Origin of the sequence: Vibrio harveyi NBRC 15634 = ATCC 14126 = KCTC 12724 (assembly GCF_001591145.1) — a bacterium.
GTDB classification, from domain to species: Bacteria; Pseudomonadota; Gammaproteobacteria; order Enterobacterales; family Vibrionaceae; genus Vibrio; species Vibrio harveyi.
On record NZ_BCUF01000035.1, the window covers coordinates 1 to 57,671 of the forward strand.

Below are 57,671 nucleotides of genomic sequence, written 5' to 3' on the forward strand. Positions count from 1 at the left end.
GGTTACTTGGGTATATTTCACAGTCAATGAAAGAGAAGATTACGCGGAGTTTCTTGATAGTGACCCACAAGGTTATGAAGTGTGCTTTCTAAATGGTGAACTCGTTGGTGCTTATGGTTTGAGTGGCAAAACACAGGCATTTCATAGCTTGAACTGGATTTTAATCTCACCAAAAGCGCAAGGCATGAAGGTTGGTCATGAGTTTATGAGCCGAGCGATTCACCGAGCTGAGCAGTTGAACATCCCCCAAATCAAAATCGCCGCAAGTCATTTATCTGCGCCGTTTTTTGCCAAATATGGTGCCGTAGAGCTGAACTACATCCCTGATGGTTGGGGTGTCGATATGCACCGTATCGATATGGAATTGAATCTCCAGTCGTAAGCAAATTCGAGCTATGAAAGCGTAGCGTGAGTATTTGGTTAAAACACCTTGCACCATATGGTGCTTTTATTGGTTTTTGTTAGGTTATTGGACTTGGTTATCGAAAGCGTTTTTTGCCTTTCGTCAAACAGATAAGGACAGACAATGCCAACAAAGATCTTAGTGCCTACTTTGGCGCTACTTCTCAGTGCATGCGGTGGCGATGGAGATTCGTCATCACCTGCAGACAGCGGCTCACAATCCCCTGATACACCACCTACAGCCACCACTTTTGCCGAGCAAATGCTTGCCGCAGTTAACGATGCTCGATCTAAAACTCAGCAATGTGGCTCAAGAACTATGCCTCCCGTTGGAGCGCTTACTTGGAGTTACGATTTAGAAAGCGCAGCTTATGGACACTCTAGCGATATGGCAAACAGTGATTTTATGAGCCATACCGGATCAAATGGCAGCACGCTTTCCAGTCGCGTCAATGCCACAGGTTATGCTTGGAGCAGGTTAGGAGAGAATGTCGCGAGAGGGCAACGTTCAATCGATGCGGTAATGAACTCTTGGCTATCGAGTGAAGGGCACTGCCTTAATATCATGAACGCCGACTTCGACCAGATGGGCTCATCCATGGTGGAGAACCAATCGACGAATTATCGCTATTACTGGACCCAAGTCTTCGCCAAGCAGCGTTGATGACGACAAATAGATCAGTCTGGACAACAAACAGATAAAGCCAGTAGAGGAGACTCAACTGGCTTTATTATTATTGGTTTAGTGATTAATCCAATGCTCACATGCCAGCTCTGCAACCATCATTTCGATATCAAATGGCACCGGTTGCGGTATTGGCTTCAGGGACTGCGCGTTTAAGGCGATGCGTTCTAAGCTCAATGTTTGCAACGCGAGACCAAGGTCCATGATCTCAATAGGATTGCCGTCACCAGCTGATAAGTTGACGAGGTTCGCGTCTGATAAGACGAACAGTTGTTTGTTGTTATCCTTGAGCTGATACGCAGTGACATGAGGGCGAATTTTGTTTTGGCTTGTGCTCAACTCCTCAAGTTGTGATAGGTTGATTTCACGTTGGAAATGCCCTGCGTTGGCAATGATGGTTTTGTCGCGCATCAATTCAAAGTGCTCTTTACGTAGTGTGTTATCGCGACCAGTAATCGTAATCACCATATCTGCGTCTGGTAGCGCTTCTTCTATGGTAGAGGTGTAAAAGCCCTCCATGTGAGCTTCCAACTTGGTTAGAGAATTGCTCTCTACGACCGTTACGTGAGCCCCCATACCACGCAAGCGCTGTGCTGTACCGGACCCGCAGTAACCATAACCGATGACCACCACTTTCTTACCATGCAGCATTACATTGGTTGCGCGCATAATGCCGTCGACAACCGATGAGCCTACACCGAAGCGGTTTTCAATGATGCGTTTGGACATAGTGTCATTGATGATCAACGTGCTCCATTGATCAGATTTAAAATCCTCTCTTAATCGGTTTGCGCCTGTGGTTGTTTCTTCAGTTGCGCCTAATAAAGTACTTTGCAGATGAGTGAATTCTGGATGAGTAAAAATAAGCTCATGCAAGTCCGCACCATTGTCAGCAATGATATCTGGATTAAAGCTCAACACATTTTGGCAATAACGTATGTGGTCTTCAAAGCTCTCATCGCGTCGTGAAAAGACATGAACGCCACAATCACGAACCAGCGCTGCAGCTGTTTCATCTTGTGTTGAACCCGGCGAGCCAGTCAGTACTACCTTTGCACCACCTTTAGTCAAGGCTTCCATCCAAACCCCGGTTTTGGCTTCAACATGCAAACAAATGCCAATGGTCAGCCCAGAGAATGGCTTTTCTCGATCTAGTCGCTCGATCAAACTGCGCATAATTGGCATGTGTGCTCTTGCCCAATCGATTCTTTTTTTGCCTTCTGGTGCAAGCTCTAGGTTGGCGATGTCATGAGTCATGCAATTATTGTGTGTCATCTGGTTTTCCTCTGTGCTCTCGTTCGTGTACTCAGAATGAAATAGGCTCAGAAGAAGAAAAATAAACTTAATCGCAAAGAGTGTTTCCCCACAGAAACGATAACGTGACGCCCTTAAAACGTGTGCTCCTATCTGATTGATTTTATTGATCTCAAAGAGTTCACCATCATCGAGTTTTATTATGCATCTTAGGAAACAGTAGGTTTCTACTACGGAACAATCATGCTTGTCGCTTCGCATACAATAAGTGGGGGCTTGATATAATTAAGGTAAGCAACTGAGACTAAGACAATGAAAAACCTGAATCTAAACCTATTGATGACGTTTTACACCGTGGTGAAACACAACTCCTTTTCAATGGCGGCAGATGAGCTGGTATTGTCTAAATCAGTGGTGAGCAAGCAGATCAAGCAATTGGAAAATGAGCTGCAATGCACATTGATTCACCGTACTACCCGCACCTTATCGCTGACAGAGCAGGGCAAGTTCCTCTATGAAAGCTACGTAAAAATCATTGATGACATCAAGCAATGCCACGATGCGTTGGACCAACAAAATGAGACGCTGAGCGGCACACTTAAAGTGCGTTTACCCATCGTGTTAGAGCATGACCATGCCTTGATGACGAAGATCTCCGAGTTCATGAAGCTGCACCCTCATTTAGAGTTAGATCTTACTTATGGCTATACGTTAGGCGGCTTACTGAGTGAAGGCATTGATCTTGCGTTTCATATTGGAACTGTGCCCGATAGTTCTTACAAGTGCAGAAAGATCAAAGACATCGGAACAAAAGTTGTCGCGTCTCCCCAATATGTCGAAACGTTTGGAGAACCATTTTTTCCATCTGATTTGAAGCAACACAGATGCATGAACTATCGCAGTTGCTTAACCAAAGATAAGTGGCGCTTCACTTTCTCGGACAATTCACACGAGTTCGTAGAACTTAAGTCACCTATTCGTTCAGATTCTGAAGCAATGCTGGTTCAAATGGCGAAAAACAGCGTCGGGATCGCGTGTGCGCTCGACTTTCTTGCCGATGGCTATCTTGCCAAAGGGGAGTTGGTGAGCTTGCTTCAAGAATATACGTGGTCAACGGAGCTTTATATCGTCTACCCAAGTACTGTTGCGCCGCCATACAAAGTAAGAACCTTTATCGATTATCTGCTGCTTGGTTAGTCTATTACCTTAGGCTTTGCCATTTTCCCCCTCTGTCGCTGTTATGAACAACCTAAGCTTTCACAGTATCCACTCGTGAGATTTTCTATTTTAGAACATGTGGTCTAAAAAGTTTGACAGGATAAGTTTTGATTGATTATTCTTTTTATAGACCAGATGGTCTTAAAAGATTTGAAATGAATAAGCCGTTTAAATGAAGGGGATCGAATGATGTCTACGAGTAAAACTACGATAAAGAATGCGCATATCAATTGGGATTGTGAGGGTAAGTTCAACTTCACGACTGGGTTTGGTGCAACCAAAGCGGAATCCATGATCGCCAATTACGCAGCGTTTATTGCTCCAGTGATCTTCTACTTTTTTGCATGGCAAACCTTGGAGTGGAGTTGGCTTCAAATTATTGTCGCGTCATTGCTCACGTTAGATATGATTGGAGGTGTTCTGACAAACTCTTTAGGCTCGATGAAGCGATTTCTACATACCGACCAAAAACTTGAGCTGACTTGGATGGGCAAATTGGTAGGCAGCAAATTCTTGTTCCCTGCTATTCACTTTCAATTGTTTGCTGTGCCGTTATGTTTTGATGTCGCTTGGTCTTACGCGTTTTTCTGGTATGCCGTGATGATGGTATCGGTTGTGTTTTTGCACTTCCTGCCGCTTTATTTACAACGTCCGGTTGCGCTACTTGCAGTCATGTTATCCATCATTCTTTCGACATTAGTCCCGGCTCCGACTGGTTTAGAATGGTTAGCACCAATCTTCATTATTAAGTTAGTGCTCTCACACGGTGTTCGAGAAGAGCCTTACCGCCCGTCTCTTTCTCAATAGATACGTGCATCGTCAATTACGCCCCCTTGATAAACGAAACGCCAGCAAGGAATTCCTGCTGGCGTTTTTTATACTTGGTATTAACTCGTTAAGTTACGTAGTTTTGGATCATCGGTAAGGTATTCTACAAATTCGATTTCAAAGCCAGCTGGGTCAACAAAGTAAATGTTCTTACGGTATGGCTCTTTTGCGCCGGGTTGGGCAATTGGATAACCAGCTTCAATCAATCGTTTTGTCACACCGTCGATGTCATTAGTCACGTAGGCGAAGTGTGCGAGACCAACTTGGTGACCACTTAATTCTCGGTTGTTGCCTTCGCCGTGGTCGCTCATTGCAATGTATTGGTATTCATCGCCAAAGTGCAGCCAGTTTCTCGGCTTTCCACTCCATTCGCCAGTACCTTCATCACGTACATACCAATGCGGAAATGCCGCTTGATAAAACTTCAGCATTTCTGGGATATCCTTTACCACTAAGTTCACATGTTCTAGTTGGATCATTGTGTGCTCCTTTCTTTCATTTCCTAGCCAACGATGAACATGCTAAAACCTCAAGTTAAGTTGAAGTAAAGGGCTTTTTGGAATTTTTTATTGTAAGTGCTTTGGCTAATTATTTGGATCGAGTTTTTGGTGAATAGATTCCCAGTCTCACCTAGGTTCGCGGGAATGACGGAAAGAGAGAGCTAAACGAGCAGCGTCATTCTGAAGGAGCCTAAGCGAGTATTCAGAATCAATTTTCAGCGCGTTGTGATGTTGCATTGTGATTTGAACTTTCCGCGATTGCAGGGCCAATTCCTCCCCTTTGAACTCGTTGCTTTGAGAGCTTCGGAGTTTGATACAAGGGGAGGTTAGGTGGGGTTGGTGGTTTGAGGCTGAATGTTGGGTTAGGTGCTTGCAACCCTCTTTCACCTTTTGTTTGTCTGTGTTCTTGCTAATCATTTTCGATCGAGTTTGTGGTGAGTAGATTCCCAGTCTCACCTAGGTTCGCGGGAATGACGGGGAGAGAGCGTGAAACGAACAGCGTCATTCTGAAGGAGCCTAAGCGAGTATTCAGAATCTATTTTCAGCTCGTTGTTGTGTTGCAATGTGAATTGAATTATCCGCGAATGCAGAACCAATTCCTCCCCTTTGAACTCGTTGTGTTGAGATCTTCGAAGTTTGATACAAGGGGAGGTTAGGTGGGGTTAGTGCTTTGAATCTGAATGTTGGGTTAGGTGCTTGCGACCTTCTTTCACCTTTTGTTTGTTCGTGTTCTTACTAATCAATTTCGATCGAGTTTTTGGTGAGTAGATTCCCAGTCTCACCTAGGTTCGCGGGAATGACGGAAAGAGAGAGCTAAACGAACAGCGTCATTCTGAAGGAGCCTAAGCGAGTATTCAGAATCTATTTTCAGCGCGTTGTGATGTTGCATTGTGAATTGAATTATCCGCGAGTGTAGAACCAGTTCCTCCCCTTTGAGCTCAGAGTATTGAGAGCTTCAGAGTTTGATACAAGGGGAGGTTAGGTGGGGTTAGTGCTTTGAATCTGAATGTTGGGTTATGCGCTTGCAACCCCCTCCAACTCACCCTTTTCTCGACATCGTTTGCCAAGCATTTGAATATGGTTATCAAGGGGGAGGGCTGTTCTTTCTTGTTGTGTGCTCAGTGTTTTCGCCACAAACCAAAAAAAGCCAGCAGTAGTAGCTGCTGGCAAAGTCTTTGGGCTTCTAGGTTTTTGCTTTTATTTCTTGCCACTCCGTTCTACACAGTGCCCCGATTGGCCTTCTGGGGAAGAAAACACAGCACTGTGCGCTTTGTGTCCAAGAAATTTGGAGATTAACCTTGCTTACGGATTAGGTAGTCAAATGCGCCTAAGCTTGCTTTTGCACCTTCACCCATCGCAATGATGATCTGTTTGTAAGGAACGGTTGTTGCGTCACCGGCTGCGAACACACCTTCTAGGCTAGTATCGCCACGGCTACCGACTTCGATTTCGCCGCGATCAGATAGGGCTACTTCTGAATCTTTTAGCCATTCTGTGTTCGGTACTAGACCGATTTGAACAAAGATACCTGACAGTTCAATCTCTTTGATTTCATCTGTGTTGCGGTCTTTGTACTTCAAGCTTGTTACGCGAGTACCGTCGCCCACAACTTCAGTAGTTTGCGCCATCGTGATGATGTCTACGTTTGGTAGTGAGTTCGCTTTGTCGATAAGCACTTGGTCTGCGCGAAGTACGTCTGCGAATTCAAGAACCGTTACGTGTTCGACGATACCAGCAAGGTCGATAGCAGCTTCGATGCCTGAGTTACCACCACCGATAACCGCAGTTTTCTTGCCTTTGAACAGTGGGCCGTCACAGTGTGGGCAGTACGCGACACCTTTGTTGCGGTACTCTTGCTCACCCGGAACGTTCATTTCACGCCAGCGTGCACCAGGGCTTAGGATGACACTCTTACTCTTCAGCGTTGCGCCGCTTTCAAGTTGGATATGAATCAAACCATCTTCTGTGTGTGCTGCGCCCATTAGCTTCTCAGCTTGTTGCTCAGTTACTACGTCTACGTCGTATTCTTTTAGGTGTTCTGCTAGGTCAGTTGCCAGTTTTGGACCTTCAGTACGTTTTACCGAAATGAAGTTCTCAATTGCCATGGTGTCCATAACCTGACCACCAAAGCGCTTAGCAACAATGCCAGTGCGAATACCTTTACGAGCAGCGTATAGAGCAGCTGCGCTACCACCAGGACCACCGCCGACAACAAGTACGTCGTATGGGTCTTTTTCGCTCAGTGCTTTTGCGGCTTTCTCGCTTGCTCCGTCATCCACTTTGTTCAGGATTTCAGTCAGAGACATACGACCTTGACCAAATAGCTCGCCGTTCACGAATACACTTGGTACTGCCATGATGTCGCGTTGTTTCACTTCATCTTGGAACAAACCACCGTCGATCATGGTTGCTTTTACTTTCGGGTTGATCGCCGCCATCATGTTGAACGCTTGAACTACGTCGGGACAGTTTTGGCACGACAGTGAAATGAAGATTTCTACGTCTAGATCTTTGTCTAGTGCTGCGATTTGCTCAATCACTTCCGGTTCTAGTTTGATTGGGTGACCGCCAGAGTGAAGCAGTGCCAATACTAGAGAGGTAAATTCGTGACCCATTGGCAAGCCTGCAAAGCGTAGTGCTGTGCCTTTTGCTGGGTTAGTTACCGCCATCACTGGTTTACGTGCGCTTGCGTTGTCGTCACGTTCAACGGTGATTAGGTCGCTCATCTCTGCGATTTGGTTCGCTAGAGACAAAATGTCATTCGATGCTTTGCTTTCATCTAGACTAACCACTAAACGAACTTCTTCTTTTACATTAGCCAGATATTGTTTGAGTTGTTGTTGGATCGCTTGGTCTAACATAGTTGTTACTACCTTAATTAAAACTAAAAAGTGGTTACTGTAGATAAAACCTGAGGGGGAGAGAGCAAATCAGGCAGAAGGTCGTCAAGGTATCTAACCTGAAGTGCTCTCTAATTCAGTTCTAATCAGAAAAAGGAAATCGGGAACTGATTAGAACTTAAATTTCAGTGGCTTAGATTTTGCCAACTAGGTCTAGTGATGGAGCTAGTGTCTCTTCACCTTCTTTCCATTTAGCTGGGCAAACTTCGCCTGGGTGCGCTGCTACGTATTGAGCTGCTTTCACTTTGCGTAGTAGGTCTTCTGCGTCACGACCGATACCTTCAGCAGTGATTTCCATTGCTTGGATAGTACCTTCTGGGTCGATTAGGAACGTAGCGCGGTCTGCAAGACCTTGACCTTCACGCATCACACCGAAGTTGTTTGTGATGTTGCCTGTTTGGTCGCCAAGCATGTAGTACTGAATCTTACCGATTGTGTCTGAGCTGTCGTGCCATGCTTTGTGAGTGAAGTGTGTGTCAGTTGATACTGAGTAAACTTCTACGCCACGTTTTTGTAGCTCTTCGTAGTGGTCTGCTAGGTCGCCCAGTTCTGTTGGACATACAAACGTAAAGTCTGCTGGGTAGAAGAAGAATACTGCCCATTTACCTAAAACGTCTTGTTCTGTTACTTCAACGAATTCGCCGTTTTTGTACGCTGTAGCTGCAAATGGTTTGATTTGAGTATTAATCATAATTTACTTTCCTTTGAATGTTTTAAGCTGAGCTGTTGTTGCTTTCGGAAAGTATATTCTCATCGGAGTGTGTTTAAGGAAAATCGCTTGTAACTATCCTATTGATAGCCATTTCCTATTTCACTTGATAGGCATATCCGATGTAGGTGAGTTTGCTTTGATAGGTTTTATTGAAGATGAATGCAGAGCGATAATAGATAATGTTGATTGAGAAGGACGATGAGGGAGGATGGAGGTATAACGTGTGATTCCCGCTTAAAAAGGCGCGATAAGCCGCGCCTTCTCATATTATGCAAACGGAATTATTTGCGGTTGTGACAGTGGTACTCACCAGTTTTACTGTTTGTATGACAGCCATTTGCATCGGTGCCTCCAGAATGGGCAAACGCCGCAGAAACCATACCGAAACTAACAAGAAGAACGAATACTGCCTTTTTCATTTAATACTCCGAAATGTATGCCCAAACTTGAGCGCGCGGAGTTTTACATAAGTGCTACTGGTTGAGTATGATTTCAATCAACCTTTAACGTCTCATCGCCCACTTATTTCGTCAGTGGGCAAGATTTCAAAGGATTAGCTCAGATTGTCGAGCACTTTGCCACACAGCTTCTTCAGCATGATCATTTCATCCAGCTCTAATGTGATTTTACACATCATGGCGTTTGGCACTGACTTGGCTTGTTCTCTGAGAGCAAGACCTTGCTCGGTGAGGTTGAGTACGCGGACGCGCTCATCGGTTTCACTGCGACCACGCTCTACATAGCGTTTTGCTTCTAAGCGTTTAAGCAGCGGTGTGAGTGTGCCTGAGTCCAAATGCAGTTGTGATCCCAGTTCTTTCACACTGGCACCGTCTTTCTCCCACAGCACCATCATCACTAAGTACTGCGAATAAGTCAGATCAAGCTCGTCCAGCAGCGGGCGGTAAGCTCGGATCACTGCATTTGCTGCGCTGTAGAGCGGGAAGCAAACTTGGTTTTCGAGTAAGAGTTTATCGTCGTCGGTCATGGTGTTGTCGGTGTAACACTGGCTCATTGGCGTTGCCTACCTGCTCATAGAAAAAGAGAGTTATAAAATAAATTGTGCACAATATAGTTGCAAACGATCTTTACTTCGATCTAAGATTGTGGGCAATTAAATTGTGCGCAACTTAAATTAGGAAGGATACTCGCATGACTACTCTATACAAAACTCAAGCTACCGCTTTGGCTGGTCGTAATGGTCAAGTAAAAACAGATGACGGTCTTCTCGATCTAGAGCTGTCATACCCGAAGGAAATGGGCGGCACAGGCGCAGCAACTAACCCAGAACAGCTGTTCGCAGCAGGCTATTCGGCATGTTTTTCTAACGCGATTCTGCACGTAGCACGTGAAGGTAAAGTAGACCTGAAAAGCGCACCCGTAACAGCGGAAGTAGGTATCGGTCCGAACGACAACGGCGGCTTCGCACTAACAGTGAGCCTAGCGGTAGAGCTAGATATGCCACAAGAACAAGCGCTAGAGCTAACGCGCATTGCGCACCAAGTTTGCCCATACTCAAACGCAGTTCGTGGCAACATTGATGTAGCAGTAACGGTAAACGGCGAAGCGATTTAAGCGGGTCTTACCACGGCACAAAGACAAGAAAGCCTGCAAGTACGCAGGCTTTTTTTGATTGGTATGAAGCGAGAATACTTAACGCGACTCTAGCGGGTAAGATCGGTAGCTCCACATGCCGTAAGTACGCAGTGCATCGCGATAAATACCAAGCAATTCGCTATCGCTGGCTTTGGCTAAGTCTTTAAGCGGTTTGTCTGGGTAACTTACGGTGTCGAAAGAGATGCCTTGTGGACCAGTTTGCCAGCTTGCGATTTCAAATAGCGTTTGACCACGGCGCACGTGGCTCGCTGAGCTGATGATGGTCGCGTGCTTGATGTTATGACGTGCTAATGCGTAGCTGCTGAATAGAGCGTTACCTACCGTGCTGGTGGCATAGTTTTCTTCAATGATGCGATCTTTGCTGATGCCTTTTTCGATCAGCCAGTCTGCCATTAATTTGCCTTCGGTTTTGTGGTTCTTTGGTACGCCGCCCGTCAATACGATCAACGCGTCTGGGTTTGCTTTTGCCATGGCTAGCGTGGTTTCCAAACGCTCAACCAAGATTTGGTGCATTGAACCATCCGGATTCAGTGCGTATCCCAGTGTGACGATCGCCCCCTTGTCATTTAGTTTGCCTTTATCGGCTTTCTCTTTTAGTGGCGTGGCAAGCACGCGGTCTACAGTGTCGAAGATGCGTTGGATGTCTGCCGCTTTACCAGCATTGAGCTTCGTGAGCGTCGCCATGTGTTTCGCTGATTCCGCTTGGTTGCCCTCAAAGCGTTGCCATACCGCTAAGTAAGCGTGCAAGTCCACATCGTCTGGTGCGACCGAAAGGGCTTGTTCGAACAGTTCAATCGCGCGGTCTGCATTCTTGTTGTAGATCTGCGCGTTTGCCGCAGAAATCAGCAGGTCAGTACGGTATGGCTCAAGTTTGTAGGCTTCTAGTAAGCGGTCGGTAACAATCTCCATGTTGCTCGGCATTTTGGCGGTAAAACCAGCGTGCGAGATACGCGCAGGGGATTTGAATGCCTTTACCGCGTCGTTGAGCAGTTGGTCGACAACCTGACGCTTGGTGACGATCTGTGAATAGTCGGCTGAAGATTGGATAGCAGCATCGTTTGCTGCAATGGAGTATGGAGCAGCCGTTAGCGCAATCACGCTACCAAGAGCAATAGCAAGTAAGTTCTTCTTCATGAAATGTCCTAGAGGTGCTGTAGTACCTAGTTTTTATCGTGCCTAACGTTGTTGTAGGTCGAACGAGTTCGATGGATTTTTTCAGTCTAGGTTCGCTTCATGAATAAACTGTGAAATGAATCCCAACTCAGCCGAACGAAGGGATTCATGTGGTTAAAACGCGAAGTAGGATCACGAAAAACGTTGCCCACCGGCTGTTGTGTTAAACGGTTGGATTTAAAGACAATCGCGAGCTGGTTGCTCTCTTCATATGTGAACAGCACTCGACCAGCCATCCATTACGATGTGCGGCGTTGTATGCGCCTCGACAGCAGCGAAGCCAATCTTTCTTGGTCGAGAAGTAAGAGGCGCTGCCCTTACAGATTTTCAGTGTCCATTTGGCGCGAGCAGAGCGCATATGCTGGCAACACTTTTTCATCCATCCATTACGGTGTGCTGCGAAGTAAGCGCCACTGCAGCCTTCTTGCCATGCGGTTCGAGTCTTGAATTCAGAAGCACTTTTGATGCAGGCGTCGAGTGTCCATTTCTTTTGCGTCCTCGGCGCACCCATGTGAGCGCAGCAGTGCTCCAACCAACCTCGGTTTCGTGCCGCTTGATACGCACTTTTGCACGCGCTGATCCACTCGGTCCGGGTCCGAAACGCTCGAGCGCTTTTGAGGCACGCCGCGAAGTCCCATTTCAGTTCGATGGGCTTCATGTGAGTGCAGCATTCGTCTAGCCAACCATTACGATTTGCTGCGTTATAAGCACCGCTGCAACCGCGTTGCCAATCAGAACGGGTATTGTACTTCTTGGCATTTTTCGCGCAGTTTTCAAAGGTCCATTTTTTACCTGTACGAGAGGGAAGCATGTGAGCGCAGCAATCTTCTACCCAGCCATTTTTACGAGCTGCATGGTAGGCGCTTTTGCACGCTTGGTTCCACTCAGAGCGGGTTTTATATCGAGCGGCGCTGCGTACGCATTTTTCGTAGGTCCACTTAACGCCAACGCGTTGCATGTGGGCACAGCATTGGTCTAGCCAACCGTTACGATAAGCAGCACTATAAGCCGCTTTACTCCCTTCGCTCCATGCGGTGCGGGTTTTGTATTGTGCTGCGCTTCGTTTGCACAGTTCGAGATTCCATTTCCCCCGTTTTTTGGGTAGGTCCATAAGATTCATAAGCGCACCTCTTCGAACGTATTCAGAATAAGGTTGAAAAGCCGTTTCCCTAAATGATGTCCTACCACGCTTTCTATGAAGCTTGCTCGTGGCGGTAGGTGAAAATACTGGTTGGATATATGTACGGATTTTTAAGGCTTTGAGGTCAATTTAAGAGAGAAGTATCGGTGGGAAAAACAAACCCCGCAGCTAGGCGGGGTTTGATATTGAGCTTAGAAACGAGTATTACGCCAGTTTAAATGTCGCTACTTTCGAGTTGAGGTCTTCAGCTTGTGATTTCAGCTCAGAAGATTGGTTCATGGATTCTTCTGCACCAATCACCAAGTGATCGGTCACGTCTTTGATGGACGTAACATTCTGCGTGATCTCGTTGGTCACGTGCGTTTGCTCTTCTGCTGCTGTAGCGATTTGTGTCGCCATGTCGCTGATCAATGCAACCGCTGAATTGATTTCATCCAACGCTTGCGAAGCACGGTCGGCATCTTCTACCGAACCCATCGCCAGTTCTGAACTGCGTTCCATCAAGGTTACAGCACGTTGAGTGGTGCGTTGCAGCGTTTCGATGGTGGATTTGATCTCTTCTGTTGAAGTGTGTGTACGTTGCGATAGTACGCGAACTTCATCAGCCACGACTGCAAATCCACGACCTTGTTCACCAGCGCGCGCCGCTTCGATTGCCGCGTTCAACGCAAGTAGGTTGGTTTGTTCAGCAATATCACGGATGGTCGACAGCACGGTGTTGATGTCTTGTGCGTGTTGGTTTAGTTCACTAATAACACCACTTGCTTGGTTCACTTCAGAAGACAAGTTGTTGATCGAGTCTTTCGTGTTTACCACAAGTGAGTGACCGTTTTGTGTGCTTACTGATGAATCTTGCGCTACTTTCGCTGTTTGTTCAGCGTGAGAGGCGATCTCTTGAGTTGCAGACGCCATTTCTGTCACTGCCGTTGCCACAAGCGTGATTTCTTGTTGCTGATGGTTTAGCTCATCAACCGATTGGTTTGCACGCTTAGTGCTTAGCTCAGACTGTTGGTTTAGGTCTTCGGCTTGATGACGAATATGACCAATAAGCTGCTGAAGGCTCGCAACGAACTGGTTGAAGTTCTCTGCCAGTTCACCTACCTCATCGCGGTTTTCTACTTTGATGCGTTGAGTTAAGTCACCACTGCCGTTAGCGATTTGCGACAGTGCATGAGAGACGTTGTAAAGCGGGCGGAACAGGATGTTACACAGCAAGTTAAACAACGCCACACAGATGATCACAACGATAGCCGTCGCGATAATTTGTCCCCAAACGGCATCGTAAAGTGGTGCAACAAGTGAGTCGCTATCCAGAACGGTTACTGTGGTTAGCTTGGTACCGTCGATGGCTTTTGCGTAAACCACAAAGTCTTTACCCTGAATAGACACAGTTCGATCCTGACCAGATCTTGCTGCTGCAACGATGTCATTGTTGCTCAAACCAAGCTTGCTCACAGGTTGATTAAGCAGTTTGCTGTCGTTGTGAGTGAAGATATTGCCTTGGTCGTTCGCAATGAACATATAGCCTTCGCCCGGTAAAATTACTTGGTTTAGGCTGTTTAGGATATCGCCGATTTCTACGTCAGCACCTAATACTGAGGTTTGACCGTGAAGCTGTATCGCTTTACCCAAAGACACCACGTTTGCGCCTGTTGCGGCGGCAACCGTTGGGTTATCCATAAAGACTTTGGATGGATTAGCAATGGCATTGGTATACCAACCCCATTTGCGTGGGTCATCGTTACCTGGTGGTAGAACAACGCCGTTTGCGTTATCTTGCGAACCGTCCGGGTAAGCTAAGAAGACGTTATCAAACTTGGCAGAATCGCGAACTTGTTTTAAGTGCGTCACGATTGCCGATTTTTTAGCGTCTTGTGATAGTGAAGTCAGTGCTCGTTCTTTGGATAGAATCCAGTCACTTACATATTGGTTGTAAGATGCGCTTGTGCTTTCTAAACGCTGTGCAACTTCAACGTCAAGTCGTTGCAAAGAGTCACGGAAAGACAGCCCCTCTACCAACACTCCCCCGAGGATGATGGCAGCGCTGGCAGAGATCGCCAGCTTGTTCTTCAAAGATAAGTTCTTAAACATACAGATATGATTGGCTCTTATTATTTATAAAAATTTGTATTTCGCGCCGATATTATATTTTAGTGTTCAAAATAAATACCGATCTGTGTCGCGTATTTGATTCATACTCATGCTAATGCACACATTTTGTTCAAATTGTTTTGCTTTTTTGCGCTAACTTGTTTATTAGCAAACCGTTATTTACATCTTTGTAAATGATTCTTGCTTTTATAAAATGTGATCAAAGTCTTACTATAAGGGCGTATATTGCATATTAAATATCAAGCATATGACGTGATCGATATATTGCCTCAATTATTCATTGTTAGGGACAATAGTTATGCGTAGCACGTTGTTATTAACCGCATTATTACTGTCAGGGTGCGCTCTGACTCCCCAATCAACACCTCTCCAAGCCGATACAAATTGGCATGTCGACCAACTTGCCAATGGGATGAAGTACCACATCTATCCGACTCAAGACGAAGAAGTCTCAGTACGTTTGATGATGAATGTCGGCTCCTTCCAAGAGGACGCCAGCCAAAAAGGCTACGCTCATTTTATTGAGCACATGGCGTTCAATGGCAGTACGCACTTTTCTGGCAATGATGTTGTAAAGCTGTTTGAAGCATCAGGCGGCAGCTTTGGTGCAGATATTAATGCCACGACAACCTATCAGCAGACGACGTACAAATTGGATCTCGCCAATCCAGACAAGCTGAATGAGGCGCTAACGTGGATGCGTGACATCGGTGATGGCATTCAATTTGACCCAACGCAGGTAGAAAAAGAGAAAGGCGTGATTTTGGGAGAGTGGCGACGTTCTCGTCCGGATGATAAGCCGCTGTCTTTCACTGCGTACGAAGCCACAATTGAGGGGACGCCTTACGCAGAGCACGATCCAATTGGTACGCGTAGCTCGATTGAAAATACGTCATCACCCGCTCTAAAGCGCTTTTATGACAAGTGGTATCAGCCGCAATACGCAGAGTTGATCATCACAGGTAATGTTGATGTGGACTCGATCGCTAAGATTATCGAGAAAAAATTCTCAAACTGGGAGAGCACGTCTGACGTTGTGGTTGAGAAGCGACGTGATATTCGCGCGAATAACGCCAATCGCATTCTGCCAAGCAGCCAAATGGAATCGCCAAGTCTGCATCTGATCATCGACCGTGATTCTGTGATGCGCCAAACCTTGGCTCAACAACATAGCGCATGGCAAGACGAAGTCAGTGCTCAGCTTATCCAGCAACGTTTGCTTGCGGTGTTAAATGATGCGGCGGAATCTTTCCAATACGCGTATGCACAGCCTTACACGTCCAACTACCACAGTGTCATGTCTGCCGGTGTTTCTTTTGCGCCAGAGCGTCGTGACAATATTCAGAAAATCTTCCTAAATACGCTAACGTCTTTACGCGACTACGGAGTGACACAACAAGAGCTTGATGGTGTGATGTCTGGTTGGTATGGCGAGCTATCTAATCTTGATTCAGATTGGTCGAAACGTAAGCCAGCAGGTTATGCCGAAGCGCGTACTTACCAGTTAGAAATCAACTCGGTAAGCCAATCGAAGCAAGGGTATGAGCAAAGCTTGTCGAGCTTTATCGACAGCAACACATTAGATCATGCCAATGATGAGCTGAAAGCGCTGTTGTCTGAACCAGCAAACTTTGTAATTGGACTGGGTAAAAACGAAGACAAAGCACAGTTTTCAGGTCAATTTGCAGCCTTGAGCGCCGCATATGCACAAGCTGGTGAGAAGCCATTGGACATGTATGCGCAGACGGATGGTTTTATTCAACCAACCAAAGAAGGCACGATCACTAAAATGCGTGAAGAGAAGGGTGGATTCCAAGTTTACACTCTATCGAACGGCATTGAGGTGTGGTTCCAAAAAGACGAGAAAGCAGCCAATCGCGCATACGTTTATTTAGCAAGCCAAGGTGGTAAAGCTGCGTTAGATAAGTCGTTGTACCCTGCCTTTGATGTGGCAACGATGGCAGCCGCACGCAGTGGCTTAGGTGGTTTTTCTGGTTCTGAGCTCGACAGCTACTTGCGTAAAACGGATATTTCACTGTTTCCTATTTTGGGTGCAACCAATCATGGTGTAGAAGTGATCGCGCCAAAAGCACACCTTGCGAGTGCGCTAAATGGTTTGTACAACATCATGACGGAAATTAAAGTCGACGAGCGTCAACTTGCCGCTGTGAAACGCGAGTTTGTTCAACAGCGTCGAGCATTCTTTGAATCACCAATGGGTAAGTGGGTCAAAGCGGCAAATGAAAACGCTTACCTGCCAAACAGTCGCCAAGTTCTGTTAGCTGCAGATGGGGTTAAGGATGTCACACCAGAGGAAGTTTTCGCTTTGCATGAGACATTGTTTAACCACAACCGCGGTTACAAGATGGTGATCGTTGCAGACATCGACCCAGAGCAGATCACGCCGTTATTGCGTAAGTACGTTGCATCGATTGATCTAAAACCAAGTGAAGCCGTGGACTACCACATCGATTTTAATCCTAATGCGCAAAAACGCTTGGTAATGGCAGAAGGGCACGAGCCATCGTCGTTGTATTTATTGCGTTTAACGAACGGCAATGAACAGCCAAGAACGGCGCAAGAAACGGTTGTTATTGACATACTTCAACGCATTGCGGCAGCACGAGTGACTGATCAATTACGTGAAGAGGCAAGTTTGGATTACAGCCCAAGCATTTACCCAATCACGCAAGATGAAGAGATGGTGTCTGACTGGTTCTTTGAATCTCAAATCGATCCGAAAGACGTGAGTAAAATGGATGCGCAGCTTGGCAACATCATCGATGATTTGGCAACGAACATTACTCAAAAAGAAGTCGATATTGCGAAGAAACAGTTGGTGGTTGCAATGAAAGACATCGACGACAGTCCGGGTCAACGCAGTTGGGCATACACGCGTTACCTTGTTCATGACTATGGACTGGATGTATTGCTTGATATCGACAAAGCGGCGCAAAGTGTCACTTTAGAAGAAGTTAAAGCGTTGGCAAAACGTGCCTTCGGTAACAAAGCGAAACGCACGACGATCATCCTCAATCCAAAATCATAACTTTCAAAGGGCGACTCCATAGTCGCCCTTTTTATTTTTGAATGCCGCCGTATTCAGTCAGTTTTGCTCATTGGCGACAGACTCTTGCGCTTTAATCTTCTGCTTGTAAGCTTTTGCTGCCTCTTTACGTGTCGCATCTAAATCAGCACGACGCACGATCACCTTCATGCCCGGCATGGGTTTTACCTTACACGCGTAGCGAGGCTGGCCATCCACTTCTACTTTACAAACATGACAGCAGCCTTTGATGCGTCTGTTCTTTAAACACGGTGCGGCGATATTCACTCTGACCTTACGAGCGACATCAACAAGGTTCTGGTCATCCGGTGAAATAGCGATTTTATGGGTATCAATCTCAATGATTGCGGGTTTAAAGGTAAACATAAGTTCTTAAATTAGGGTTAAACAATGATTATATCCAAGTGACTTCAAGATGCAGGATTCAGAGCGCTGTCATTGATTCCCTATTTACCGAAAGCAAGCAAGGAAAACAACGCAGCGGAATAGCCAGCTCTTTCCAAGTCATTCTCGCTGAACCTAGCATCTCGAGGTTACTTGGGTATAAGACGAACGATCACGAGAAAAGACGACGCAGTTATTGGAATTGTACAAGGTTCCTTCGGGCTTCAATCGAAAATCATTTTTGTGAAGGAATGCCTCATATTTACTAGGTACAGGAAACCATGTGGTATCGATTGAGTCTCATCTAATTCCAAATAGCAGTAAATGAAGGTTCCCCCAATGAAACGCTACCTATTGTCGACGATTCTACTACTAAGCAGCGCGAATGTATTCGCAGAATCCGCACCAGCGCAGCCTGTTGCACCAAAACCATTTGGTTTAGAGAGTATGACTGCGGAGCAGCAAGCAAAAATTGAAGACATCCAGATTAAGCTCAGCAGCGAATTAGCGGGCAAACAAGATCCTAAAGCGGCTCAAGAGAGTGCAAAACAATTCGAGAAGCTGGTTAAAGCATCATCCTTTGATGAAGCAAAAGCAAAACAGCTGATTCAGCAAGCAAATGCAAAACAGTTGGACAAACAACTTGCTCAACTTAAAGCGCAGCACGATATCTACAATGTGCTTACTGACGAACAGAAAGCAACGCTTGAGAAGCGCCAGCAAGAGCAGTTGAAAAAGTTTGAGTCAATCAAACAAAGCGCTCAATAAACACTCAGCTTAAACTCGTCACAGAACGAAAAAGACTCCCAAGCGGGAGTCTTTTTATGTATTTGTCTGCGATGAAAGGAACGATCGCACTCTGATACTTAATCGTTTTTCTCTTTGCCGTAAACGCGAACGCCCGCCTTTGAGCCTTCTGAGTTACCGTAAACTTCGATATGTTTTACGCAGCGACGGTAACCAAAGTAACGCCAATCTGTCATTTTGTCTTTATCAAGGTCACGATGGAAACGAATGGTTTTTTCGTCACCATTTTGGAATCGTACAACCACTTTTCGTAGTTCGATATCTTTCTCTGCTTTCACTTTGATCGCGTTGGTATTGCGGCAAACAATCATCGGGATTTTTGCTGCTAGGTTACCGTGCTCAAGCAAAATGGTACGACCCAAAGTGAATTTATCGTCCGCATGAGCAGGCGCGATAAGTGTTGTTGCAGCGAGTGCTGCCGTGATAATAGCGGTATAAATTCTCATTAAAATAATCACCAAAACACAGGAGCGCGAATCATAGTCGAGAGAAATGAAAATCTACTAGCGATATTTTTGCATGTGGATGAAGTTTCACAATCCGCTGACTTTGCCCGAATAAAAGTACTGGCTTCGCTTCTACCAAGTGCGAATCCGTTATCGAGGCTGTGTTCGTAACGATATGAAGGAGTGGGAGAGGTGATGAAGAGGATAAACAAAAAAGAGCACTTAAATGTGCTCTTTTGGTTTGTTATTAAGCGCTTTTAACCGCCTGCGGCTTATCGGCTCTTGCGGCGCCTTTCACTGCTGTGGATTTGTCTTTTAACGTCACCACTTCTTTTTCTGGTAGTTCTGCTGCCTCACCGAAGAACTTACCGCCCGGTTCGATGCTCAAGTTGTTGCTCCAGATCTTGCCGCTAACACGACCTTTTGCGAGCACTTGAATGTGCTCTGCATGGAAGTTGCCATCAAGGACGCCATTGATGACAAGTTGCTTCGCATAAACATCGCCTTTGATGCGACCACTTTCTGCGACCACAAGGGTGCCTTCGACGTGCAATTGACCTTCAACAATACCATCAATCTGGATGTCGCTTTCTACTTTGAGTTCTCCGCTAACAGTACAGCCTTTGGCGATGAGAGTTGAAGCTGTTGGGCTACTCGTTGTTCCACGGTTTTGATTAAAGATTCCCATCGTATTCTTCGCTCCTTGGTAAAGATGTCTTCAAAATCATTGAGGTTCCAATCGACAAATGGCCTCGGGTTTAGGGCTCGTCCGACAAAACGCACTTCATAATGAAGGTGGGGACCAGAAGAGAGCCCACTGTTGCCGGAGATTGCAATGAGTTGTCCTTTTTTGACGAACTCACCGGTTTTGACTTTGAACCCTGTTAAGTGCGAGTAAGAGCTCGAAAAGCCGAATGAATGTTGTAAACGTAAGAAGTTCCCCGAGCCTTTTTTACTGCGTCGAGTAACTTCAACAACGCCATCTGCTGGCGCGTAAATCTTGGTTCCAGTGTTTACGGCAAAGTCCAATCCTCGGTGCATCTTGACTTGCTTTGTAACGGGATGGACGCGTTTACCAAAACCAGAAGAAAAACGTGCCTTTCCTACTGGCGAGCCGTTAGGGATCTGATTAAGCATTGCCATACGTACATGTGAGGTAATGGCTGCGGTATCTAGTCGCGCATCCAAACTATCGCTGGAGGACTCTTTGGCAACACCAAGCACTTTTTCTAACTCACCTAAGCGTTCAGAAACGAGTTGAACGCGTTCTTCTCGTTCAGAGAGATCGTTCTCTAACTCGGATTTAAGATTTTTTAAATCATCGAGTTCTTGCCCGATACTACGCGAACGTTCGGTCAGTTCTGCCTGTTTAAGAACCGCATCATCCACTTGTGAGTAGAGGTGGTTTATCAAAATTGCAGTCGCCGCTAACGCCAGTACAAACACCACTACGCCAGTTTTAAAGTTGCGTTGCATGGTTTTACTGAAGTACCAATGCTTGGAACCGTTAATGGTGGAGATTGAAATCGTTAGCTGGTCTTTCATTGCGCTTAATTAGGTGTAGCTCTGCCGTTTATTTGTTGAAAAGCAAGACTTTAAGGAAAAGGTGCGTCGGCTTCTACTGATTATGTTGATGAAAATGTCAGATCGTGATCTGTTTTCACACAATCAATAAAAGTTAGGGGGTAGATTTAATCTTATCGCCGCTTTGGTCAGTGAGATAAGGGGAGCTTATCCTTTCGATTGAGTAAATTACCAATAGTATGATTGAGCAATTTAACTCACTTCACGTTTTATCTTATAAATGTTGGATATTTTAGTAATTTAGCATTTGGGAAATTGATAAGTCTGGTTGGGTGTTTATGATGGCGTTGCACGCGAATAAACGCCTGAAACAAAAACTGAAATTTTTCATCTTGTTAAAGCGTTCATTGAAGGCTTAATGCTCTCTCAAACCAGCTAGTTGGTTTGGGGAAATATAACCAAGACAACGGAGTTGGTCGTGAAAAAATTATTATTAGCTACTGCAGTGGTCGCAGCAGTTGGTGGTGCCGCTTATGTGTACCAAAGCAACCTTGCCCAAGGTGAATCTTCAAACTCGCTACTTACGCAAGTTCCGGCAGATACACTTGTTCTGACTTACCAAACAGAACCATTCAATCATTACGAATACATGACTGCTTTCGGTGGAACACAACAGCCGCCTCTTGCTGATCTGTTCGTAGAAGAAGAGTTGACTCCAGGTCTCGAGTTTGCGGTTAACTTCTTCGATGCTTATGTTGCGGCATCTTCTTCACCTGAAAGTCTCAAATCTTTCCTAGGTACTGGCGATATGGTAAGCCCAATTATCTATACGCTTGGTTTTGTTCCAGTTTATAAGATGCAGCTTGAGACTCCTGCATCACTATGGAAAAGCTTAGATGAGCAAGAAAAATTAGCCGGCATTCAACACGAGAGCGTGAAATTGGATACGGTTGAGTTCCGTCGCTATGAGCTAACAGACTCACAAGATCCGCAAATGGGTGTTGGTCTTGCTGTGGGCGTAGTGAACAACGTGCTGACGGTGACGTTGGATATTCCTGAGCTAGGTGCTGAGAACCCGCTTAAGATGGCATTTGGTCTAGAATCGCCAAAGAACAACATTGCGGATTCTGGTCGCTTGGAAGCGCTGAAAACGAAATATGGTGCGAACAACAACTCGTTTGGCTTGGTTGATTTCCGTGAAATCATCAAAGGTTTCACTACGACGGATGGTAACCGCCTTGCTCGCCAACTAAATACGGCGGGTTCTGATCCAATGTTGGATGAACTTCGCACGCCAGCGTGTCATACCGAGTTTACTCAGATCGCAGAAAACTGGCCGCAAATGGTGGTATTTGGTGAATACTCAGTCCAAGACAGCAAGGCGCGCATTAATGGTAGCTTAGTCGTTGAATCGAAAAACCAAGTGATTTTGGAAGCACTGCAATCAATGCGTGGCGTACTCGCGGAATCAAACGGTGAGAAGAGTATGTTCAGTGTAGCGCTGGGCTTGGATGTTGCTACGCTTGCACCAGCAATTGGTAAGATCTGGACCGATCTAACTACGCCTCAATACCAATGTTCAATTTTAACCAAAGCACAGCAAGATATGCGTGGTCAAAATCCAGCTCCAGCAATCAGCATGGGTGCAGGTATGGCGAATGGTCTGAAAGGCTTGAGCATGGAAATGTTCGGTCTTGATGTAGACATGAGCGGTCAATACGGTCCTGAGCTTGGTCAGCTAGACGCAATCTTCTCGATCTCTGCGGACGATCCAAACATGTTGCTGCAAACCGCGCAGATGTTTGTGCCTGAACTTGCTCAAATCCAAATCGAACCGGATAACCAACCTGTGAATATTGGTGGTTTGTTAGAACCGTACGCTGGCAAGCCAATTGATGTGTTTGCTCGTCTGAATGACAGTCACTTGACGCTTTACAGCGGTGATGCAGCAGCATCTGCAAGTGACAAGGTGATGGCACAATCGCTAACAGCGAATGGTCTATTGAGCTTCACTCTGGATTCAGAGCGTGTATTGGAAGTGATGGAAACGGCATCTGAAGTTTCTGGCGAACCAGTTCCAGAAGATCTGATGATGAGCCTTCAAGGTCAACTTGTTGGTGGTATGGCGGTGGATGTAACCAAAGATGGCATCACGTTCGACTTTGATTACACCGGTTCAACGAAACCACAAGTGAAGGTAGCGCAGCAATAAGCGTGATTCACTGGCTTCAATCTCGAAGCTTTTTTTCATAATCAAAAGGCGACCTCAGTGTCGCCTTTTTTGTTTTTCTCAATATACGAACTTCAATTCTCTCCCTTTCATTCAAAAGTGGGCACCAAATAAGATCAATAAAAATCAGTGGGATGGATCTTTCTTCTTTATAAATGATCAAATGTATCTTTACTAAAACTGTACGGTACAGTACAGTTTGTGAAAATCATTAAGTTGGGTTTCAAAAATGAAGAAGAAAGTCATTGCGTTGTCGCTTGTTATTGGTTCGTTGTTCGCTGCAGGTTGTGCGTTATACCAACCTAATACGGTGACTACCGATAACGCTTATGTTCACTCGGATGTGACGGCGATTTCTCCGGAAGTCGGTGGGCAGGTAAGCCAACTTTTTGTCGAAGATAACCAGTGGGTAAGCAAAGGTGCGCCACTGTTTTCGATTGATGATGAAGATTTCATTGCCAATCAAGAAATTGCGAAGTCGGCGTTAGATGTCGCAAAAGCAGCGCTGACCGCAAACCAAACCAAAACTGAGATGCAGTTGGTAAAGATCGAGCAGGCGAAGCAGGGCATTCACAGTGCAAGTGCAAACGCGGAACATCAAGCGGCGGAGTTCAAACGTCTGTCTCGTTTGGTACAAAAGCAGTCGGTGAGTAAAAACCAATTTGAAGCGCAAAGAACGCGTTCTATTGAAGCGAACAGCAACCTTGAAACTGCCAAGCTAGCGCTAGCCGCTGAACAAAAGCAGCTTGACGCGCTCGTGACAGAAAAGATGCAGCTAACCGCGCAACGCAAACAAGCCGAAGCGAACTTGAGACTAGTGAATATCGCCCTTGAGCGAACCATCGTTCGAGCGCCTTTTGATGGCTATGTGGCAGACAGACAAGTGCAAGCGGGTAAGTTTGTTCAACCGGGCATGGGGTTGATTGTGATGGTACCGGATTACGTGTGGATTGAGGCAAACTTCAAAGAGACTCAATTGGAAAACGTTGAACAAGGGCAAGACGTGGAAGTGGTGTTAGACATGTTCCCTGATCATCCATTGCATGGTCGTGTAACTTCCATAACCCCAGCAACAGGCGCGCAGTTTAGTTTACTGCCACCGCAAAATGCGACTGGTAATTTCGTGAAAGTAGTTCAGCGTGTGCCAGTGCGTATCGAGTTGGATATTCCACAAGAGCTGAAACAGCGCATCTACCCTGGCTTATCGGCTGAAGTGTCGATTGAGACCGCAACTCAAGGTTAATCGCCATGAAAACACGTTCACCATTGCTGATTTTTGCGCTGTTCGCCATTGCGGCTTTTGGAATCAATTCGGTGATGTTTACCGAGTTGTCCCACGAGATGGCAGCCACATCCGGTTTGTCCGCAGATGAAGTCGAGTTAGTGAAAATCGGCTTTATGATCACTCAAGTATTAGGGTTTATGTTTACCCCAATCATGGTGCGTAAGCTTGGTACGTCATTGCCATTGCACTCTTCATTGCTGGTGGGTTTGGGAACAAACCTTGCGCTCTATTGGACTGGTCAGCATGCGTTGTTGTTCACACTGACTTGGTTAGTAAGCGGCTTTTTCATGAGCATGTTATTGGTGGTGGTGAACCTTTATCTACTCAATACTTTTGAGCAGCGTTGGTTGCCTGCGATTATTGCGCTGACACTGATCTTCTCAACACTGTTACCAATGGGCGCTTACCCGTGGTTGGTGGCTGAGATTGTTGAAGAGTTTGATTGGTCGTTTCTGAATGTTGCCTCGGCTTGGTTGTACTTTTCAGCTCTAGTAATGATCGGTGTATACAAACCTCAGGCGATTGAGATTGAAGCTAAGCCAAAATCATCAGCTTCAGTTTACTTCGTACTCGCGCTAACGATGAGTTTGGTGGTGTTCCTACTCATGCGCGGCAGCTACTACAACTGGTTGGATTCAGACTGGTTTGTACAGGTTTCTTCTGTCGCTGCAGCACTGGTTTTGTTGGTGGTGTATCAGTTGGTGAAAACGCGCCATTTGGATACTGCGTCGATGCAATTGCACGGCAAGTTAAAGACTAACGTGTTTATGTACAACGCCTTTCTTGCAGGCTTTGCCGTGATGGCAAGTACGGTGCTGTTTGCTAACTTCCTAAAAATGGCGATGCACTATAACAGCCTCAATGCGGGCTATGCGCAGTTGCCATCGTTTTACGCCATGTTGGTCGGCATGCTGGTAAGTGTATTGGTGTATTACTTCCGCCGTCCGCTGGCGGATGCTGTGGTGCCTTTTGGCGTGCTGATGATTCTACTGTCGGTGCATGAGTTCAGCCAATTACCAAGCTTTGTTGGTACAGAGTCACTACCCATCCCAATGCTGCTGCGCGGTTTTGGTGTTGGCTTGTTGAACGTGTCGGTGACGATTGCGGTGTTGATGTATTTCCAAGTAGGGCAGCGCTTAGAAGGCATTGCTAACTTCTATCTGTTCCGAACCATGGGCGGGGTGATTGGCGGAGCGTTTTTCTCTCGTGTGATTCAAAACCACAGCGCGCAAGCATCGGGCGAAATCGGTCGTACTCTGGATGGTTCTAATCACGTATTCGTAGCTTACGAGCAGGCGTTGAGCGGCGCGATTCTAACTCATGGTCGCTTACCTAATCCGGCGCTCGGCATGAGCCAGATTAGTGCCGTTGTGAAGGAGCAAGCAACGACATTGGCGCTGAGTAATTCGTTGGTGATGTTTATTGTGTCTATTTTTGCGCTTGCGCCAATCTTGTTGATTGGTAAGAAGCTAGCCGCAAAACAAGAAGCGCACTGAGGTTAGGTAAACAGAACAAATAGCCAGCCAAACAACTCGGTAACTAAGCCGTAAAAGAACAAAGGGAGCCAATGTGCTCCCTTTGTTTTTTAGTTTTGAGGTTCTTAGCGCTGATAAAGTTTAAGGAACGCCGTCACCGCTTTTTGTGTGTGCGAATCCAATTCTTCATCGCTTAAGAAATCAAAGCCCATCAGTGCCATGTTCTGGTAATCCATTTTGATCAGCGCGAGTAGCTGCCCGCAGGCTAAATCGGCATCATCGATGTTAAGTTGCTGGCTGATGGTGTCGGTTTTTAGAAACTCAATTAAGTATTGGTGAATACGCTGCGGTCCGGTTTGCCAAAACTGATTTGGAACCGAGTCGTGTTTATTAAAATCAGCAGACACGATGCGATAAAGCGATAAGATTGGGTTAGAGCAAATGCCACGTAGATACTTTTTAGCGAAGTCTTCTAAGGTTTCTCTTAGTGGTTCATTCTGTTTATCGGCAAGTTGGAAAACGGATTCTAGGCTGACCTTGGTGTTATGCGCGAGCACTTCAACAAACAACCCTTCTTTATTGGAAAAGTAACGATACAGGGTCTGTTTTGAACCTCCACAAATTGAAACGATTTGATCGAGTGACGTGTCCTTGTAACCCTGTTCAATAAACAGTTCGGTCGCGACTTCGATGATTCGAGTTCTTTTCTTTTCAGTAGATGCGCGCATAACTAAATCAGCCTAAATAAAACTGTTCAGTACAGTATCATTATTGCTGCCGAGACACACCGCTTTTCCGCGTTTAATGCTTCTTCATTGACCAAAATTAAAAAAGGCGACACGAGGCTGCCTTTGAAATCAAATTGGTTACGTTAACGTCGGTAGTACAACGAAATACGGTTGCCGTTAATCTCTTGCACGATAAATGGAATCTCATAAATATCGCTCAGCACTTCGGCATCAATCACTTCTTCAACTAAGCCCGCTTTAATGACTTCCCCGAGCTTCATCGCCACAATGTGGTCAGAGTAACAAGACGCAAAGTTGATGTCGTGAATTACGATTACTACAGCTTTGTCCTTCATTTCCGCAAGCTTACGTAGCGTACTCATGATGTCGACGGAGTGTTTAATGTCGAGGTTATTCAGCGGCTCATCCAAGAAGATGTAGTCGGTATCTTGTGCCACCACCATAGCAATAAATGCCATTTGACGTTGCCCGCCCGACAGTTGGTCGATAAAGCGATCTTTCAAATGGTCGATTTCCAGATGTTGCATTGATTCATCAATGATGCGGTGATCTTCTTCTGTCAGACGACCTTGCGAGTACGGGAAGCGACCAAACGCCACCAAGTCACGCACCGTAAAGCGCATGTTGATGTTGTTTGATTGGCGCAGCACTGATAGGCGCTTTGCTAAGTCTTCGGTGTTCCATTGGTCAAGCGGCTTATCACCAATCACGACGCTACCAGCATCGCTTTCTGTTAGTCGGCTCGCCATAGATAGCAGGGTACTTTTACCCGCACCGTTAGGACCAATAATGCTGGTTACTTTACCAAGTGGAAAAAGGGCATCGGCGTTTTTTACCACGTATTTTTCGTTGTATTTTTTGCTAAGACCTTGAATACGGATCATGTGATAAACCCTTAATCGAATTTGTTTTTCATAAGCAGAAGCAAGAAGTAGCCGCCGCCGATAAAGTTGATAATAACGCTGATGGTGGTGTCGAAATCAAACAGGTTTTCAACCACCCATTGACCGCCTGACAGCAGCACAACCGACAAGACTGAGCTCGCTACAATCAATAAGCGATGTTGGTAACCAGTGAAGGTTTGGCGAGTCAGAGCCACGACAATCAAGCCAAAGAACAAGATTGGACCAATCAATGCGGTCGAGATAGACACCATCAAAGTGATGATGAACATGACTTGCATGGTCAGTTTGTGGGTATCCACACCTAGGCTTTTCGCGTTATCGACACCAAGCCACATTACGTCTAATTTGTGGGCAATACGCATTAGGTACGCGCCACACAGCAGCATCGGAACCACACACCAGTACACCAATTCACTGTTGATGTTGTTGAAGCTCGCGAACATCGAACTTTGGATGAAGGTGAACTCATCTGGGTCGGTGATCATGGTGAAGAAACCAGTGACACTGTTGAACAAGCTACTCAACACGATACCAATCAACAAAAGGGTGAAGATATTGCGCTGACGACCACGAAAGTAGAAGCTGAACAAAGTCATCGCACACACAATCATGATGCCAGTCGACAACACGAAGTTGAGTTTGCTGTTGATGACCAAAGCACTCAAGCCCCCAAACATCACCACAAGCAGCACTTGAATCATCACGTACATGGAATCGAAACCCAGAATCGAAGGGGTGAGGATTCGGTTGTTGGTGATGGTCTGGAAAATCAATGACGAAGACGCAATCGCCATTGCTGCCAAGACAATCGCCAGTACTTTCGGGATGCGGCGTGACAAGAAGAACTGGTAGTTATCTGGCGTTAAGCCCTTGCCGATGAACACCGCACAAATCAAAACCGCCGCGATTGCCAGCAGCGTTACTTTCATAGAATCACGCATTCGATTTGTCTCTCAGAACTAGGTAAATGAAGATTGAGCCACCCAAGATGCTGATGATCATCGAAATTGGAATCTCGTAAGGGAAGATGATGAGGCGACCGAGGATGTCGCAAGTAAGCACCAAAATCACACCTGCGTATGCGGTCCAAGGCAAGTTACGACGCATGTTGTCACCAATGAACAGTGACACAAGGTTTGGCACGATAAGCCCAAGAAACGGAATCATACCGACGATCATCACCACCGATGACGACAGCACAGCCACAAGGATGACACCGACCAAAACAATGCGTTGGTAGTTCAAACCAATGTTCTTAGCAAAGCTTTCACCCACACTTGCCGCGCTAAAGCGGTTAGCGTAAGCGTAAGCCAGAACCGAGACCGGAAGAGCGAGATATAAGAATTCGTAGTTACCACGCAATACCGAGGCGAAGTTAGCCACAGTCCAAGAACCAAGAGTCTGCACTAGGTCGTACTTGTAGGCAATAAAGGTGGTCATGGATGACACCACGTTGCCATACATGATGCCGATCAGCGGGACGAGTACGGTGTTCTTAAACTTCAAACGTTGCAAGAAGCGCACGAAGATCACCGTACCAATCACAGAAAACGCGAAGATGGTGACCAGGTGAACCCAACTGCTCATGTCTGCAAACAGAATCAGCGCGACGATGTAGCCGAACATCGCCCAATCGACGGTGCCCGTGGTGGATGGGGCTGCAAAGCGGTTTTGCACGATCTGCTGCATGATCAAACCAGCGATACTCAAGCCTGCTCCGGCTAAGACGATGGCAAGCAAGCGGGGTAAGCGACTAACCAGCAAGATGTTCAAACTGTGGCTGTCACCAGCCAAAATCTGCGAGAGTGAAACGTTCGCCACCCCAACCAACAAAGAGGCGCAGGCGAGTACGACGAGCAATAAAAAAGCCAAGATATGATGTAATTTCATGGTGTATTTATAGGGTGATAAAAACAACAATGACCTTTCGCACCGTGAAGCGGGAAAGGTCATCTTTTAGAGTGAGCAGGAACCGAAACTGTCAGTTAGCAATGACTTGGTTCAGCTCTTTAATCATGGTTTGCGTCGATTGGTAGCCACCTGCGGTTAAGTACCAAGCTGCTGGGTCCATAAACAGCACGCGGTTGTTTTTCGCCGCTGGTGTCGACTTCACGAGATCGTTGTCGAACAACTGTTTTGCTTTACCACTGCTCTGACCGATGGCTTGTTCGCGGTCAAGGATAAGCAGTACTTCAGGTTGGGCATCAGCGATGTATTCGAATGAAATCAAGTTGCCGTGAGTGCGTGGTACAGATTTCACGTTCTCAGAAGTCGAAGTCGCGAAGCCTGCTTCTTCATACACGAATGAGAAACGGCTGTTGGTGCCAAACATTGCCAAGCTGTTACCACTGTTTGAGACCGTCAGTGCGCGTCGTGGTTGTTCTTCTACTTTTGCGTGAAGATGGTCGATTTGCTCTTGAACGTCTTCGATTAACTGCTCAGCTTGTTCTTCTTTGTCGAAGATGTCACCCAGCGTGCGCCAGTGTTCTTGGGTTGTTTTCCAGTAGTCGGTGGTGTCGATACGGAACATGTAAGTTGGCGCGATGTCGCTCAGATCTTTATAGATATCTGCCATGCGACCTTCTGCGATGATCAGGTCTGGCTTGAGCATAAACAGCGTCTCGAAGTTCACTTCTTTTACGCTACCCGTATTCACAAACGAGTCGATTTGGAATTTTTCTAGTGATTTTGGCAACAGTGTTTTTGGCATGCCGACAGGTGTTACACCCAAAGCATCAATGTAGTCTAAACTGCCGTAGCCTAGAACAACGACGCGTTGTGGAACGCCATCAATGTCTACTGTGCCCAAGCTGTGTTGGTAGGTTTTAGCCATTGCCCCGATAGGAGCCAATGCAAGCAGCAAAGCTCCCGTTGCTACGCGAAGAGAAGTTTTACCCAACATAATGATTTCCAAAAGGTGCGATGCAATCTCGCATTAGTGCCTTAAAAAACAAATAGTGCTTTAAAAAATAGAGCGCGAGATTAGTCGTAAAGCGGTATAACTAATTTGATTAAAATCAAATAAGAATGATTATTGATTGCAGACACATTAGCAGATAGTCTATATGCAGCAACAGAATTAGCGGAATAGTGAGTATTCAAAAAATGAATTTAGCTCAAGTCGACTTGAACTTATTGTTTATTCTCAAACACCTACTTGAAGAGAAGCATGTTTCCAACACAGCGGTATCGCTCAATATGAGCCAACCATCGGTGAGCCGCTCTTTACAAAAACTCAGAAACTTGTTCAACGATGAGCTGTTAGTACGTACTGCACACGGCTACGAATTGACCCCAAAAGCCGAAGTGATCAAGCAAGATTTGAACACCGTTCTAACCGGGCTAGAAAAGCTGATGTACGGTCAGTCATTTGTACCTGAAAAGAGTAACGGGACGATCCGTTTTTACGGCTTGGTTCCACAGGTAATTTTCTTACTGCCACCGATTGTTTCGCGTATCCGTGAAGAAGCGCCGAACATGATTGTCGATATCGACTCCATCCCGAAGCGCCATTTCGATGCACTGATTGCAGGGGATGTACATTTTGTGCTCTCAACCGCCGAGCCGCCTAGCTCTGAGCAGAATTTGTACCGCATGAAAATTGCCAATCGCGACTACCGATTCCTGATGAGCGAAACCCATCCGCTTGCGCATGTTGAAGAGCTGACGGTAGAGATGCTGCTCGATTGCAATTTCGGTCAAATCTCACTTCAAGGAGGCAAAACACTGTCGATTTATCACCGTTTTGTTGAGCTTGGTGTGGTGGATAAAAAGCGTCAATTATCGATTCCTGTCCAGCTTTCAAACTTCAATGCTGCACCAGCGATCGCAGAACAAACAGATGTGATTTTTCACTTGCCAACGCCCTTTGCGGAAGACGCTTGTCAGGGCAGAAAATTGATTACTAAAACCGTACCGAAAGCGATTCGAATGGACAGTGAATCGGTCTATTTGTATTGGCATAAGCGCTATCATAACGACCCGATGTGTAATTGGGTTAAGTCATTATTTAAAGAAATATATGGCTCAACTGAGAGTGAATGGTAAAGGAATTCATTATTCACATTTGACATAATCGTAATAACTTCGGCAAATGCTCGGTTGCTTGTCTTCGTTAAATAAAGGCTATTTAATGCGAACCATTATCATTATAAGTTCCATTAAAGTTTATAGGTTTTTACCATGTCGAAGACGACTCCGTTTGCGCCAAAACCATTAGCAGTGGTGATCGGTGCGCTATGTACTTCTTTTTCTGTCTTTGCTGATACAACGCCAATCGAAGCTGATGAGCAGCTTGTTGTAACAGCAACTCGTACCCAGATGGAGCTGAAAGACGCACCAGCTTCTATGTCGGTGATCACCGCTGAAGATATCGAAAACGATCCGGGCATCACGCTGGCAGACATCGTGTCTAATGCAACCAGCGTGGAGTCAGACTTCGACAGCACACGTGCCGGTCGTCAGCAAATTTCTATCCGTGGTATGGATTCTAAGTACACATTGATCATGGTAAATGGTCGTCGCATGAGTTCAGCAAGTGCGATTGTACGTGGTAACGACTTTGATCTTTCTGCGATCCCAATGGATTCAATTGAGCGAGTAGAGATCATCCGTGGTCCTATGTCGGCGCTTTATGGTTCAGACGGCATGGGCGGTACGATTAACATTATCACCAAGTCGCCAGACAACGATTGGAGCTCACAGCTTAGCCTAGATAACACATCGCCGAATGATGGCAATGGCGGTCAAGAATACACCGTAGGTTTGACTACATCTGGCGCTCTGATTGACGACACACTATTTGCTCGTTTTTCGGTTTCTCAAACTAGCCGCAATGCATGGCAGCCGTACACAGGAATTAAGAGCGTGAAAGGTCAAGATTACGACCGTTCAGAAATTACTGCTCTTGAAGGTCGTGACAGTTTAGCGATGTTCGGTACACTTTCTTGGCATTTGGCTGATAACCAATTCATCGATTTAGATCTTGGTTACAGCGATGATGAACGTGATACGGCGGCTGAAAGTGCAACGACTGTGCTTTACTCTGAATCTCGCGTTAAACGTAATAGCCAAGCGTTATCGCACACTGGGTTTTGGTCTTGGGGTGATACGCAAGTTCGTTACTCACGTGAAAACGTAGAGAACATTGAAGCGGCAAACGATGGTGCTGATTCAATTGAAGAGCTGACACAAATCTTTGAGGCGTCAGCAACGACTTATCTAGGTGAAAGCCACACAGTAACCTTTGGTGTGGATTACCAAACTAGCCAACTTACGAACCCTGAGCATATTAAGGGCAACAAAGCAGAGGCATACCAAGGTGCCGTATTCGTTCAAGACCAATGGGAAATGACCGATACGTTGACGGCAACGATTGGTGGTCGTTTGGATAAGCACGAACACTACGGTGAAGAGTTCAGTCCGCGTGTGTACCTAGTACATCAAACAACGGATGATTTGGTATTGAAAGGTGGTGTGGGTAAAGCGTTTAAAGCACCAACCATGACGCAAAACCATCCAGACTTCTCGATGAACAGCTGTAAGGGCAACTGTAACATCGTAGGTAACGAAGATCTGGAAGCAGAAACCAGCGTTAACTATGAGTTCTCGGCATTGTACAGCGGTCGTAACTGGAACCTAGAAGGTGCGGTATTCCGTAACGAAATCGAAAACCTGATCGAACAAATGGATATCTTCTGTGAAGTGGGTACATGGTCGAGTGCGGTGATGAGCTGTATCGATGACAATGGTGACCCTATCGATCGTGAGTTGTCTAACCCGTACAAATCTTACCAAAACGTATCAAAAGCGGTAATTCAAGGTGTGGAGCTGACCGGTAGCATTCAGTTTACCGAGCAATGGGCGATGTCAGGTAACTACACTTATCTGGATACTGAAGATAAGTCGACAGGTGAAGAGTTGAACGAGCGTTACAAGCACTCTGCGTTTGCACGATTAAACTGGTACCCAACTCAAGATTTGAACCTGTTTGCTAGCGCGCGCTACCGTGGTGAGCGTAAGATTGATTCAGAGTTAACTCAAGATGCTTACACCACAATGGATCTAGGCACGGTTTATCATGTGAGCGATGCGCTGCGTATTCGTGCGGGTATCACTAACCTGACTGACGAACGTGTATCTAAAGAACTAGAGAACATCGGCTATGTAGAAGCGCCACGTACTTACTACGTTGGTATGACGGCAGACTTCTAAGCTCTGGTGAGACACTGATTCGAACACATGGCGTTGTAGTATACTCTGCAACGCCTTTTTTGCTTTTAGGGATGAATGGGGAAAGGCAATGCTACAAACTTCTTGGTTATTTTGGGCGCTTATGTCAGCTGTGTTCGCAGCGATGACCGCAGTATTGACCAAACTGGGTGTCGCCAATATCAACTCAGACTTGGCGACCTTTATTCGTACCTGCGTCATCCTTGTTTTAGTCGGTTTGATTGCTTACGCGACTAAGCAATTCAGTGCCATAGGTGAGATCTCGACCAAAGGTATGGTGTTTTTGGTGCTGTCGGGCTTAGCAACCGGCGCATCATGGCTGTGTTACTTTCGCGCTATGTCATTGGGGCAAGCTTCTCAAGTTGCACCTATCGACAAGCTGAGTGTGGTGTTAGTTGCGATCTTCAGTGTGGTTTTGCTGGGAGAGAAGCTCAGTATGGTTAACTGGATGGGGATTGGCTTGATCACCGCTGGCGTGATTTTGGTAAGCCTGCAAAGTTCTTAGTTGAAACCTCCAACATGGTTTGAAAATAACAGCGCCTACTTTGTTTAAGTGGGCGTTTTATTTTGATTTTCCAAGTATAAAACTGTCCAACTCATTACCCAACAGAGACACAGCGCGGACGGCATTGTATATAATTAATTAGGATTGTTGCGCATTTGCTCAAGCTAATGTTGAAAAGCGTGTGATTTACCATCAATGAAAGTGATGGAGTAAAAGTTATCTGTTTTCTTCTCTGTAGCATCTTAGTAAAATCTGCGGGCAACTTGGGAGTATTACATGAGTTATAAACACACCTATTTAGCTTGGCAGGCACACAACGTTAGTGCTGAAGAGAAGCTGGTTCTTCTAAAACTATCGGACATCGCAAGCGCAGATGGACAAGCATCGTTTGTCTTGCGTGATATTACACAAGAGTGTCTGTGCGAAGAGTTCAAGTTAAGTAGCATCTTGTTTGCTTTATCGCAAAAAGGTTTGCTCGCGATGGGGCGAACCACACGCGAAGGCAGTGTAGAGAGACATTCATGTCAGCTCACATTAGACTCCGATTCTCAATCTGCGCCTCAACCATCGGTACAACAAGCCGCGCCAATGACAGAGAAACCGTCGATCACGACGTTAGAAGGAGCTGGCTTGCCGCAATGGGCAAATAAAACATGTGATTTCTATAAGGTTCCGGCAAGCTATAGAGACGATGTTTGGCGTGAATTTATTCGCCAAAATGGTCGGGGCAATGTCAACATTTCAAGGTTGGAGCGCAATTTTGAAAACTGGCTTGAAGAAAGTAAACGAACTGGGCGTTTAGAAAAACTAACCAGTAACCACCAAGCCGAAGAACCAGCAGCGCCAAATAGTTATCGAAGCGTTGAAAGTAGCAGTCGTCCAAATAGTGGTTATCTCAACTCCTACGATCTCGATGAAAACACAATTCCAAACTGGGCGGAAAGAGAGCTGCACCACTCTGCTTTAGATATGGATTTACGTGTATTCTGGAAAGAGTTTGTGTTGTACCAAAAAACGCAGGCAAACTTCATTGGTCCTGTTACCCAATTCGTCAACAAGTTAAGATATTCGATTAATTTGAAGAAGCAGTGGATGGAAAAAGATCGCCAAAAACAAGCGAGATATCAACAGCACAGCAGTGCTCGAGATAAGCATGTCAGCCCTTCTGAAGAATTTAGACAATTTTTGAGAGAGCAAGGCAAGAAACCATCCTTCTAATTGGACCCAAAGAGATAGAAGCTATGAGCTATTCTAAAAAACCAAAAAAAGTGGACTTTTCGTCATTCGAAAGTCGACTTCGTGAACTTGGTATTGAAGCTAACGTGGATCACTTGAACAAAGATAAAGTATCTACCAGTCAATCTCTTACTGTGAAAAATGAACCTAGCACAAGCTGGGAGCAACCCATTGTCTCTGAACCTCAGCCGACGTTTTCTGAGCAAGCGCTTGTCGTTACTCAAGAAGCGAGCGATCGATGCAATGAGGTGTTTGGTACGCTCTTTAGTATCTATGAATCAACATGGGTGCAAAGCTACGGTAAACGTCCAACAGGTCGCTTTTTAGATTTCGCGGATTCGCTTACAGATAAAGAGCTAGTGCGAATTATCCAGCACTGTCGCGAGCGTCTTCAATCGGGGGACCGATGGCCGCCAATTATGGGTGAATTGGTGGTATTGAAAGATTTACCAACGGAATCTGAGTTGGAGGATGCGTTAAACCGAGTCGTGGCACGTACGCCAAATGACGATATTGAATTGTGGTTAATGCAAAGCAAGTTCTACGAGCTACGTCGACTGCCTGAGCATCTGATTTTAAAGAAATTCCGTGAATACTACCGTCAGGCGATGAAATTGCTTGAGAAAGGAAAGCTCACGACAGCACCTATTGCTTTACCGACTCACTCGGTGAAAAGCATGACGGACTTAAAGCGTGAAGAATACGAACATGAGCACGGTAATAAGCTGCATCCTCGTATTCAAGCTATCTTAGACGCAAAGAAAAATAACGATTAATTTGTTCCTGCTTTAAAAAACAAAAAGACAAGCTAAGCAAAATTAACTTGTCTTTTTGTTTATCTATCCTTGCTATTGCTCTGAAGGCTGCTCAGTTGCAAAGCCTCGCAAGATATTGGTCAATGTAATTGTCGCGAATACCACAATCACTAACGACAAGTGCCACGCTTGGCTCAAACCGAGCTGCACGAGCGCCATACTGACCAAGGATGACACCACCATTTGACCACCGCCCGACATGGCAGCCGCCGCTCCTGCTTGCTTCTTGTATGGCTGCATAACCATGGCTTGAGCACAAGGTAGAGCGATCGCATTGCCTAAGATCATCAGCAGTTGACCAAGCATCAAATATAGCGGTTCGACTGGGCAAAAGAACAGCCACACTGCGGAGCTTAGGTGCAGGATAGGCGTCGCCAGTAGCATCTTCTTCGTGCCGATGATTGGGCGCACACGGTTACAAATACTGGTGCCGCAAATCATGCCAAATGCAGGAATCAGTGCCCACATCGCGTATTGATCAGATGTCATGCCAATTTGGTTTTGCATGATAAAAGGCATTACCGAAACAGTGGTGATCATCAAGCTGAAGTTAAGCCAACCGATACTGGCAAAACTCATGAAGTAACGAGAAGTCAACAGATCACGATATTGCAGCAGCATTTTTTTCGGTGATGGCAGTGGGGAGGTTTGTGTGATGGTCTCTTTAAAGCGCACCAATATAACAATCCAAGCTAGTGAGACGTAACCGAGCAGTGAAATAAACACCATGGTCCAGCCGAAGTGGGCGTTAATGAAGCCACCAATAACGGGGGCAACTAATGGTGTGATAGACGCAGCCATTGCGATGTAGGAAAGGGCGACAGGCAGCTCTGGTCCACTAAAGCGGTCACGGGTGGATGCACGAGCTAATACGGCGCAACAACCTGTTCCCAGACCTTGCAGAAAACGCCCCATCACCATACCAGTGAAGGTAGTGCTGAAGAAGATGATCATCAACAGGCCGAGCATAGCAATCAACAAGCCGGTCAGTAGGACTTTTTTACGACCTAGTGCATCAGATACTGGGCCGTAGATAAACTGAGAGGGACCGAATCCAAGTAAGTAAACACTTACCAATAGCTGAGCTTGGTCGAGGGAGATATCAAAGTCTTTCGCAATCCAAGGCAATGATGGAAACACCAAGCCCATGCTGAGTTGACCAACGCTGATGATCAAACAAGCTAGCAAGATGGTTTTAAATTCGAATGTTCGAGTCATGACTTTTCACCATCACCGCGGCGACGTAGGCTTCCTTCTTCATCGAACTGATTCAGCTTGGCTTTCACCCGTTTTACCGTCGATAGGCTCACATCACATTGCTCTGCGACACTTTGGAGCGTGTTTCCTTCCAACAATAGCGTCGCGATGTGTTGATGTTTTGCTTTATCTGCCGGACGGCCTCGGAATTTCTGCTTCCACATCTGTGGATTGTCTTTGAGCGCCTTGCGACCTTGTTCCGCGGCAAATAGACGGTGTTGAGTTTGGACTTGCCCATAGCCAGAAAGCAGTGAGATCAAGGTTTGTGTTTGTACCGAACCTGGTTCAAAGGTCAACGGCTCACAAATCGTTTTTAGGGTGACGCCTTGATCAAGTAGAGCTTGTATTGTGTTTAATGCTTGGTTGAAATCGCGCCCAAACGCGGTTAGCCACCAAAGTACGACAGTGTCACCGGATTGAACGGTGTTGATGAGTTGCTGAAAAGCGTGTCGTTCTGCTGGTGGTGTGCAGCCACGTACTTTGTCTTCAAAGTGAACGGCTTTAGGGGCAAAAGTTCGCAGAGTGTTAAGCTGTTCGGGGTAAGCTCGATTCTTTGGTGAGTGGCGCGTATAGAGAAAGGTGTTCATGATCGCGAATTGCCTCGTCTGAATGGGTCATATACTGTAATGGTCCATAAATATACACTGGTTCATTTGTTCTCACAACACCAAATGACCCATATATAAGGTAATGATTTTTTATCTCTATGATACATAAATGAAAACTAGCCGAAGAAATTGGCTAGTTTTTTGGGAAATGAATGAGTTTGGCGGGTTTATCGCAATAAGAAGTAAGGCGTATTAACGTAAGCGTGTCCCGCTGATATCGCATAAGGCAGTACGACTTTGCCAACGGAGACTGCGGTGTTGACCAGTGGTTGAACGTTGATATTGGCATTCATCAAAGTAGGACGAACGTTGGGTGCCAAGCGATAGTGACCGGGCGTTGAAACGCACCCAGGAAGTGTCGATGTAAACAGTAGTGCGATGATGATTGATTTGATGGCTTTCATAGTGGTGACTCTCAAAATGGTATCTTGGCTCTGGTTTTGTTTGTTGGGATGAGCCTTGGTTGAGAGGAAGATTGCCTGAGTCGAGCGAACGGCACCATCAATGCTCAACAAGTCATAGCGCACAAGACTAAAAGTAACACTAGACGTTACTAAGTATTAGTTTTTGCGAGGAGAGTCACTATAAAAGCTCCCTAAATGGGACTTTTCGGACTGTGGAAGTGAACTGTAAAAAAAGCCAGAATGAAACCGCCCATTCTGGCTTGGAGCCAAACGAAGGTGCTCAAAACACAATCTGGAGGCAGATTGCTTACATGGAACGTACGGTCAGTGGACGACGGCGACCAATCTTAGTTAGGGCGAGTTGCCATAGGCTCAAATCTCGTGAGCGAAAGGCGCCAGCACAGCTGAGTAAGTAGTATTTCCACATGCGGTAGAAATCTTCACTGTAATCGCCTTTGATTTGATTCCACGATTGTTGGAAGTTGGAGAACCAGCACATCAGGGTTTTGTCGTAGTCTTCACCGAAATTGTGCACATCTTCGATGTTGAATCGATCTTCCATTGCCTCTGCGAGGTTCTTCATCGATGGAATGACACCATTTGGAAAGATGTATTTCGAGATCCACGGGTCCGATGCGGTAGTGCTGTGGTGTGAACCAATGGTGTGTAGCAAGAACACGCCATCATCTTTCATGAAGCGCTCTGCGCACTCGAAGTATTCCGCGTAGTTCTTCGGTCCCACGTGTTCAATCATACCGATAGAAACGATGCGATCGTATTGTACGGTGGGTTTGAACTCGCGGTAGTCCTTCAAAATGAAGTTCGCGACTACGCCATTTTCTATCGCCAGTTTGCTGCCGAGCTTCTTCTGTTCTTTGGATAGAGTGAGACCATCGCAGATAACGCCATACTTCTTCGCTGCGTAAATCATAAAGCTTCCCCAACCACAGCCAATATCGAGAATACGCATCCCTGGTTGCAGATCGAGCTTGCGACAAATCAAATCCATCTTGTGCTCTTGCGCCTCATCCAGTGTCGAAGCTCGATTCCAGTATCCGCAGGTGTAAGTCATGCGTGAATCGAGCATCTTTTGGTAAAGCTTATTGCCGATGTCATAATGGTGCGGTACATCGAATTTACAGCGCTCAATGCTCTGCGGGTTAACCCAGCTTTTCAATTTTAGTTTCGCAGCGGAAGAGGCAAACTTGAGTTTTTCAGCCAGCCCCAGTTTGCCTTCAATGTCGTTTAAAAGTACGCGTTCAAAGAACTGATCCAAGCGACTGCAATCCCACATCTTGGACATGTACGCTTCCCCTAAACCCAAGGAGCCTGACTGCATCACAAGCTCATACACTTTTGGGTTAAATACTTGGATATCCCACGGATTCGAGCCGTTAATGGTAATACCTGCCGGGGCTAACGCCTCTCTAAACATTTCTTCTAGTTTGTTCATATTATGCCTATTTCACGTGCATGTTCGCTACGTATTCATCTTCTGCCCAATACATACGTTCGGCGACTTTGGCTTCTGGATTTAGGCTAACGCCATCTAAGACACGCTCTCTAAAACGCAAGTAGCCGCCTTTATCGATCAGATGTCCCATGTGAAGGTAAATCGGCTTACCGCCCAACATCTCTTTTTCAAATTCGAACAGATTGTCGATGACAGGGTGTAGGACGTCTTCCGTTACCCAATTGAGGAACATCTTGCCAACGCGAGGGGTCTTCTTCGAAGTTCGACCGCCCAGTTTGACCATATAGAATTGTTTTGGATCTCGACGCCAAGCCAGTGTCGGACAAGCAAGCACACATTCGCCGCAGCCAATGCATTTGCTTTCTTCCTTCACCGCTTTACCGTCTTTGAGTGACAAGCAATCTACTGCGTGGTGCGCACAAGCTTTGACGCAAGCACCACAACCAATACAGCGATGACTTTCGAAATTAATTTTGGCGATACCGAAGATGCCGAAATCTGCCATATTGGCTTTGGCACAATCGTTCGGACAGCCTGCCATGACCATTTTTAAATGGTATTTACTTGGGTAAACGTGACGCTCCATTCGCTGTGCTAAGCCAGTGGTATCGGTATTGGCTTTCTGGCAGATTCGACTGCCCTGACACGCGACGATATTACGCCCACCAATCGACTGATAACCTGCTTGTGTGTCTTCGACATCAATGCCGCACGTATCGACGGTGATGTCTTTGATGAAGGGCTCCAGCGCTTTGTTGACCTCTGGAATATCTTCATAGCGAATACCGGGCATCGCCAGTTTTTGTCGCGTGGTGAGGTGAATAACACCATTGCCCCACTTTTCGGCGATCTCTTGCGCAGCGCCGAGCAGGTAAGCAGGCATAATGCCACCTGGAATGCGTACGCTGATCATGCACTCGCCACGTACTTTCGATAGGCGGTAATCGCCATTGGCGCGCATTTTGATGATATCTACGTCCATCGTCATTGTGATTCCCTCCTAATCGATCATGGTTCTGGCGTGGTCATAACGGAAAACCGGACCATCCAAGCACACGTACTTGTCGCCAATTCGGCAGTGGCCGCATTTACCAACTGAGCAAGCCATTCTGCGTTCGTAGTCGACCCAAATCTGGTCCTCTTGAATGCCTCTGGATAAGAAGTCCTGCACGACGAACTTAATCATGATCGGTGGACCCACTACGATGACGCGGATGTTTTCCTTGTCAGAGAGATCAAGTTTGCTGATGTGTTCGGTAACTAAGCCGCTTTCATAGAAGTGTTCGTCGCCACCGTCATCCAAGGTGGTGATGACGTGATTGGAGTAAGACCAATTCAGCAAGTCGTTCTTGTACAACACGGCATCTTGGTTTTTGAATCCGAGGATCAAAGACATTTTCTTCACATCACTTGGGTTGTTGTGAAAGTAGTTAATCAGCCCTTTAACCGGAGCAACGCCAGTGCCGCCCGCGACCACAATGAGGTGTTTATCTTGGTACTCTTCCATCGGGTAGCCATTGCCCATTGCGCCGCGCATCATCACGCGATCACTGGCGTTTAATTGGAACAGCTCGCTGGTTACCTTGCCGACATTACGTATCAGCAAGTCGACGTAACCTAAGCCGTAATCGGAGACGGAGATAGGTGCTTCGCCCACAAGGGATAAACCCACTTCGACAAATTGTCCGTAGTGCACCGGAAAGTCGCACGCAACGCGAAAGTTCCATTCCAGTTCGGTGTGCTTTTCGATATGAATAATCGGGTAGCTTTGCGGCAGCATTTTGTTTTCACAATCGCACATTAGAGCGCCTCCTCTACAATCGATGTCATCTTGTTGATGATGTTGCTAAATGAGATGTAGTGAGGGCATCGGTCGTCGCAGCGCCCGCATCCGACACACATATGGTGTTCGCCTTGGCGAGACTTAAAGTCGTTGACCTTGTGTAAGGCGCGATAACGTAAGCGCTCTCCAGTTTTATGACGGAAGCTGTGACCGCCTGCCATATCCGAGAAGCCATCAATCATGCAACTGGCGTGTTGGCGGCGACGTTCACCCACTTTGGCTTCTTGGTTGTAAACCACATCAAACACGTTGAAGCAGGCGCAAGTCGGGCATGAGGAAGTGCAGCGACCGCAACCAATGCAGCGTGAATCGTATTCTGACCAGACTGGATGACCGAGTAACACTTCGCGTACTTTAGCCGGATCATCGCAAACCGAATCTGGCGTACGCACTTTGACAGGATTGGACTTGACGAAGCTGACGCTGTGCTCAACGTCTTTGCCTTGTGAAAAGTAGGGCGCTAGCTCTGGATCTTTAATAGTGACAATTGCGCCATGCTCACTAAATTGAACTGAAGCTGCAAAGTTGTCCGTTTTATTGGTGCCCATGGAGACACAAAAGCAGTTTTCGAAACTTTCGCTGCATTCAATCAGTACGAGTTTGAGTTTCTGGCGCAGACGTTTGTAATAGAAGTCTTCGTGACCGCCGTTTTCTAAAAACATGTAATCAAGGCTTTTGAGCGCATTGATGTCACAAGCTCTGAGAAACAGAAACACAGGACGCGCATCGACGCTGGATTCTCGCAACTCGTCGGCGTTAAACCAAAACAGGGTTTCGGTAATTGGGAAGACGATTTCTTTGGGTGAGAAATGGCTTTTCTCTTTCCACTCCAGTTGATCGTATGATCGTAACGTTCGAGTTCTTGGTAATCCAAATTTGGGGTATGGGCAAAACGACCTGCGTATTCTTCATAGACGGGCGCCATCACCTTATAGCTCTGACGTAACGCCTCGATCGCCGAACCCATTTGCTGAGTAGTTAAAAACTTAGGCATTGTTCTATCTCGTTATTTTCAAAAACTAATGAATCGTGCGTTCTAAACAGGGCTCGGCGGTGGACTCAAACCACTCCAGTGACTGTGAAAGGGAAACCACGTCTCCCACCACTATGATTGCTGGCAGTGGTGGTTTTTGCGCTTTGCAGGTTTCATACAGTCCAGCTAAGGTAGTGACGATCTTGTTTTGATTTTCTCGTGTCCCATTGCTGACGATAGCGCAAGGTGTATCTGGCGTGAGACCGTGAGCAATCAGGTTGTCTGCGATCGCTTCTGCTTTGTGTAGCCCCATGTAGAAAATTAGGGTGTGGTCGATGGCGGCAAGTGCGCTCCAATTTGGTTCGCTAGCATCATTACAGTTTCGACCCGTTACCAAGGTGACACCCCTCGAAACTTGTCTATGAGTGACCGGTATCCCCGCATAAGCACAGCACCCGAGCGCTGCAGTTACACCCGGCACAACTTCATAGTTGATACCTTGTTGAGCTAAATAGGTCGCTTCCTCACCGCCTCGACCAAATACAAACGGGTCGCCCGCTTTTAAGCGACATACCGTCAGACCTGTGATTGCGTAGCCCTTCATCATTTGGTTGATTTCTGCCTGAGTTTGCGAACACTTACCGTAGTGTTTGCCTACGCAGATTTTTAGGGTTTTTCGTGGAATTACATCCAAGACTTCTTCCGAAACCAGATGGTCATAAAGCACAACATCAACGCGATTGAGCAGACGAAATGCTTTAATGGTGAGCAGTGATGCATCGCCTGTGCCCGCCCCAACCAAATAAACCTGACCATAAGATGGATTGGATGCCTTCATTAAAAAATACCCCAAATCAATACAACGAATAGGATGGCGGCAATGAGCCAATAAAACACTTGATGAACGTTGTCGCTAATCCAACCTAGCTCCTCTAACATCTCGTTAGTCAGGTCTAAATTTATTTGCTCTATGTAATCGTCCAGTTCTTTCATTTTCAATTGGCTTCATGCAATCCCCTGATGCATTTAAGGTTATTGGTGAGAGCCGTTAAGTTAAATCAAAGAAAAATAAACACCTGTTCAGAACTGATTAACGAGAGGGTGTTTGGGGGCAGAACTTGAGTCGGTTAAAAGACGGGAAAGAGAAAAGGGGAGTGTCAGTTTTTTTGATTTAACTGACTGTAATGAAAATAAAAAAGCCAGAGCGATGTTTGCTCTGGCTTTGCCGTTTTTGGAAAAGAAAAGCGTTATGCTGCTTTTAGGTGGCAGACGCGATTCTTGCCCAATCTTTTTGCTTGATAAAGTGCTTTGTCAGCTTGCTCCACCACGTGATGGTAACTGGTTTCTAATGGTGTAAATCCAACACTTGCCGTAAATCGCACATCGCCACAACCCAAAGTGAGATGGCTTCTTTGCAGCACCGTTAGGAAGTTATCCAGTTGGTGTTTGGCATCGAATTCGTCATTGGCTTGGAACACGATTGCAAACTCTTCACCACCATAGCGCGCTAAACAAATCCCTTTTGGTTTAGGGAAACAGTCGCGCATCACTTCAGCTGTTTTTTGGATGACCAAATCGCCCACTGGATGACCGAATTTATCGTTGATGTATTTGAAGTTATCAATATCGACCATCGCGATAAAACGGTTCTCTGAATGAAGCTCTCTCGACACTTTTGCAGCTAAACACGCTTTATTTTCGAGTTGCGTCATTGGATCTTGATGGCGTAAACGGTCATGCAATTTGAGGTTTGCCAACGCCACTTGGGCGTAGTTCTGAATCAAACTGAGCACGCATTTGTAGGTTGGGAATCGGCAACTGACGTAAGTCACCCCAAGCAGTTCTCGTCCATCAAACAACGGAATGCAGTAGTGGTTACTGTTGATCTTGAGCTTTTTCGTCAACTCGTCGCCGTACTTCTTGTTGCGGTAAGTCAACGCACTATGAGAAAAACGCGCCGCGAGTTCGGCATCGTTTAAGACGAGCTTTTTGTTACCGTGATAATCGAGGGTGTAAAAGCTGTAATTCAAGCTGTCGTATAAACAGAACTGTATGCCTCGGTGATAGCAGAAACGATCCAAAACATGCTTGAGTTGGGTTTTGAACTCATCAACGCTCTCAGTGCCATTTAGGCGTGCGAGTGACAAATGCAGTTGGTAAGTGAGGTAATTGATACCAATCGCTAGAGCTAATAAAGAAGCAATGACACCTGCAGTAAGAGTAAATGGATAACTGTTGTTGAGGATGTCGGCGCGGTCTGTGCCCGCCACAAACACCCAGTTTAATCCGTTGTCTGCGTCGAAGACCGAAATCTTAAAGTTATCTTGGTAATAGTATTCATGTTTACCAAACAACAATCCTGCGGCTACTTTCTCGCTAATGCCACCGTGATAACTGACAGAGTTATCGCCAATTCGGCTTGGATCAGGATGGAACACCAAGCGTTCGGTGTCTCTGTCTACGACAAACACATAGCCTTTGTTCAAAGTTTTAAGACCGCGTAGCTGCTGAGTCGTATGGAGGAGATCGAACTCTAACCAAAGTTGGTGTTTGAGGTCTGGGTTGTCATGTTTGATGGCAAATACCCAGCGTTGTTGCGGGTTTTGGTATAGCGAAGAGATGGAAAATTTATCACTGACGGTATTCAGCTTATGCCATAAGATCTTGCTGATATCCGCTTGTTTTACCTGACCAGAAAGACCATAGGCAATGTTACTATCTGTCGTGGTGTAGAGAATGTTGGAGTACTGTGGTGAGTAATCGATGATGCCTTGGCTTAGCTCATGAAAGTCAGGATCATTAAGGTCTTGCTTGCTCGTCTTTAGTGCGGTTTCTAGTAGATAGAATTTGCTGAAAGCCGCTTCGATTTGGGAGTGGATCAGCCGCTCGGCGGTGATGATATTGGTTTGAGATTGCCGATAAACCATCGACTCAGAATCAACTAACTGAGCATAAGCCAGATAGACCATAAATCCTGCAAGAAGTAGCAGGTAAGGCCGCAGAATACGGATTAAGAATTTAGGTAAAGCCATGGTGCCAAATTACGTTGTAGATATTATAAATGTGATTTGGCTAACGATATTAGATTAGTTTCATTATTGCATCAATGCGTATGGTGTGTTCTTTGACCTGATTGATGGATATCTGCTCGAAACGTCCATAAAACAAACCCAGCATGCAGCTGGGTTTGTAAGAACTTGTAGTAATGAACGGCGAATCCGTTAGGCTTCTTGCTTTGGGTTATAGTGCAAAATTGCCATCGAAGTTGGAGACAACAAGACTTCTCCTTCCGCATGTCCTGGGTTTAGGTTACGTACGTTGGTATCACATACTGTAACCCATTCTTGACCACGCTCACTTGGCAGCTTGAAGCGCGCTGGTGCATTGGTTTGGTTGATCAAGTAAACCAACTCTTGCCCTTCTTTACCAATGCCTAAATGCAGCGCTACTGAGCTTAAACGGTTCCAATCGTCATGTTCCATCAAGCTGCCATCAATACGACGCCAGAAGATGCGGTTGTTATTACGATTTTCACCACTAAAAGCGCGAATGAATGGCACCATGTATTGATTACGGTTTGCCACCATTTGTGAAATCCATGCTTTGAAATCTTGCTTGCGCTCAGATGTCGCCCAGTTCAACCAGCTAGTTTCGTTATCCTGACAGTAGGCGTTGTTGTTGCCACCTTGCGTATGGGATAGCACATCTGCAGTCAGGATATGAGGAATACCGAACGCGAACAGCAAGCTAGCAATCAGGTTGCGTTTTTGCTTTTCGCGTGTGGCGATGATCATTAGGTTTTCGGTTTCACCTTCAGCGCCATAGTTTTCCGAGCGGTTATCACCATGACCGTCACGGTTCTCTTCGCCGTTGGCTTCGTTATGTTTTTGCTTGTAAGACACGAGATCTTGCAAGGTAAAACCGTCGTGATATGTGATGTAGTTGACTGTGAGTTTGTAAGGCCAGTTCGCTGCGCTGTAGATATCACGAGAGCCCATCAAGCGCGTCGCAAACTCTTTTAGGTAACCTTGATCGCCGCGCCAGAAGCTGCGGGAGATGTCTCGTAGTTTGTCGTTACACTCGTTCCAACCAAATGGGAAGTTACCCACTTGGTAGCCATTAGGACCGATGTCCCAAGGTTCTGCAATAAGCTTTGTCTCGCGAAGAACTGGGTCTTGCGCGACCGCTTTAAAGAATGCCGCTTCAGGGTTGTAATCGTCCCCTTGGCGACCGAGTGTTGCAGCCAAGTCAAAACGGAAACCATCAACTTTAAATTCGCTCACCCAGTAACGCAGCGTATCCATAACGAGGTTAAGTGCTGGCTGATAAGTCAGGTCCACCGTGTTGCCACAACCAGTGAAGTTCGCATAGTGAGGACCATGCTTGATGTAACAGCGAGGATCGAGTGCTTTTAGGTTGAAGATAGTCGGACCTTCACCGCCTTCCGCCGTGTGGTTGTACACGACATCAAGAATCACTTCGATGCCGTGCTTGTGCAGCTCTCGAATGGTAGTTTTGAGTTCTGTGACGGCATCTTTTTCGGCATAACGAGGATCTGGCACCATGAAAAGGTAAGGGTTGTAACCCCAATAGTTCACCTTATCCATCTTAAGCAAATGCGGCTCGTGCATACACGCAGCAACAGGTAGCAATTGCAACGTATTGATGTTTTGTTGTTTGTAAAACGCCAACATCTCAGGTGACGATAAACCTAGGTAACGTCCTCTGTCATCACTTGGGACCTCTGGGTGTTGTTGAGTTAACCCTTTTACGTGGGTTTCAAATAACACCATCTCTTCTCTTGGTATGCGAGGGTGATCGGTGTCTTGCCAATCGAAGTGATCCTCGATAACGACACATTTAGGCATATCAAAGCTTTTTGCAGGAGAGAAAGGAGGTTGGTAGTGGAGGGCTTTATCAATCGACTTTGCGTAAGGATCAGAAATCAGCAAAGGTTGGTCTTGATGCGTCACCACATAGCCATACTTCTGCCCAGATTTAATGTCTGGAATAAAAGTATGACGAATACCTGCATATTCATTTGGTAAGTCGTGCAGTGCATAGCTGCCGTCTTCTGCAAAGAGCGCAAGTTGAATGTCTTTACTGCTTGGCGCATGAATAGCGAAGTTACAACCTTCTTTATTTAGGGTTGCACCAAGTGGGTAGGGGCGAGAGTGAAGTCGTGTCATCAGAGATACTTTTTTTAATATTTATTGCTACCTTTAAGAAACTATAAGTAAAAAACTTTGTCTTACTTAGGTCAACCACCTTAGAACGAAAATTATCACTGTAATTAAATTACTTTCTACGTCCTATTTTTGACGAAAATATGAAATGGCTATCACTTTGTAGCCACTATAAACCGAAGAAACTTACTAATTCCTCCCTAGATTGGTGATCTGACTCGAAAAAACACCATTCGGTAATTTTTCTCATCCTTTCTCATCCCCCCTAAATTAGTTTGGGGTGGAGGACGTCATCCTTGTACGCCTTGGGTAATCTTAAGACTGTTGAAACAAACGGGGACTTGTTCCCATCTTACCTCTCTTTCTTTAGGTGCATTTTTACTGCCTATATTCACCTAAAAGAGTGAGCAGGGAAGACAGAATTATAAATACCCTTAATGGAGTTAAGAATGAAAAAAGTAAGTGTAATTGCTGCTGCTGTTGCTGCAACTTTAGCTGCTGGTTCTGCTTTCGCAGTGGATTTCCACGGTTACATGCGTGCTGGTGTTGGTGTGAGCGCTGATGGTGGCCAACAAGTAACATTTGAGAAGAACAAAATCGGTCGTCTAGGTAACGAAGGCGATGTATACGGTGAAGTTCAACTAGGTAAAGAAGTTTACAACAACAACGGTAAAACGTTCTACGTTGACTCAATGTTCGCAATGACTTCTAACGGTTCAAACGACTGGGAAAGCACTTCGGCTAACTGTGGTCTAAATGCTAAGGGCGACAAAGTAGAGTGTGTTGACGATGCACAATTTGCTCTACGTCAGTTCAACGTTCAAGCTAAAGGCGTTCTAGACTTCGCTCCAGAAGCAACGCTATGGGCTGGTAAACGTTACTATCAACGTCACGATATCCATATCTCTGACTTCTACTACTGGAACATTTCTGGTGCTGGCGCTGGTATCGAAAACATCGAAGCGGGTCCAGGTAAACTATCTCTAGCATGGGTACGTAACGACCGTAGCGACATCACTGACCCAGGTAACGACGGTAAAGCTGCAAACGTAAACACACTTGATGCACGTTACGCAGGTCTTCAACTATGGAACAACGCTTCTCTAGAGCTAGGTCTTAACTACGCACTAGTTAACGAAACTGACGCTGCGCCAAACAGCACTAAAGATGCAAAAGATGGCGTAATGTTCACAGCTGAATTGACTCAAGGTCTAGATTCAGGCTTCAACAAAACTGTAGTTCAGTACGGTACTGAAGGTTACTCTAAAACAATGGCGTTTTACGGTGACGGTAGCTGGTACGGTGCAGAAGCGAAAGATGGCGCATCTGGTTACCGCCTAATCAACTGGGGTGTAATCGGCATGGGTGACAGCTGGGAAATGGGTCACCAGTTAGTATACGGTGTTGGTGAAGAAATGTGGGCTGGTCAAGACAAGTGGGAAACTATGTCTGTAGTCGTTCGTCCAATGTACAAATGGGACGACAACCACAAAACTATCTTCGAAGCGGGTTACGCGATTGATGATAACGACGGTGACGAAAACAAATACGGTAAGCTAACAGTTGCTCAAGCATGGTCTGCTGGTTCTAGCTTCTGGGCTCGTCCTGAAATCCGTCTATACGCTTCTTACCTAACAGCGGATAAAGCGGACAACTCAAACACATTCGACAACGGTCGTTCTGACGATACATTCCAGTTCGGTGTACAAGCGGAAGCTTGGTGGTAATCATCTAACCATTAAGTCCTAAATTGTCCTAGAATGATACAGCCAGAACCTATCTGGCTGTATTTATTTCAAAAACAATAACGAGTCGAGGTAGACGGTAATGAAAAAATGGCTTGCTCCCGTGCTGTTGGGAATGTTGGCTACGGGTTGTTCTTCTGTAGAACAAGTAGACATGAGCCCGAAAGGTCAGCAACAAGTGATCACGCAGTCGGGTGATATTCAATGGGTACCAATTGATGTACCTGCGGTTACTGAGTTCGCTTTGACTGATAAAAGCCAAATGCTATTAGATGGTAATAGCGCAGGCGCAATTGCAGCGTTCGCTCTACCGGGTAATCGCGGCAGTCTCGATATCAAACTAGAGACATTCGTAAACAAGAACCTAGAGTTCTATGCACCAAACGTCGTTGTAATGAATGCGGCGGGTGAACCTATTTACCAAGCAGATTTTTCAAAGTTTGAGTACGTGCCAGCAAAACTACTGGATAACGATAAGTTCGTACTTGAAATGAATGTAATTCCAGACATGACAGGTAACGATTTGCATGTGTTGGTTTACACCACTTCCGATGATCTAAAAGGAAGTTCAGAAGTTCTTCACCCTGCAAAAGCCTTCGCACTGGCAAATCACACTCAGCCGCCAGATATTGCAGATCCTCAAGCGAAACACAGCCCACTTGGTCAGTTCCGCTTCTCAGTATCCGCGAACGATATCGTGAATACTAAAATTGTCACGAAAAACGACAATATCCCACAAGGTACGGATTTAACCAGCTACTACCACAGCTCGATTAAAGCAGCGGTCGCGGCTAATGATATTCCGAAAGCACTAACACTGCTTGATGAAGCGAAAGAATTGGGCATCGAAGGTGCACAAGAAGTATTTGTGAAAGCAGTAAATACAAAATAATTAAAAAAAGGTCAGCGATATGCTGACCTTTTTTATTACTCTATTTGAGTGTTTAAAACTCACCCCTACATATAGTTAGCTTATTCACAAATTTATTTGTTTTACTTTGTTTTTTATATTTAACAGATCAATAATTAAATTGTGTTCCTAACCTTACTCGTCATCGATTAGGAAATAATTAAACCTATCAAAGTAATCTGGCTCAGCAAGATATAGAATAATATTCTTTATCGGTGGTTCGATATTTTGTTCTTTTTAAATATTAAACTTTTACCAACTTGGTGAGTTTTTATTTACTTTGGAATATTAAAAAGGAATTAACGTGAAAATGAACATGATGAAAACATCACTTGCTGCTGCCTTACTTGTTGCTCTTGCTGGTTGTCAATCAACGGCAGAACCAGAAGCGGCGGCTGAGCCTATTGTTAATCTATCTCAAGATGAAGTCGTCGCTTTTATGGCGGCTTGTGATAACCCAGATAGTACGGCGAAAGGTCCAATTTCTAAGCCACTGTTTGTTGTTGGTACGTTTGCTGATTCAGATTGGAAGCATGTACCTCAACGCCAATACACTTATAAAGGTAATAACTTCTACCAAGTTGTGACGCAAGAAAAAGTAGGCTCTTACAAAATGCAGTACGCGACAGAGTTGTGGTTCCCACAATTTACTGCGAAAGGCAATCGAATGAACGTGGGTGAATTAACACCACTGACTTTCGGTGGCTACGGAACGGATACAGCGGTTGATATTAAAGAAGATGGTAAATATGTTTGGAGTCTTCAATTTGAAGGCGAAGGCAAACCACTTCATGTAATGGTTAATAAGTGCCAATAATATTCCATTTCGTTATTTAGATTTGCTTTTTTTATTAACCCCTACATGGAGAACGTGTCGGGGTTAATTTTATTTTGGAGAGTTTAATGCACAATATCCGATATAATAAACTGCTTGGTAAATCGCTTATTGCGTTGAGTGTTGTCGGTGTTTTATCGGCATGTAATTCCTCTGGCGGCAGTGATAGTGGCAGTACACCACTTCCAGATTCGAGTTATGCTTGCCAAACGAATGTGATGGAGCAGAGTAATCAGCTTCGCACGTATCAGATCATGGTTGAGAGCTTTGTCGATGGTGATTCAAACATAGGTCATGGGACCGGATATGGTACCAGTCATCACAATGGCGACTTACAAGGCATCATTGATTCCCTGGATTATATCCAAGACTTAGGCATGAATGCGATTTGGTTGACGCCAGTTTTTGAGTCTCAAGCGATTACGGGACAAGATCACTGGGCAGATCGCTTGGATGCAACGGGTTATTTTGCTACGGATTATTTTAAGATTGATCCTCGCTTTGGCGATTTAGAAACGGCAAGAACCTTAGTTAATGAGGCACACAAGCGTGGTTTGTATGTCTTTTTTGATGGCGTATTCGGTCACCACAAAGATGGATTGATCAAACCTTCTCCGTCTGGCTTGCTGCCTACTGGTGGTAGTAATCCTGTTGATTATCCTGCCAGCTTAGACTTCTACAAAGAAGTGGCGACCTATTGGGTGAAAGAGCTGAAGATCGACGGCTGGCGTTTGGATCAGGCGTATCAAGTACCAACGGATGCATGGACACAGATCCGCAAAGCCGTCGATGATGCTTCGCAAAGTGTGACTTACACAAATGCTGATGGCAAAGACGTTAACCCTCTTGGCTATATGGTTGCAGAGATTTGGAAGGGCGAATCTGATATCGCAAGTGAAGCGTATGGGTCTGCGGATGAACCCGCGTTGTGCTCGGCGTTCGACTTCCCAATGCGTTACCGCATCGTAGAAACGTTAGCGGTAAATGAAAGTGGCGTGGGTGGGCGAGGTGTTGATTGGTTGGATAATGGCTACCAAACGCACAATCAGTATCCATCCCATGCGCAGCCAAACTTAATGATTGGCAACCACGATTTAGTTCGTTTTGGTGACTTACTTCAACGCGGTGGTATGGCTGATATTAATGACGCCGAGTATTGGCAACGTCATAAGGCTGCGTTTGCTTTCCAAGCGGCTTATACCGGACCAATTACGCTCTACTACGGCGACGAAATTGGCGATCAAGTTGATGGGTTTGCTGCGAAAGAAGACAATAACACCTGCGCCGTGCGAGGCGTGTGCGATGACCATGTCGCCCGCAGCAGCGCTAAGATTGAGGGTGTGACAGCAACCTTGGATGCAAATCAAGTTGACCTAAAAAATTACGTTAAGTCTTTGATGGCGATGCGTGCAGCTCATCCTGCCCTGTATCAAGGTTCTCGCGTTAACTTAGCGGCGAGCAATGGTAGTTATGTCGATCTGAAAAAGTCTGGCAGTGATCAGGTGTTGTTTGCGCTTAATACATTAGAAAGCGCTCGAAACGTTATTTTGACCGAGGCGCAAGTGGGTAGCTCTCAAGCGCTGGTGGACTTGCTAACGAACCAAACAATCACACCAAGTAATGGGCAATACCAGATCCCAATGTCCGCACTACAAGGGCGATTCTTTAAAGTAACGCCGAGTGTGCAATAGCATCTAAGGCTACTTGCTCATTAGTATTTTATTTCTATCCAAAGCCAAGTGCAGTCTTCTACCCCCATAGAGACTCACTTGGCTTTTTTTGTACGTTTTAGAAATCATATCCCCAGCTAATTCCGAGATGCTTGGCTCAGCGAGAGTGATTTAGTTTTGTAGACGTGGCGGCGATTTAAAGGTTTAGTTCTTCTAAATCAAGAGCCGACAACAAAGTATACAGGATAAGGTCTTACTGTTTGCAAAGAGTGCCCTTCGGGAAACAGGGAATCCATGACAACGCTCTGAATCCTGCATCTTGAAGTTAATTGGGCATGACAAGCTCTGTTGTTTCGATTCCTATCTCTATCTCTATCTCTATCTCTATCTCTATCTCTATCTCTATCTCTATACGCATGTTCTATCTTACTGTTTTATATCGAACAAACGATGCTATCCAAATCGAGAAACAGTACGCAATTTGTGAGATGCTCTGCACGATAATGAGAATATTCACATTCGTGCAACGTAAAATTGTGAGTTAACGCTTATTTATATGTGATCATTATGTTTATCTTTTCTTGGATTTATATAACCAATGGAAAATTATAATGAAATCCATAGCGAAACCCCTCTTTATCCTACCTTTGCTTTGCTCTCCATTCGCCTACAGTGACGTCATCAACGGTGACTTCGAACAGTGGAATGGCAATACGCCAACACAATGGACTGTGATTGACTCTGGTATTGCGGTATCTCCCACTAGTAACCAAGTGCAGTCCGGTGGTTTAGCGGCGCAAGTAGTCGTGAATACGGGTACCCAAAGCAACACGGACTTTCTGCAAACCATTAATGTGGAGCAAGGGAAAACCTATCCATTTGCAGTGTCTGTTTATCACACTGAAGGCAATGTTAAAGCGCGTCTGATTGTTGATGGGTACCATGGTTATTCAAACCCTAAGCAAACCAATCAATGGCAACAGCTCACACACAGTTATACCGCATCATCAAATAAAACCATTAACGTTGGTCTGAGATTCTATGATGAATCGGGCTTTGATGGCTCTGAAGTAGTGTATGTCGATAACTTCCTACCTAACCAAAGCGGTGGAGGTACTCAGCCTCCGGTTGAAAGCTGTAATGATAATGAAATCCAACTGACTTTGACGACTGATAGTTACGGCTCAGAAACCAGTTGGGAACTGAAGGACAGTCAATCAAAAGTGCTCTTCTCTGGTCAAAGCTTCGACTCTTCTAAAACCTATGAAAAGACCATGTGCTTAACCGATGGTGACTATCAATTTACCATCAATGATAGCTACGGTGACGGCATTTGTTGCAGCAGCGGTAACGGCTCGTACGCTTTGATGCTTGGTCAAAAAACGCTTGCTTCGGGTGGTGAATTTACTAAAACGCAAACCACCAGTTTCACGCTTGGTGAAACAACTACACCACCGGTCGTCGGGGAATATTACAAAGCGGCGGAAGGCAAAACAGGTTTTGCATTGAAAACGGCGTTGTTCAATATCATCAATAACCACACTGGTCGTGGTTACTCTGCGATTTGGACATTGGTGAAAGATGCCGATCTGGACAACTACTATGAAAAAGACGGCACAATCCTAGACATGTACTCAGAAAAACCATTGGGTAATGATGCTGTCAGCTTTACCAAAGTGACAGATCAGTGTGGTCAATACAAAGCTGAAGGGGATTGCTATAACCGCGAACACTCATTCCCGAAAAGCTGGTTTGGTGGCAAAGTTGAACCAATGAACTCAGACGGTCACCATTTGTTTGCGACCGATGGTTATGTGAATGCTAAGCGTAGCAACTGGCCATTTGGCGAGGTGGGTAGCAGCACTTATGTTTCTAATAATGGCTCAAAATTAGGCTCAGCCAGCACATCTTTGGGCTACTCAGGCACAGTATTTGAGCCAATTGATGAGTTTAAAGGTGACTTCGCTCGTGCTTACTTCTACATGGCAACACGATACGAAAACGTGATTGGTAATTGGGAAAAGAACTCAAGCAGTTCAGACGCTGTACTAAATGGCACAAGCACGACGGTATTTGAACCATGGATGCTTAACATGCTTAAGCGTTGGCACAAAAACGATCCGGTGAGCGCGAAAGAAATCAATCGTAACCAACAGGTATTTGATTTCCAGGGTAACCGTAACCCGTACATCGATCATCCGGAATTTGTCGAAATGGTTTGGGGTAACTAATCTCGTCAACAGACCCTAATAAAGCCGTCCACTTGGGCGGCTTTGTTTTTATTGGGCGAACTTCGCGATGAGCTTGGCGAGGGTTTCCATAGCTGGCTGCCAGTTTTTTTCAGCTCCGAAGTTCGCCACACTGAGGCGGATACAGTTTTGGTACTGCCCCTGCGTGCCAAATACAGAGCCGGGTAGAATACTGATCTTGTGTTCATTACAGGCTTGATAGAGCGCGTAGCTGTCAGTTTTTGGTGGTAAGCGTAACCAAAGTAAGAATGAGCCTTGTACTGCATTGATTTGATAATTATTTTTTAATTCAAAGTGCACGTCTAAACATTGATTTAGCATTTGCAAATATCGACGGACGTTTGCTTGGTACACGCGACACATTCGCGCCGTATGCGTGCGATATTTCCCCGACGTCAAAAAGGTCGCTACCGCTGATTGCATCAAGTTCAAGCTGCCCATGTTTTCACACAATAAATACTGCTCGACCTGAGCGCGATAACGCCCTGCCAGCATCCAACCAATGCGAAGCCGTGAATCGAGCGTTTTCGATAAAGAATTCACATAGATCACTCGTTGTTTTTCATCCAATTTTCGTAGGCTTGGCAAAGTCTTATCGAAGCTCAACGCACCAAATACATCATCTTCAATGATGGGAACGTCTCCAGAGACCGCGAGTAGCTGCTTTCGTCTTTCAAGTGGCATCAGAGAGCCGGTTGGATTGGTAAAGTTCGGTGTGACGACAATGACTTTGATCTCCCATGTTGCCATTGCTTTTTCTAGTGCGTCTGGGTCCATACCATCTCGGGGGCAGCTTGGGATCTCAACCACTTGTAAACCAAGCGATTCAAGCATTAATAAGTTACCGAAATAGCACGGTGATTCGACAGCGACAATATCGCCGGTTTGTGTTGTTGCTCTTAATGCAAGGCTGATTGCTTGTTGGGCACCATGGGTTACCAGAAGATCGTCAACATTCGCAGGGGTTCCCAGATCTTGAGTGATCTTAGCCAACTGTTTGATCAACAAATCATCGCCTGGTGGCAATTGATAATGGCTGGATATATGGCTTTGCTGGCGACTATGGCGACCAATTTCGGCATACAGACTTTTGATTGCTGGGGCATCAATATTTGGGTGTGCAGAACCAGTCGGAAGCCGCTCTTGATACTCAGGGTAAGTGAGGATTTGCTTACACACGGAAAGTAAATCCACACGCGTAGGCTTGGCGATCTTGGCTTCACTTTGTTCCGTGGGTTTTACGCGATAACCGGATTTGGGCACAGAATAAACCATGCTTTGCGCTTCCAGCTCTTGGTAGGCACGGATCACCGTGTTTTTACTTACTTTAAGCTCGGTGCTTAATAGACGGATGGAAGGTAACTTATCGTCCGGTTGATAGACCCCATTACTGATCGCTTGTTTGAGGTGATGCTCGACGATCAAGTACTTATTCGCATCAAGCGTACTGATTAAATCTGTACCCATAAAAACACTTCCATCTGTCACTTTTTGAAAACACTGTACCTAACTACATTAGCAACATTCGAGATTGAAAAACATTCAAAATTTAAAAACAGGTAGAGTGAGGGCGCATCATGTTAATCAGAGCCATTCCTTTTGTATTCGTTATCCTTTGGGCTTCTGGGTTTGTCGGCGCGCGCTTTGGTTTGCAATACGCTGAACCAGCAACCTTATTGTCGATTCGCATGGCGTTTAATGTTTTGCTGTTCCTAGTGATAGTGGTCTTGCTGCGTCGTCGTATTCCAACGGGCAAGGACTTTTGGCACAGTTGTGTGGTTGGTGTATTGATTCACGGTTTTTATTTAGGTGGGACGTACTTTGCTATTAGTTTGGGTATGCCAGCAGGACTAAGCTCGTTATTGGTAGGTATACAGCCCATTTTAACTGCCGTGCTGCTGGTAGTGTTCGCTTCTGAGCAATTTAAGCCATCACAATGGATTGGTTTGTCATTGGGCTTTGTCGGCATTGCGATGGTGCTGATGGGTAAGATGGAATGGCAGTCGGATTTGCACAAAACTTTAGCGATTGGTGTGTGTTTGTCATCTCTGTTTGGTATTACCGTCGGCACGTTGTATCAAAAGAAATACTGTCAACAAGTGGACATGGTGGGAGGCGCAACGGTGCAATATTTGGCGGCATTGGTGATGTTTCTACCTGTTGCAATGCAGTTTGAAACCATGCAGGTGCAATGGACAGCGGAGTTTATTTTCACCTTGATTTGGTTAGTGGTTGTTCTGTCTTGCGTAGCAATTTTATTGTTGCTGTACATGGTCAAGAATGGTGCGGCATCAAGCGTTGCTTCTGTGTTTTACCTTG

At 45.7% G+C, this 57,671-nt stretch carries 50 protein-coding genes and 1 pseudogene (1 of these 51 running past the window's edge); 21 read left to right on the forward strand and 30 right to left on the reverse strand.

Annotation, left to right across the window (positions count from 1 at the left end):
* Both VHA02S_RS17260 and VHA02S_RS17265 read left to right on the forward strand, forming a co-directional pair.
* The coding region (locus VHA02S_RS17260; protein WP_061788471.1) for a GNAT family N-acetyltransferase at nucleotides 1–382 on the forward strand (382 nt) is incomplete at its 5' end.
* Nucleotides 383–526: 144 nt separating this feature from the next.
* The gene (locus VHA02S_RS17265; protein ID WP_009695868.1) at nucleotides 527–1,066 is read left to right on the forward strand and encodes a CAP domain-containing protein; all 540 of its coding nucleotides are present in this window, start codon (nucleotides 527–529) and stop codon (nucleotides 1,064–1,066) included.
* A 78-nt stretch (nucleotides 1,067–1,144) separates the two neighbouring features.
* Here VHA02S_RS17265 and VHA02S_RS17270 read toward each other — a convergent pair whose 3' ends face one another.
* The gene (locus VHA02S_RS17270; protein WP_038898052.1) at nucleotides 1,145–2,362 is read right to left on the reverse strand and encodes an adenosylhomocysteinase; all 1,218 of its coding nucleotides are present in this window, start codon (nucleotides 2,360–2,362) and stop codon (nucleotides 1,145–1,147) included.
* Nucleotides 2,363–2,653: 291 nt separating this feature from the next.
* Between VHA02S_RS17270 and VHA02S_RS17275 the strand changes: the two genes are divergently transcribed.
* Both VHA02S_RS17275 and VHA02S_RS17280 read left to right on the forward strand, forming a co-directional pair.
* Nucleotides 2,654–3,538, forward strand: coding sequence for a LysR family transcriptional regulator (locus tag VHA02S_RS17275; RefSeq protein ID WP_038898051.1), 885 nt, complete (start codon nucleotides 2,654–2,656; stop codon nucleotides 3,536–3,538).
* 210 nt (nucleotides 3,539–3,748) lie between these two features.
* A complete protein-coding gene (locus VHA02S_RS17280; protein WP_172461359.1) occupies nucleotides 3,749–4,366 on the forward strand; it encodes a hypothetical protein in 618 nt (205 codons plus the stop codon).
* A gap of 80 nt (nucleotides 4,367–4,446) precedes the next feature.
* Here the strand turns inward: VHA02S_RS17280 and VHA02S_RS17285 are convergent, their stop codons facing one another.
* The 5 genes from VHA02S_RS17285 to ohrR all read right to left on the reverse strand — a co-directional run bounded on the left by VHA02S_RS17285 (nucleotide 4,447) and on the right by ohrR (nucleotide 9,511).
* Complete coding sequence (locus tag VHA02S_RS17285; protein ID WP_009695869.1) at nucleotides 4,447–4,866, reverse strand: VOC family protein; 420 nt, start codon at nucleotides 4,864–4,866, stop codon at nucleotides 4,447–4,449.
* Between the two features lie 1,313 nt (nucleotides 4,867–6,179).
* Nucleotides 6,180–7,748: an alkyl hydroperoxide reductase subunit F gene (gene ahpF / locus VHA02S_RS17295; protein ID WP_038898048.1), complete on the reverse strand. Its 1,569-nt coding sequence runs from the start codon at nucleotides 7,746–7,748 to the stop codon at nucleotides 6,180–6,182.
* A 172-nt stretch (nucleotides 7,749–7,920) separates the two neighbouring features.
* Nucleotides 7,921–8,478, reverse strand: a complete 558-nt coding sequence (gene ahpC / locus VHA02S_RS17300; RefSeq protein WP_005374632.1) for an alkyl hydroperoxide reductase subunit C — start codon at nucleotides 8,476–8,478, stop codon at nucleotides 7,921–7,923.
* 302 nt (nucleotides 8,479–8,780) lie between these two features.
* Nucleotides 8,781–8,918, reverse strand: a complete 138-nt coding sequence (locus tag VHA02S_RS25895; protein ID WP_005449646.1) for a YHYH domain-containing protein — start codon at nucleotides 8,916–8,918, stop codon at nucleotides 8,781–8,783.
* Nucleotides 8,919–9,052: 134 nt separating this feature from the next.
* Nucleotides 9,053–9,511, reverse strand: coding sequence for a transcriptional regulator OhrR (ohrR, locus tag VHA02S_RS17305; RefSeq protein WP_038898047.1), 459 nt, complete (start codon nucleotides 9,509–9,511; stop codon nucleotides 9,053–9,055).
* A gap of 137 nt (nucleotides 9,512–9,648) precedes the next feature.
* Between ohrR and ohr the strand changes: the two genes are divergently transcribed.
* Entirely contained in the window at nucleotides 9,649–10,071 is a 423-nt protein-coding gene (gene ohr / locus VHA02S_RS17310) for an organic hydroperoxide reductase Ohr (RefSeq protein ID WP_005449644.1), read from the forward strand.
* Nucleotides 10,072–10,149: 78 nt separating this feature from the next.
* Here the strand turns inward: ohr and VHA02S_RS17315 are convergent, their stop codons facing one another.
* The 3 genes from VHA02S_RS17315 to VHA02S_RS17325 all read right to left on the reverse strand — a co-directional run bounded on the left by VHA02S_RS17315 (nucleotide 10,150) and on the right by VHA02S_RS17325 (nucleotide 14,518).
* The gene (locus VHA02S_RS17315) at nucleotides 10,150–11,247 is read right to left on the reverse strand and encodes a YdcF family protein (RefSeq protein WP_038898046.1); all 1,098 of its coding nucleotides are present in this window, start codon (nucleotides 11,245–11,247) and stop codon (nucleotides 10,150–10,152) included.
* Between the two features lie 202 nt (nucleotides 11,248–11,449).
* Nucleotides 11,450–12,406, reverse strand: a complete 957-nt coding sequence (locus tag VHA02S_RS17320; RefSeq protein ID WP_033007529.1) for a hypothetical protein — start codon at nucleotides 12,404–12,406, stop codon at nucleotides 11,450–11,452.
* Between the two features lie 225 nt (nucleotides 12,407–12,631).
* Nucleotides 12,632–14,518 (reverse strand): methyl-accepting chemotaxis protein, encoded by a 1,887-nt coding sequence (locus VHA02S_RS17325; protein WP_005449641.1) that lies wholly within the window; start codon nucleotides 14,516–14,518, stop codon nucleotides 12,632–12,634.
* Between the two features lie 319 nt (nucleotides 14,519–14,837).
* On the opposite strand from VHA02S_RS17325, the gene VHA02S_RS17330 reads away from it, so the two are divergent.
* Entirely contained in the window at nucleotides 14,838–17,588 is a 2,751-nt protein-coding gene (locus tag VHA02S_RS17330; protein ID WP_038898044.1) for a M16 family metallopeptidase, read from the forward strand.
* Nucleotides 17,589–17,645: 57 nt separating this feature from the next.
* Here VHA02S_RS17330 and VHA02S_RS17335 read toward each other — a convergent pair whose 3' ends face one another.
* Nucleotides 17,646–17,972: a 2Fe-2S iron-sulfur cluster-binding protein gene (locus VHA02S_RS17335; protein WP_038898043.1), complete on the reverse strand. Its 327-nt coding sequence runs from the start codon at nucleotides 17,970–17,972 to the stop codon at nucleotides 17,646–17,648.
* A gap of 357 nt (nucleotides 17,973–18,329) precedes the next feature.
* Between VHA02S_RS17335 and VHA02S_RS17340 the strand changes: the two genes are divergently transcribed.
* Nucleotides 18,330–18,758 carry a Spy/CpxP family protein refolding chaperone gene (locus VHA02S_RS17340; RefSeq protein ID WP_005449638.1) on the forward strand — a complete coding sequence of 143 codons (429 nt, stop codon included), beginning with the start codon at nucleotides 18,330–18,332 and terminating at the stop codon, nucleotides 18,756–18,758.
* A 98-nt stretch (nucleotides 18,759–18,856) separates the two neighbouring features.
* Here VHA02S_RS17340 and VHA02S_RS17345 read toward each other — a convergent pair whose 3' ends face one another.
* The 3 genes from VHA02S_RS17345 to VHA02S_RS17355 form a co-directional block, all read right to left on the reverse strand.
* Nucleotides 18,857–19,243 carry a DUF2541 family protein gene (locus tag VHA02S_RS17345; protein WP_005449637.1) on the reverse strand — a complete coding sequence of 129 codons (387 nt, stop codon included), beginning with the start codon at nucleotides 19,241–19,243 and terminating at the stop codon, nucleotides 18,857–18,859.
* A gap of 247 nt (nucleotides 19,244–19,490) precedes the next feature.
* The gene (locus tag VHA02S_RS25460; protein WP_080640355.1) at nucleotides 19,491–19,931 is read right to left on the reverse strand and encodes a bactofilin family protein; all 441 of its coding nucleotides are present in this window, start codon (nucleotides 19,929–19,931) and stop codon (nucleotides 19,491–19,493) included.
* Nucleotides 19,835–20,788, reverse strand: a complete 954-nt coding sequence (locus tag VHA02S_RS17355; protein ID WP_005449635.1) for a M23 family metallopeptidase — start codon at nucleotides 20,786–20,788, stop codon at nucleotides 19,835–19,837. Before VHA02S_RS17355 ends, VHA02S_RS25460 begins: the two co-directional genes overlap by 97 nt.
* Nucleotides 20,789–21,245: 457 nt before the next feature.
* Here VHA02S_RS17355 and VHA02S_RS17360 point away from each other — a divergent pair, with 457 nt between their 5' ends.
* The 3 genes from VHA02S_RS17360 (at nucleotide 21,246) to VHA02S_RS17370 (ending at nucleotide 25,778) form a co-directional block, all read left to right on the forward strand.
* A complete protein-coding gene (locus VHA02S_RS17360; protein ID WP_038898042.1) occupies nucleotides 21,246–22,979 on the forward strand; it encodes a hypothetical protein in 1,734 nt (577 codons plus the stop codon).
* Between the two features lie 247 nt (nucleotides 22,980–23,226).
* Nucleotides 23,227–24,240, forward strand: coding sequence for an HlyD family secretion protein (locus VHA02S_RS17365; protein ID WP_038898040.1), 1,014 nt, complete (start codon nucleotides 23,227–23,229; stop codon nucleotides 24,238–24,240).
* Between the two features lie 5 nt (nucleotides 24,241–24,245).
* Nucleotides 24,246–25,778 carry an MFS transporter gene (locus VHA02S_RS17370; RefSeq protein WP_038898039.1) on the forward strand — a complete coding sequence of 511 codons (1,533 nt, stop codon included), beginning with the start codon at nucleotides 24,246–24,248 and terminating at the stop codon, nucleotides 25,776–25,778.
* Nucleotides 25,779–25,882: 104 nt separating this feature from the next.
* Here VHA02S_RS17370 and VHA02S_RS17375 read toward each other — a convergent pair whose 3' ends face one another.
* From VHA02S_RS17375 to VHA02S_RS17395, 5 genes are all read right to left on the reverse strand, one after another.
* Nucleotides 25,883–26,485, reverse strand: a complete 603-nt coding sequence (locus VHA02S_RS17375; protein WP_038898038.1) for a TetR/AcrR family transcriptional regulator — start codon at nucleotides 26,483–26,485, stop codon at nucleotides 25,883–25,885.
* Between the two features lie 143 nt (nucleotides 26,486–26,628).
* Complete coding sequence (locus VHA02S_RS17380) at nucleotides 26,629–27,390, reverse strand: iron ABC transporter ATP-binding protein (protein WP_038898037.1); 762 nt, start codon at nucleotides 27,388–27,390, stop codon at nucleotides 26,629–26,631.
* A gap of 11 nt (nucleotides 27,391–27,401) precedes the next feature.
* A complete protein-coding gene (locus tag VHA02S_RS17385) occupies nucleotides 27,402–28,352 on the reverse strand; it encodes an iron chelate uptake ABC transporter family permease subunit (protein WP_038898036.1) in 951 nt (316 codons plus the stop codon).
* Nucleotides 28,345–29,301: an ABC transporter permease gene (locus tag VHA02S_RS17390; RefSeq protein ID WP_017189870.1), complete on the reverse strand. Its 957-nt coding sequence runs from the start codon at nucleotides 29,299–29,301 to the stop codon at nucleotides 28,345–28,347. The genes VHA02S_RS17385 and VHA02S_RS17390 overlap by 8 nt, the downstream gene beginning before the upstream one ends.
* 91 nt (nucleotides 29,302–29,392) lie before the next feature.
* On the reverse strand, nucleotides 29,393–30,313 hold the full coding sequence (locus tag VHA02S_RS17395) for a siderophore ABC transporter substrate-binding protein (RefSeq protein WP_038898035.1): 921 nt from the start codon (nucleotides 30,311–30,313) through the stop codon (nucleotides 29,393–29,395).
* A 203-nt stretch (nucleotides 30,314–30,516) separates the two neighbouring features.
* Here VHA02S_RS17395 and VHA02S_RS17400 point away from each other — a divergent pair, with 203 nt between their 5' ends.
* The 5 genes from VHA02S_RS17400 (at nucleotide 30,517) to VHA02S_RS17420 (ending at nucleotide 36,159) form a co-directional block, all read left to right on the forward strand.
* Entirely contained in the window at nucleotides 30,517–31,458 is a 942-nt protein-coding gene (locus VHA02S_RS17400; RefSeq protein WP_005429183.1) for a LysR family transcriptional regulator, read from the forward strand.
* Between the two features lie 135 nt (nucleotides 31,459–31,593).
* Nucleotides 31,594–33,624, forward strand: coding sequence for a TonB-dependent receptor domain-containing protein (locus VHA02S_RS17405; RefSeq protein ID WP_038898034.1), 2,031 nt, complete (start codon nucleotides 31,594–31,596; stop codon nucleotides 33,622–33,624).
* Between the two features lie 88 nt (nucleotides 33,625–33,712).
* Nucleotides 33,713–34,147, forward strand: a complete 435-nt coding sequence (locus VHA02S_RS17410; protein WP_005449610.1) for an EamA family transporter — start codon at nucleotides 33,713–33,715, stop codon at nucleotides 34,145–34,147.
* A 276-nt stretch (nucleotides 34,148–34,423) separates the two neighbouring features.
* The gene (locus VHA02S_RS17415; protein ID WP_005449608.1) at nucleotides 34,424–35,365 is read left to right on the forward strand and encodes a hypothetical protein; all 942 of its coding nucleotides are present in this window, start codon (nucleotides 34,424–34,426) and stop codon (nucleotides 35,363–35,365) included.
* Between the two features lie 23 nt (nucleotides 35,366–35,388).
* A complete protein-coding gene (locus VHA02S_RS17420) occupies nucleotides 35,389–36,159 on the forward strand; it encodes a YfdX family protein (RefSeq protein WP_017818245.1) in 771 nt (256 codons plus the stop codon).
* A gap of 72 nt (nucleotides 36,160–36,231) precedes the next feature.
* On the opposite strand, the gene VHA02S_RS17425 is transcribed toward VHA02S_RS17420, so the two are convergent.
* The 11 genes and pseudogenes from VHA02S_RS17425 to glgX form a co-directional block, all read right to left on the reverse strand.
* On the reverse strand, nucleotides 36,232–37,416 hold the full coding sequence (locus VHA02S_RS17425) for a multidrug effflux MFS transporter (protein ID WP_038898033.1): 1,185 nt from the start codon (nucleotides 37,414–37,416) through the stop codon (nucleotides 36,232–36,234).
* Nucleotides 37,413–38,042, reverse strand: a complete 630-nt coding sequence (locus tag VHA02S_RS17430; RefSeq protein WP_038898031.1) for a recombinase family protein — start codon at nucleotides 38,040–38,042, stop codon at nucleotides 37,413–37,415. Before VHA02S_RS17430 ends, VHA02S_RS17425 begins: the two co-directional genes overlap by 4 nt.
* 188 nt (nucleotides 38,043–38,230) lie before the next feature.
* Entirely contained in the window at nucleotides 38,231–38,467 is a 237-nt protein-coding gene (locus VHA02S_RS17435; protein WP_009702792.1) for a hypothetical protein, read from the reverse strand.
* Between the two features lie 307 nt (nucleotides 38,468–38,774).
* On the reverse strand, nucleotides 38,775–39,920 hold the full coding sequence (cfa, locus tag VHA02S_RS17440; protein WP_038898030.1) for a cyclopropane fatty acyl phospholipid synthase: 1,146 nt from the start codon (nucleotides 39,918–39,920) through the stop codon (nucleotides 38,775–38,777).
* A 7-nt stretch (nucleotides 39,921–39,927) separates the two neighbouring features.
* On the reverse strand, nucleotides 39,928–40,929 hold the full coding sequence (gene asrC / locus VHA02S_RS26255) for a sulfite reductase subunit C (RefSeq protein ID WP_005449588.1): 1,002 nt from the start codon (nucleotides 40,927–40,929) through the stop codon (nucleotides 39,928–39,930).
* Between the two features lie 12 nt (nucleotides 40,930–40,941).
* Entirely contained in the window at nucleotides 40,942–41,742 is an 801-nt protein-coding gene (gene asrB, locus VHA02S_RS26260) for an anaerobic sulfite reductase subunit AsrB (RefSeq protein WP_005449587.1), read from the reverse strand.
* Nucleotides 41,742–42,778, reverse strand: a pseudogene (gene asrA, locus VHA02S_RS17455) (anaerobic sulfite reductase subunit AsrA). The gene asrB and the pseudogene asrA overlap by 1 nt, the downstream one beginning before the upstream one ends.
* A gap of 25 nt (nucleotides 42,779–42,803) precedes the next feature.
* The gene (gene cobA / locus VHA02S_RS17460; protein ID WP_038898029.1) at nucleotides 42,804–43,595 is read right to left on the reverse strand and encodes a uroporphyrinogen-III C-methyltransferase; all 792 of its coding nucleotides are present in this window, start codon (nucleotides 43,593–43,595) and stop codon (nucleotides 42,804–42,806) included.
* Nucleotides 43,595–43,750 (reverse strand): hypothetical protein, encoded by a 156-nt coding sequence (locus VHA02S_RS26200; protein WP_009695888.1) that lies wholly within the window; start codon nucleotides 43,748–43,750, stop codon nucleotides 43,595–43,597. The genes cobA and VHA02S_RS26200 overlap by 1 nt, the downstream gene beginning before the upstream one ends.
* 254 nt (nucleotides 43,751–44,004) lie before the next feature.
* Entirely contained in the window at nucleotides 44,005–45,726 is a 1,722-nt protein-coding gene (locus tag VHA02S_RS17465) for a sensor domain-containing diguanylate cyclase (protein WP_080640354.1), read from the reverse strand.
* 252 nt (nucleotides 45,727–45,978) lie between these two features.
* On the reverse strand, nucleotides 45,979–47,946 hold the full coding sequence (glgX, locus tag VHA02S_RS17470; RefSeq protein WP_038898027.1) for a glycogen debranching protein GlgX: 1,968 nt from the start codon (nucleotides 47,944–47,946) through the stop codon (nucleotides 45,979–45,981).
* 446 nt (nucleotides 47,947–48,392) lie between these two features.
* On the opposite strand from glgX, the gene VHA02S_RS17475 reads away from it, so the two are divergent.
* The 5 genes from VHA02S_RS17475 to VHA02S_RS17495 all read left to right on the forward strand — a co-directional run bounded on the left by VHA02S_RS17475 (nucleotide 48,393) and on the right by VHA02S_RS17495 (nucleotide 55,334).
* Nucleotides 48,393–49,670: a maltoporin gene (locus VHA02S_RS17475; RefSeq protein WP_005449575.1), complete on the forward strand. Its 1,278-nt coding sequence runs from the start codon at nucleotides 48,393–48,395 to the stop codon at nucleotides 49,668–49,670.
* A 100-nt stretch (nucleotides 49,671–49,770) separates the two neighbouring features.
* Complete coding sequence (locus VHA02S_RS17480) at nucleotides 49,771–50,580, forward strand: MalM family protein (RefSeq protein WP_038898026.1); 810 nt, start codon at nucleotides 49,771–49,773, stop codon at nucleotides 50,578–50,580.
* Between the two features lie 328 nt (nucleotides 50,581–50,908).
* Nucleotides 50,909–51,415, forward strand: coding sequence for a hypothetical protein (locus VHA02S_RS17485; RefSeq protein WP_017189880.1), 507 nt, complete (start codon nucleotides 50,909–50,911; stop codon nucleotides 51,413–51,415).
* Nucleotides 51,416–51,501: 86 nt separating this feature from the next.
* Nucleotides 51,502–53,124, forward strand: coding sequence for an alpha-amylase family glycosyl hydrolase (locus tag VHA02S_RS17490; RefSeq protein WP_038898025.1), 1,623 nt, complete (start codon nucleotides 51,502–51,504; stop codon nucleotides 53,122–53,124).
* Between the two features lie 590 nt (nucleotides 53,125–53,714).
* Nucleotides 53,715–55,334 carry an endonuclease gene (locus VHA02S_RS17495; protein ID WP_038898024.1) on the forward strand — a complete coding sequence of 540 codons (1,620 nt, stop codon included), beginning with the start codon at nucleotides 53,715–53,717 and terminating at the stop codon, nucleotides 55,332–55,334.
* Nucleotides 55,335–55,382: 48 nt separating this feature from the next.
* Here VHA02S_RS17495 and VHA02S_RS17500 read toward each other — a convergent pair whose 3' ends face one another.
* Nucleotides 55,383–56,819 carry an aminotransferase-like domain-containing protein gene (locus tag VHA02S_RS17500; protein ID WP_005449570.1) on the reverse strand — a complete coding sequence of 479 codons (1,437 nt, stop codon included), beginning with the start codon at nucleotides 56,817–56,819 and terminating at the stop codon, nucleotides 55,383–55,385.
* A gap of 110 nt (nucleotides 56,820–56,929) precedes the next feature.
* On the opposite strand from VHA02S_RS17500, the gene VHA02S_RS17505 reads away from it, so the two are divergent.
* Nucleotides 56,930–57,671, forward strand: the 5' portion of a protein-coding gene (locus VHA02S_RS17505) for a DMT family transporter (protein ID WP_005449569.1). 176 nt of this gene lie beyond the right edge of the window; the window shows 742 of its 918 coding nt (coding positions 1–742); it begins with the start codon at nucleotides 56,930–56,932; its stop codon lies beyond the right edge, outside the window.

Coding starts and splice junctions, on each gene's coding strand:
- VHA02S_RS17365 (WP_038898040.1), top strand. CDS start 23,227: ATGAAGAAGAAAGTCATTGCGTTGTCGCTTGTTATTGGTTCGTTGTTC.
- VHA02S_RS17500 (WP_005449570.1), bottom strand. CDS start 56,819: ATGGGTACAGATTTAATCAGTACGCTTGATGCGAATAAGTACTTGATC.
- VHA02S_RS26200 (WP_009695888.1), bottom strand. CDS start 43,750: ATGAAAGAACTGGACGATTACATAGAGCAAATAAATTTAGACCTGACT.
- VHA02S_RS17380 (WP_038898037.1), bottom strand. CDS start 27,390: ATGATCCGTATTCAAGGTCTTAGCAAAAAATACAACGAAAAATACGTG.
- VHA02S_RS17395 (WP_038898035.1), bottom strand. CDS start 30,313: ATGTTGGGTAAAACTTCTCTTCGCGTAGCAACGGGAGCTTTGCTGCTT.
- VHA02S_RS17375 (WP_038898038.1), bottom strand. CDS start 26,485: ATGCGCGCATCTACTGAAAAGAAAAGAACTCGAATCATCGAAGTCGCG.
- VHA02S_RS17275 (WP_038898051.1), top strand. CDS start 2,654: ATGAAAAACCTGAATCTAAACCTATTGATGACGTTTTACACCGTGGTG.
- VHA02S_RS17340 (WP_005449638.1), top strand. CDS start 18,330: ATGAAACGCTACCTATTGTCGACGATTCTACTACTAAGCAGCGCGAAT.
- VHA02S_RS17480 (WP_038898026.1), top strand. CDS start 49,771: ATGAAAAAATGGCTTGCTCCCGTGCTGTTGGGAATGTTGGCTACGGGT.
- ohrR (WP_038898047.1), bottom strand. CDS start 9,511: ATGAGCCAGTGTTACACCGACAACACCATGACCGACGACGATAAACTC.
- VHA02S_RS17400 (WP_005429183.1), top strand. CDS start 30,517: ATGAATTTAGCTCAAGTCGACTTGAACTTATTGTTTATTCTCAAACAC.
- VHA02S_RS17330 (WP_038898044.1), top strand. CDS start 14,838: ATGCGTAGCACGTTGTTATTAACCGCATTATTACTGTCAGGGTGCGCT.
- VHA02S_RS17370 (WP_038898039.1), top strand. CDS start 24,246: ATGAAAACACGTTCACCATTGCTGATTTTTGCGCTGTTCGCCATTGCG.
- ohr (WP_005449644.1), top strand. CDS start 9,649: ATGACTACTCTATACAAAACTCAAGCTACCGCTTTGGCTGGTCGTAAT.
- VHA02S_RS17315 (WP_038898046.1), bottom strand. CDS start 11,247: ATGAAGAAGAACTTACTTGCTATTGCTCTTGGTAGCGTGATTGCGCTA.
- ahpF (WP_038898048.1), bottom strand. CDS start 7,748: ATGTTAGACCAAGCGATCCAACAACAACTCAAACAATATCTGGCTAAT.
- VHA02S_RS17270 (WP_038898052.1), bottom strand. CDS start 2,362: ATGACACACAATAATTGCATGACTCATGACATCGCCAACCTAGAGCTT.
- VHA02S_RS17490 (WP_038898025.1), top strand. CDS start 51,502: ATGCACAATATCCGATATAATAAACTGCTTGGTAAATCGCTTATTGCG.
- ahpC (WP_005374632.1), bottom strand. CDS start 8,478: ATGATTAATACTCAAATCAAACCATTTGCAGCTACAGCGTACAAAAAC.
- VHA02S_RS17285 (WP_009695869.1), bottom strand. CDS start 4,866: ATGATCCAACTAGAACATGTGAACTTAGTGGTAAAGGATATCCCAGAA.
- VHA02S_RS17410 (WP_005449610.1), top strand. CDS start 33,713: ATGCTACAAACTTCTTGGTTATTTTGGGCGCTTATGTCAGCTGTGTTC.
- VHA02S_RS17425 (WP_038898033.1), bottom strand. CDS start 37,416: ATGACTCGAACATTCGAATTTAAAACCATCTTGCTAGCTTGTTTGATC.
- VHA02S_RS17390 (WP_017189870.1), bottom strand. CDS start 29,301: ATGAAATTACATCATATCTTGGCTTTTTTATTGCTCGTCGTACTCGCC.
- VHA02S_RS17430 (WP_038898031.1), bottom strand. CDS start 38,042: ATGAACACCTTTCTCTATACGCGCCACTCACCAAAGAATCGAGCTTAC.
- VHA02S_RS17405 (WP_038898034.1), top strand. CDS start 31,594: ATGTCGAAGACGACTCCGTTTGCGCCAAAACCATTAGCAGTGGTGATC.
- asrC (WP_005449588.1), bottom strand. CDS start 40,929: ATGACGATGGACGTAGATATCATCAAAATGCGCGCCAATGGCGATTAC.
- VHA02S_RS17355 (WP_005449635.1), bottom strand. CDS start 20,788: ATGAAAGACCAGCTAACGATTTCAATCTCCACCATTAACGGTTCCAAG.
- VHA02S_RS17465 (WP_080640354.1), bottom strand. CDS start 45,726: ATGGTCTATCTGGCTTATGCTCAGTTAGTTGATTCTGAGTCGATGGTT.
- VHA02S_RS17265 (WP_009695868.1), top strand. CDS start 527: ATGCCAACAAAGATCTTAGTGCCTACTTTGGCGCTACTTCTCAGTGCA.
- VHA02S_RS17280 (WP_172461359.1), top strand. CDS start 3,749: ATGTCTACGAGTAAAACTACGATAAAGAATGCGCATATCAATTGGGAT.
- cfa (WP_038898030.1), bottom strand. CDS start 39,920: ATGAACAAACTAGAAGAAATGTTTAGAGAGGCGTTAGCCCCGGCAGGT.
- VHA02S_RS17335 (WP_038898043.1), bottom strand. CDS start 17,972: ATGTTTACCTTTAAACCCGCAATCATTGAGATTGATACCCATAAAATC.
- VHA02S_RS17495 (WP_038898024.1), top strand. CDS start 53,715: ATGAAATCCATAGCGAAACCCCTCTTTATCCTACCTTTGCTTTGCTCT.
- VHA02S_RS17385 (WP_038898036.1), bottom strand. CDS start 28,352: ATGCGTGATTCTATGAAAGTAACGCTGCTGGCAATCGCGGCGGTTTTG.
- VHA02S_RS17475 (WP_005449575.1), top strand. CDS start 48,393: ATGAAAAAAGTAAGTGTAATTGCTGCTGCTGTTGCTGCAACTTTAGCT.
- VHA02S_RS25460 (WP_080640355.1), bottom strand. CDS start 19,931: ATGGGAATCTTTAATCAAAACCGTGGAACAACGAGTAGCCCAACAGCT.
- VHA02S_RS17420 (WP_017818245.1), top strand. CDS start 35,389: ATGAGCTATTCTAAAAAACCAAAAAAAGTGGACTTTTCGTCATTCGAA.
- VHA02S_RS17325 (WP_005449641.1), bottom strand. CDS start 14,518: ATGTTTAAGAACTTATCTTTGAAGAACAAGCTGGCGATCTCTGCCAGC.
- VHA02S_RS17435 (WP_009702792.1), bottom strand. CDS start 38,467: ATGAAAGCCATCAAATCAATCATCATCGCACTACTGTTTACATCGACA.
- VHA02S_RS25895 (WP_005449646.1), bottom strand. CDS start 8,918: ATGAAAAAGGCAGTATTCGTTCTTCTTGTTAGTTTCGGTATGGTTTCT.
- glgX (WP_038898027.1), bottom strand. CDS start 47,946: ATGACACGACTTCACTCTCGCCCCTACCCACTTGGTGCAACCCTAAAT.
- VHA02S_RS17485 (WP_017189880.1), top strand. CDS start 50,909: ATGAACATGATGAAAACATCACTTGCTGCTGCCTTACTTGTTGCTCTT.
- VHA02S_RS17415 (WP_005449608.1), top strand. CDS start 34,424: ATGAGTTATAAACACACCTATTTAGCTTGGCAGGCACACAACGTTAGT.
- VHA02S_RS17320 (WP_033007529.1), bottom strand. CDS start 12,406: ATGAATCTTATGGACCTACCCAAAAAACGGGGGAAATGGAATCTCGAA.
- asrB (WP_005449587.1), bottom strand. CDS start 41,742: ATGTGCGATTGTGAAAACAAAATGCTGCCGCAAAGCTACCCGATTATT.
- cobA (WP_038898029.1), bottom strand. CDS start 43,595: ATGAAGGCATCCAATCCATCTTATGGTCAGGTTTATTTGGTTGGGGCG.
- VHA02S_RS17345 (WP_005449637.1), bottom strand. CDS start 19,243: ATGAGAATTTATACCGCTATTATCACGGCAGCACTCGCTGCAACAACA.